This window comes from Flavobacterium sp. KACC 22763 (assembly GCF_028736155.1).
Taxonomy (GTDB): domain Bacteria; phylum Bacteroidota; class Bacteroidia; order Flavobacteriales; family Flavobacteriaceae; genus Flavobacterium.
The window spans coordinates 1,441,789-1,499,459 of record NZ_CP117879.1 but is presented as its reverse complement, the minus strand read 5'-3'; the positions used below and the strand labels follow the sequence as shown (position 1 = coordinate 1,499,459).

Genomic DNA, 57,671 nt, shown 5'->3' with positions numbered 1-57,671 from the left:
AGGCCCAACCGTTTCGTACATTAGAAGTACTGGTTTAGCCAAGAGCATTAAAGATATTGAAAACATTGTCGTTAAAAGTACGCAAGGTGGCCTCCCGATTTTAGTTAAAGACGTTGCTGATGTTAAGATTTCTTCTGCGATTCGTTACGGCGCTTTAACAACAGATGAATACGGAGAATCTGTCGGAGGAATTGTAATGATGCTGAAAGGTGAAAACGCCAATAATGTTATTGTTAATGTAAAAGATAAAATTGCTCAGATTGAGAAAATTCTTCCCGAAGGTTTAAAAATTGAACCTTTCTTGGACAGAACTAAAATGGTGGATAATGCCATTGGAACAGTAGAAAAAAACTTGATTGAAGGGGCACTAATCGTTGTTCTTATTTTGGTTTTATTCCTCGGAAACCTTAGAGCAGGTTTTATTGTAGCTTCTGTAATTCCGCTAGCGATGCTTTTTGCCATTATTATGATGAATACTTTTGGCGTAAGCGGAAACCTTATGAGTCTTGGTGCTCTAGATTTCGGATTAATTGTAGATGGAGCTGTAATTATTGTTGAAGCCATTCTGCATCATCTTCACAGTTCAAAAAAATACCAATCTGTTTCGAATATTTCTCAGGACGAAATGGATAAAGAAGTGACAGGATCTGCAGCGCGCATGATGAATGCGGCGGTTTTTGGACAAATCATTATTCTGATTGTGTATTTGCCAATTCTTTCTTTACAGGGAATTGAAGGTAAAATGTTCAAACCAATGGCTCAAACTGTTGCTTTTGCCATTTTAGGAGCTTTCATCTTATCGCTTACGTATGTTCCAATGGTCAGCGCTTTGTTTTTAAGTAAAAAAATCAGCCATAAAAAGAATCTTTCTGACCGCATTATGGAAAGATTAGAAAACGCTTATGAAGGATGGCTTACTAAAGCTTTGCGTATTAGAAAAGCAATTGTAATTGGAGCATTTGTGCTTTTTGGAATAGCGGTTTTATTATTCGGAAGAATGGGAGGAGAATTTATTCCGCAATTAGAAGAAGGAGATTTTGCTGTAGAAACGCGTTTGCTTTTAGGAACTAATCTTTCTACGACAACAGAAACAATCACAAAAATTTCTAAAGAATTAAAGAGAGAATATCCAGAAGTACAGCAAGTAGTTTCTAGAATTGGAAGTGCCGAAATTCCAACCGATCCTATGCCAATTGAAGGTGGGGATATGATTATTGTTTTAAAGGACAAATCAGAATGGACAAGCGCTTCTTCGTTTCCAGAATTGGCTGATAAAATGACGAAAACCGTTAAACGAATTGCGCCTGGAGTTACAACAGGGTTTCAGTTTCCTGTACAAATGCGTTTTAACGAATTAATGACAGGGGCTAAACAAGATTTGGTTTGTAAAATTTACGGAGAAGATCTTCAAAAGCTTTCAGAGTATGCCGAAAAACTTGGAAACATTAGCAAAACCGTTGAAGGTGCGGCGGATCTTTATGTAGAAAAAGTAACTGGAATGCCTCAAATCGTAATTGATTACAATTGGGCAGAAATGGCCAAATATGGTTTGCGTGTTGCAGATGTAAATGCAACAATTAATGCCGCTTTTGCAGGAGCTGTTGCCGGAAGTATTTATGAAGGTGAAAAACGTTTTGATATGGTTGTTCGTGTGGAAGATAATGAAAGGAAAGGAATTGAAGATGTTCGAAATCTGTTAGTTGCAACACCATCAGGAATGCAGATTCCGCTTTATCAAGTAGCAAAAGTGGATGAAGTGGAAGGTCCAAATCAGATTCAAAGAGAAAATGCAAAACGTAGAATCATTGTTGGATTTAATGTTCGAGGTAGAGATGTACAGTCAATTGTAGAAGAATTGCAGGAAAAAGTAAATCAGCAAATCAAATTTGATCCAGGCTATTATATTACTTATGGAGGTGCTTTTGAGAATTTGCAGCAAGCCAAAGCAAGATTGGGAGTTGCAGTTCCTGCCGCTTTATTAATGATTTTTGCGCTGTTGTATTTTGCTTTTAGATCGTTTAAAGAAGGAATTATCATTTTTACCGCTATTCCATTATCAGCAATTGGAGGTGTTTTTGCATTAGTCATGCGAGATATGCCTTTTAGTATTTCTGCTGGAGTTGGTTTTATTGCGCTTTTTGGAGTTGCAGTATTAAACGGAATTGTTTTGATATCCGAATTTAACCGAATTCAAAAACATGGCGAAATCACAGATCCTTTTGATATTATTCTATTGGGAACCAAAAACAGATTGCGTCCGGTCTTAATGACAGCTGCCGTAGCTTCGTTAGGATTTTTGCCAATGGCATTAAGTAACGGAGCAGGAGCAGAGGTGCAGCGACCGCTGGCAACCGTGGTTATTGGCGGATTGGTGACAGCAACTCTTTTAACGCTTTTTGTGCTTCCAGCCATTTATTTAATGACCTATCACGCTAAAGTTTTTACTAAAAAAAGAAAAAAATACATGAACAATCTGACCATTTTATTAAGCATTCTTTTTATTGGTAATATGGCAAATGCACAGCAATTACCAATTTCGCTTGACGAATCTATTTCTATTGCGATTCAAAATAACAGAACAATTAAATCGGCTAAATTAAACGAACAGTCTAAAAACCATTTGCAGAAAACGGCTTATAATCTTCCGCAGACACAAATAGATGCCGATTATGGCCAATTTAATAGCGCGCAGAAAGATACTCGTTTTGGAATCAGTCAGACTTTTGCTTTTCCTACTGTTTACAGCAATCAGAGAAAAGCATTACAAGCCGATTTTAATAAAGCTAAAGCCGAAGCACAGTTGACTTCGCAGGAAATTAAAACCAGAGTTCGTACAATTTATTATGAATATTTATGGCTCCAAAGCAAAAAAGAGCTTTTGGTTTATGCTGATTCGATTTATAGAATTATGGAGAAAAAATCAGATTTACGATTTAAAGCTGGTGAAGCCAATGTTTTGGAAAAAAGTGCTTCGCAGTCTGCCAGACAATTTTATAGCAATCAATTGGTAATGGTAAACCGAGATCTGGAAATTGCCTTAAATCTGTTTAATTCTGTTCTTCAAGATAAAGTAGTCTATGCTCCGAAAAGAGAAAAAGTAAAAGCAGTTTTGAATCTGTCACTACTTGAAAATCTAAAAACAGAAAACCTTCCTGCTGTGCAACGTTTGGAGTTTGAGTCTGAATCTGCAAAATGGAGATGGAAAACAGAAAGTGCAAAACTGCTTCCAGAAATTACTTTAGGATATAATAATTTAAGCATTATTGGTGCTCAAACTAATGCTTCAGGTCAGGAAGTGTATTATGATAGTTCACAAAGATTTAATTATATAAATGCAGGCCTTTCAATTCCGATTTTCTTTACCAGTCAGTCCGAACGAAAAAGAGCCGCAAAAGCAGAATACGAAAGTTATGTTGAGCTTTCTGAAGCGGTTAGAATTGAAACGAAAACGAATATTGAAAACGCAGATCGAGAAGTAAAAAAATATCAGGAAAGTTTAGAATATTATGAAAAGGAAGGATTGAAAAATGCTCAAACTATCATTGAAGCTTCAAGCAGTCAGTTGCAAAATGGTGATATTGATTATCTGCAATGGGTTTTAGTAGTAAATCAAGCTATTACAATCAAAAGCGAATATCTAGATGCACTAAATGCTTACAATAAAGCAGTTGTAACTCTTCAAAATCTAAATAACATTTAAAATGAAAAAATATATTGTAGCGTGTATAGGTGCTATATTTCTAGTGTCCTGCGGAAATAAGAAAACGGAAGAAAATAAAGATGCTGAAACTAAAAACATTAGTATTATTAAATTAAGTCCTGAACAGATTAAAAATGCGGGACTAGAAAGCGGCAGTCCAACAGTAAAAAATATAAAAGAAATTTTGCAGCTTCAAGGTACTGTAACTGTTCCTCCAAAAAGCGTAATTAGTATTAGCATTCCGTTGGGCGGTTATGTAAAAAGCACCAACCTAATTGCGGGTATGAATGTACAGAAAGGACAAGTTTTGGCCATTTTAGAAGATATGCAGTTTATCGAATTGCAGCAGGATTATCTTATGGCAAAAGAAAAGTTTGAGCTGGCTCAAAATGAACATAAAAGACAGAAAGAGCTTAATTTAAACAAAGCAGCAAGTGATAAGGTTTTGGAACAGATTACAACCGAAATGAGAACACAGCGCATCACAATGTCTTCTTTGGAACAAAAACTAAACTTATTGGGAATTAATGCTAAAACATTAAACGTAAATAATATAAGCAAAACCATAAAAGTAGTTTCGCCTATTAATGGTTTGGTTTCTAAAGTAAATGTCAATATCGGAAAATATGTGAATCCGACTGATATGCTTTTTGAACTAATTGATAAAAAAGATATTGTACTGACTTTAAATGCATTCGAAAAAGATGTTGCTTCACTTTCGGTAGGACAAAATGTAATGGTTTATGCAAATGCTTCTGACACTAAGAAATACGGAGCAAAAATTGCTTTTATCAATCAAAGTTTAAATGGAGACCGTGCGGCTGAAATCATCTGTAAAGTGAATACGTATAATCCTGCTTTATTGCCAGGGTTGTTTGTAAATGCAGAAGTCGAAATTGAAAACCAAAAAGCATTGACAGTTCCAGAAGATGCGGTTGTACGTTGGGAAGGTAAATTTTATGTGTTTACAGAACTAGGCAATAATCAATTTCAAATGATAGAAGTGAAGTCTGGAGTTAAGAACGAAGGTTATAATCAGATTATTTCTGATGCCGTTTCTAGTTCTTCAAAATTGGTGATAAAAAATGCTTACACCTTATTGATGTCTGCCATGAATAATGATGAACAATAATGTTTATTTTCTGATTACAATTTAGAGTTAAACTAGAAAACCCGGTAAATTAAGTTTTACTGGGTTTTTATTTAAGAGGCAATTCATACTAAAAACATTTCATAAGAACGTTTGATAACATTCATAATTTCCAGATCATTCTTTGGCGACGTAGTTGTTATGGAATTTTAGTATTCTAAATTTTTGTAATGAGGAAGATAGTTATATTTATCATCTTCGTTATCTAAATTGTAGCTGTTATAAGGATTTGTGTTATCATAAGAAGAATAGGGTGTGTTGTCCTCAGCCATATTAAGTCCGCTTTCTATGATTTCATAAGAATCATTAGAGAAATGATCGCATTGATTTCTGTAATGATTATCTTGATCTTGTCCCGAAGTAAATTCTTGATCCATAGCTTCATTTTCATGAGCTGTATCAACATGATTGGGTTTGCTGCATTTATAATCATTTAATCTTGCAGTTTTTCTATTTTTGGTATCTGTTCTCATGGCTGCTATTTTAAATTAGTAAATGTTTCAAAATGATATATACAAATTTGGAAATAAGCTGCTTAAAAAAATTATAAGATTTGCTTTTAATCTTACATGATTTGTTTGCAGAGATATTTTAAGTTAAGTCGCATTTTGTAAAATTCAAGTATGATTCTGTAAAATAAACACTTATGTATTTTGCAACTTTGTATAACTAATAATTTAAAAAATTATAACATTATGGAAACTTCAAGAAAAGATTCGAAATCTGGAATGAAAGATTCTGGAAAAACTCAAAAATCTATGAATGGTTCTAGAGGAAAAAGCACTACAACAAAATCAACAGATTCAAAAGGTAGAGCTGGTCATTAATTTTTTAGTTTATTGAAAAGACTAAATAATAAAAGCGTGCTGTTTATATATAGACAGCACGCTTTTAAATGTTATTAACTGTAAGTTTATTTTAAAACCTCTTGAATTGTTTTTACAAATGTTTCAACAGGCTGAGCACCAGAAACAGCATATTTTCTGTCAAATACAAAGAAAGGAACGCCTTGAACACCAATTTCGCCTGCTTCTTTAATATCTGACTGAACTTCTTTTAAGAATAAAGTATCGCTTTCCAATACCTCTCTAATTTCTTTTTCTTCTAAGCCAGCTTCAATTCCTAATTTAATTAAAGTAAGACCGTTATTTAAATCCTCCCCGTCTGTAAAATAAGCTTTAAAGAATATCTCTTCCATTCTGTCACCCATATTTTTGGTTTTAGCCAATTGAATGATTCTATGAGTATTTAAGGAATTAGAGATAACCGCTTTATCAAAATTATAATCTAAACCAACACTTTTGGCGCGTTCTGCGACACCTTTATGCATTTCTTTAGATTGCTCAATCGACATGCCCTTTCTTTCGGCTAAAAACGTATAAACGTCCATACCAGGCTCTGACGTAATTGTTGGATCAAGTTGAAAGCTTTTCCATTCAATTTCAAAATTATCATTAGGAAACGTTGCAAGTGCTGTTTCCAATTGTCTTTTTCCGATATAACAAAACGGACACATAATGTCCGACCAAATTTCTATTTTCATATTGCAAAGATACGGAAAATTGTTGTTTCAAGTTTTAGGTTTCAAGTTTCAAGTTGATATGCTTTGTGTTTTTCTAACCGCAAAGTTCGGAAAGATTTTACGCAAAGGTCACAAAGTTTTCTTTTCTCTAAAGTCTTTATAAAGAGTATAAGCACACAAAGCTTTGTGCGCTTTGCATTCCAAAAGAATCCTAAAAAATAATCTTAGCGAACTTTGCGTAACCTTAGCGTACTCTGCGTTACAAATTATACGCATAGTATATCAAACTTAAAACTTGAAACTTGAAACAAAAACAATCTCAAATAAAAAACCGCAACTCTTTATGGGAATTGCGGTTTCTAGGTATAAAAAATGGTTGGTTAATAGCGATATCTTTTTTTTTTACAATGATAGATCTTTATATTGAAACTAAAAAATATCCCTGTAACAGAAAGAAACTTTAATGTTAACTATTTAACATTACAGGCATTACAAGCATAGTAACCGTTTCTCCCTCTTCTAAACCATCTACTGGCGTTAAAATACCAGCTCTATTTGGTAATGACATTTCAAGCATAATCATGTCAGATTGAAGATTAGTCAGCATCTCAGTTAAGAAACGTGAGTTGAAGCCAATTTGTAAATCATCTCCTTGATAATCACAAGTCAATCTTTCTTCAGCTTTGTTTGAGTAGTCAATATCTTCTGCAGAAACATTTAATTCTGCTCCAGCAATTTTCAAACGAATTTGGTGTGTGGTTTTGTTAGAGAAAATCGCAACACGTTTAACTGAACTTAAAAATAAAGAACGGTCAATCATTAATTTGTTTGGATTTTCTTTTGGAATTACCGCTTCGTAATTTGGGTATTTTCCATCGATTAAACGACACATTAAGATATAATTGTCAAATGAGAAAGTCGCATTTGAATCGTTGTATTCGATTTTTACTTCAGCATCAGAAGTTCCTAAAATACTTTTTAAAATATTTAATGGTTTTTTAGGCATAATAAAATCTGCTACTTGAGATGCTTTTACATCTGTACGTGCATATTTTACCAATTTATGAGCATCTGTAGCAACGAAAATTAATCCTTCTGGCGAAAACTGGAAGAAAACTCCAGACATTACCGGACGCAAATCATCATTTCCTGCCGCGAAAATAGTTTTACTTACAGCAGTTGCCAAAACTTCGGCAGGAACAAGTGTCACAGATGGATCTTCAAGACTTACTGCTTTAGGGAATTCTTCTCCTGCAGCATAAGCCAATGCATATTTACCAGAATTTGAGCTAATCTCTACTGTGTTGTTATCTTCAACTGTAAAAGTTAACGGCTGTTCTGGGAAAGTTTTTAAAATTTCAAGCAAAAGCTTAGCTGGAACAGCTACACTTCCTTTACTTGTAGAATCGATCGATAATGTAGCTGACATTGTTGTTTCAAGATCTGAAGCCGAAACGGTCAACTCATTGCTGTTTAGTTCAAATAAAAAGTTGTCTAAAATAGGCAACGTATTATTGCTATTGATTACACTACCTAAAACTTGTAATTGTTTTAATAAGTACGAACTCGATACTATAAATTTCATCTGTTTTATTTTATTTTTTTGATGGATGCTTTAGCAAATAAAGGGCTAAATATACGGATTACAAATATATCTTAAACTATCCAAAGTATTACATTTTTTTATTAACATCTATTTGCTGTATTTTCTTTTTCTTACAAAAGTAAATGCAAGTCCAAAAACTGTTAAAATTAGAATTGGAACTCCGATAGTTATGAATTGCGTAAAGGTATAGCTTTCATAAACTTTTTCTTTGTCCAATAAAGGCAGTTCAACATCTTTACTTCTAATGTTAATAAGTCCTGTATCATCAAGAAGATAATTGATGCAGTTCATGATGAAGTCTTTATTGTCATATAATTGACCAGTTCTTTGATCGTAACCTAATTCTACTGGCATCATGTTTTTGTCCAACTGATTTCTTGCAATATCTCCGTCAGCAATTATAATCATTTTGTTTGGTTTTCCTTTTGCTGTAAACGAATTGTCTTTGAAAGGCAGAATTCTATTTTCGAAAGCAGAATGAAATGAACCTTCCAATAAAACAGCAAGCGGTTTATTTCCTTTATTTAAATAGTCCTGCGGAGTTGTTTTCTCGGTAACCATGTTCAGATTTACTTCTACAGGAGAACCAATTGTTTTAGAATATTGAGAAGATTGTAATAATACGGTTTTCTTAATTCCATTTTTTAAAGTGTCAATCGGATTTGCGAAATCAAATTTAATTCCACCTAAATTCTTAACAATAGGATGCTGGCTCGTTGGATAAACCTGTGGAGCAAATTTCCAGATAAAATCCTGATATTGTGTTGCACTTCCTTGTTCGCCAGTTGCTAGTTTGATAGGGCTTCCTTGCTCATCTTTAATCAAATCAGGATTAATTCTGAATCCATATTTAAAGAACATATCGTTTAGATTTAAATCTCTTGGATATGCCAAAGTCGCGCCCATGTCATTATATAAACTGTCCATATCGGCAGCCACTTGGTCAATTAGCCAAATGGTTTTTCCGCCGTTCATAATAAACTGATCCAGTACTTCTTTTTCTTCATCAGAGAATTTTTCTGTTGGTTTAGAAATAATGGCTAAATCGTATTTTTTTAATGCATTTAAAGTTCCGTTTGGATCTTTTGCAACAGAATCTAAAGTGAAAGGTCCGATAAAATAACTTTCGCGAATTTGCATCAACATTTTAGCAACGTGAATTTCGTTTAATTCACCATTTCCTTTTATGATGGCAACTTTTTTCTGTTTGTTTTTAGTGACTTTATTGATGGCGTCAGCAATAGAATATTCTAAATGCTGAATAGAACCAATTACTTTTTGTGTGGTAGAAGATCCCATTATGTTTTTCAACAACGGAATATTCACTTCTTTGTTATTGTAAACCGCAACTGCCCACGGGAAAACCATTGCCTGAGACTGTTTTCCTTTATCGTCAACCGTAATATTTACAGGAGTTAATCCTTTCTGAAAAAGTGATTTTGTCAGTTCCTCGCTTTCATCTTCATTTTCCAACGGATCAACAAATTCGAAAACAATATTGCTGTTGTAAGCTTGAAATTCTTCTAGTAATTGTTTGGTTTCCTGCTGCAAACGTCTGAAATCTGCAGGAAGATCGCCAGCCATATAAATTTTTATAGAAAGCGGATTTTGAACTTGTTTTACAATTCCTAATGAAGTTGGCGATAAGGTATAACGTTTGTCTTTTGTTAAATCAAAACGGTGAAAAAATAAGGTTCCAAGTACATTTAGAACAACTAAAATAAAAATAGTGATGCCTAATGTCTTTAAATTTTGCTTTGTAGATAGTTTCATTAGGCTTTAAAAGATTTTAATTGGTAAACAGTAAAAGACAAAAAGGCAATTGCAATGCTCGAAAAATAAATAATATCGCGAGTATCAATTACACCGCGGCTCATACTTTTAAAGTGATTTTGCATTCCTAAAGCTGATATGAAGCCATTTGATCCTGGAATTAATGAACTCAATCCTTCAAAACCAAAATAAAAGAAAAAGCAAAGAAAAACAGCCACAATAAAAGCGACAATCTGATTTTCTGAAAGGGTAGAAGTAAAGATTCCTATTGCTGAATAGGAAGCGATTAAAAACAATAATCCGAAATAAGAACCAATGGTGCTCCCCATGTCGATATTACCTTCTGGCGAACCTAAATCTGAAATTACTTTTACATAAATTAAAGTTGGAATAATGGCTAAAATAATCAGTAAAAATGAACCAAAGAATTTACCATTTACTATTTCCCAGATTGATAAAGGTTTTGTCAATAATAATTCTAAAGTTCCTTGTTTTTTTTCGTCAGAGAAACTTCTCATGGTAACGGCTGGAATCAAGAAAATCAAAATCCAAGGCGCTAATGTGAAAAACGGAGTTAAATCGGCATAACCGGTATTTAGAATATTATAATCCCCTTCAAATACCCATAAAAAGAGTCCGTTGCTGATTAGGAATATAGCAATGACCAAATAGCCAATTGGAGAGCCAAAAAAGGATTTTATTTCTCTTAAAATGATTGATTTCATTCGTGTTTTTTGTTTTTTTATTGTTTCACGTTTCATGTTTCAAGTGGCACGCTTAACGTGAAACTTTAAACCTGAAACTAATTTAAGCTCATCAATTTATCAACACTCCACGCTTCTGGTTTTGCATTGAATAGTTTTTTTGTAAAATCCCAAACGGTATTAAACAGTTCAGAATTTCTGTAATTTTCTAAATCTTCTTCGGTTTCCCAGTAACTGTAAGTAAAAAAGACGCATTTATCATTTTTGTCCTGATACAATTCTAAAAAACGATTTCCTTCTGCATTTCGTATTTTCTCTTTCACTGATTCAAAATTCTCCAGAAAATCGGGAATTTTTTCTTCGTGAAAACTCATTTTTACTATTCGAACAAACATGTTTGTAATTTAAGATTTTAGACTGTTGATTTTAGATTTTTTGAATTATCTAAAGCATTACAGGTGCGCAAAAATACCAAAATAGATTATTGTTTTTATAAAAAAATAAAATTCCAATAGAGAAATTCCAAATTCCAATGTTTAGCATTTTTAAATCTAAAATCTGAACTCGAAAATCTAGAATAATTTTAGGAGAATTTGATCGTAATCACATCGCGATAATTCAAACCAAGAAGACTATTTGCAGAACCCACTTTAGAAGGGTTGCTTCTAAAAATGGCAATTTCAAGAAAACCAGCCTCATTAAAAATAGCCAGTTTTTCTCCTTCATAAGTTTTAATCGGGTATTTATCAGAAGTTGCAATAGCCGAATAATTAGGAAGAATCGTTTTGATGCTTTTTGGATTCATAACAATTTCATACGGACGTCCGCGTGAAATTTCTAAGAATTGTTTTTTAGAAATATTAGTTACAACGTTTCCAAAATGATCGATGTAAATGATGTTTCCTTTTATAGAATTTCCATCATCAGCAACTAGAGCTTGTAGTTCTGTCGCTTCTTTAATTGATTGGATTTCTTTTCCGATTACATTTAGCAAACCGCCTTTTGATAAGTGAGAAGCGACCTGAATAAAGATATCCAAATCTGTAGCTTCAATCGGGAAACGATCATGAATATTAATGGCCACAATCTTTTGCGGAACGATTTTCTGCGTAAGCATACTTAAGATTCCGTTATCGGCACAAATAAAGTAGTGATCGTTCCATTGCATAGCAATATGTTGGTTCTCTTTATTGCGTTCAATATCGACACCAATTAGGTGAACAGTGCCTTTTGGGAAGCTCATATAAGCTGCGCCAATAATGTAACTTGCTTCGGCAGTATTAAAGGGATCAATGTCATGAGAAATGTCAATGATTTGAACCTCTGGATTTTCAGAAAGTATTTTACCCTTCAGCGACCCCACAAAGTGGTCTTTCAAGCCGTAGTCTGTAGTAAGGGTAATTATTGACATATTTTTGTTTATAACTATTGATAGTATTTAAATCTAATTTTCATTAAATTTGAGAAATGCAAAGCTAATAATAGTAAACACAAATTGAAAGAAAGAAAAGACAAATTGTGATTTTTAAAGTATTTGCAAGTTACAATATTCAAAAACACTGATTTAAGTTTTATGAGAATGAAATTGAAAACAGAGTTTGATTATTGTGATAAATAAAAAAGACCCGACAACCACTAAATATTAAAAGGAATTTTTAATTTAAAACTACTTCATTTGAACGAAAGAATAATCGAGCTAGTAGATATTGCACCAAAAGAATTTTGGGGCGCGCAAGACAGCCATTTAGAAATCATTAAAAAGTATTACCCGAAGCTTAAAATCGTAGCGCGAGGGACAACTTTAAAGGCATTTGGCGAAAAAGAAGTTTTAGACGAATTCGAAAAAAGATTTCAAAGATTAATGCTTCACTTTACACGTTACAACAATATTGACGATAATGTAATTGAGCGTGTAATAATGAGTGATGGTCAGGACGAAAAGAGAGCTTACGATCATGACAAAATCTTAGTTCATGGTGTTGGCGGTAAGATTGTGAAGGCAATGACACCAAATCAGCAATTGCTGGTTGATACTGTAAAAAAGAACGATATGGTTTTTGCAGTTGGTCCGGCTGGAACAGGAAAAACGTACACGGGAGTTGCAATGGCAGTAAAAATGCTGAAAGATAAGGAAGTAAAAAGAATCATTCTGACGCGTCCTGCAGTTGAAGCAGGTGAAAATCTTGGTTTCTTGCCTGGAGATATGAAGGAAAAACTTGATCCTTACATGCAGCCGCTTTATGATGCCTTGCGAGATATGATTCCGAATGAAAAACTCGAAGATTATATCCTAAAAGGAATTATTCAAATTGCACCTTTGGCTTTTATGCGTGGACGAACTCTTGACAATGCTTTTGTAATTCTTGACGAAGCTCAGAATACTACTCACTCACAGATGAAAATGTTTTTGACCCGTATGGGAAAAAATGCCAAATTCATGATTACAGGTGATCCTGGGCAGGTCGATTTGCCTCGCAGAACAATTTCTGGTCTTAAAGAAGCACTTTTGGTTTTAAAAGACATTGAAGGCATCGGAATCATTTATCTGGATGATAAAGATATCGTTCGCCACAGATTGGTTAAAAAGGTAATCGATGCTTATAAGCAAATTGAGAATCACGATTAAATTTATGAAAATCATTTAAATTGTAGAATTTTTACTACATTTAAAATATTCGTTTTATTTATACTCTTTAGGAGAAATAAATAAAACGAATATTTTTTTAAACAAGAAAAGCAATTTAACATGAGAGAATTAGATGATTTTTATTTGAATTTGCAAGAACCAATAAAAGGAACAATGATTGCTTTAAGAGACATAATATTGAAAAAGGATACTGCAATAACGCCAGAATGGAAGTACAAGCTTCCTTTTTTTTATTATAAAGGAAAAATGTTCTGTTATTTATGGACACATAAGAAATTAAAGAAAGTTTATATCGGATTTGTTAATGGAGATTATCTAGAAGAGTCTTTTTTGATTCAAGAAAAGAGAAAGAAAATGAAAATTATGCTTTTTGATCCAGAAGAAGATTTGCCTGTAGAAAAGATTGAAATGGTTTTAGACAAGGCTATAAATTTATATAAAACAGGAATTGTTAAGATTTAAATTGATTATATAGCAATATTTAACCGAATAGTTAAATAAATAATAAACTTACCTCAATTTTGGTTTTCAAAGGCTGTAATCTTTGTCTAGCCGAGCTTAAAACCGTAAATTTGCATATCATCGAATTTGATAATTAATATGACAAAACTTAAAAATATAAAAGCGGTTGTAAGTGACCTTGACGGAACTTTACTCAACCCACAACACAGAATTTCAGAATATACTAAATCAATTTTTCAAGAACTTCATAATCAAGGTTATTTGATTATTGTAGCTACAGGACGTCATCATCTTGATGCATTGGCTATTATAGACACGCTAGAAGTGCCAGTTTATTTGGTAAGTTCTAATGGAGGAAGAATTCATTCGCCAAATAAAGAAGAACTTTTTGCTTTTAATTTGGATAGCGATATAGTTAAAGCAGCCTTAAATATAGAAATCGATCCAGATGTTACGGTTGTGTTATTCAAAGAAAATGTTTGGCAGACTAATAAATGGAATGAAAGATTAAACTCTTTTCAAGCCGATTTAAAATATCGCCCTGAATTGGTCGATTATAAAACAATTGAAGATTTTAAAGCGATCAAGATTTTCTTCTCTTGTGAGAGTCATGAAAAATTGGTAAAAGTAAGAGATGCTGTTTTGGCAAACTCTTCAGAACATTTGCATCACGCTTTTAGCTTGCCAACTTGCTTAGAATTTATGGACAAATCTGTAGACAAGGCAGTTGCAATTGAAAAAGTGTTAGAAAAAGAAGGCTTTACTTTGGATGAAGCTATTTCGTTTGGAGATGGTTTTAATGATTTGCAAATGTTGTCTGCAACCGGAAAAGGTTTGATTATGGGAAATGCGCCTTCAATTTTAAAAGATGCTTTGCCAGATTTGGAGGTAATTAAAACAAATGCCGAAGATGGTGTTGCAAAGTATATTGTGTCTAAAATTTTAGATAAAGAATTTGCAACAAGTTAATTAATAGTATTTTATGTTCAGATTGTTGCTGAATACTAAATAATAGTTATTTTTATAAGAGCTAATTCACAGAGAGTTAGCTCTTATTTTTTAACCTTAATTATTTAACCATGAAAAAATTTCTACTTCAAGCTGAACGAAACTTGATTTCGGGGGCATTAGTTTTATTACCGCTTTTAGTTTTTTTTATTCTATTGGGAAAAGTCTGGAAGTTTTTTCAGAATTATGGAGAAAAATTTGCACACTTCCTGCGATTAGATTTGATATTGGGAAAATACGCTACCGATATTGTGGGCGGAATGATTTTGGTGGTTTTAATTTATTTAAGCGGCTTTTTGATGCGTTTATCTATTTTAAAAAGATTTACCAATTGGGTAGACGAGAAGCTGATGATCTTTTTGCCAGGTTATGAGAAAAATAAAAAAGAGGCAGAAGAAAAGCTTTTGAAAAGAAATCATGAGCCCAAACCCGTTACAGATTTGCCTATTTTGTTTAAAAACGGAGATTTTTGGCAACCCGCACATTTAATTGAAGAAGATGAAAATGGTTCAGCTGTAATTTTTATTCCAAATGCGCCAGCTAAAGATCAGGGACAAATTTTAATCGTCAAATCGACCGATTTTAAAAAACTATCAGATACGACACTTGGAAGTCTTGACGCATCAATAAAATCTTTTGGTAAAGGAATTTTGAGTTTTAAATAATTCGTTAAAATTGAAGTAATATTTTCTTTGTTTGCTCTGCCAAATAGTTTTAAATTTGCCTTCATAAAAAAACAACACAACTAGATAATGAGCAATACAATCACAACTACAAATTTTAATTTCCCGAACCAGAAATCAGTTTACCGCGGAAAAGTTAGAGAAGTTTACAATATTAACGACGAACTTTTAGTAATGGTAGCTACCGATAGACTTTCGGCTTTTGATGTAGTTTTGCCAAAAGGAATTCCGTACAAAGGACAAATCTTAAATCAGATTGCAACAAAATTTATGGAATTGACGCAAGATATCGTTCCAAACTGGCTGATTGCTACTCCAGATCCAAACGTTGCTGTTGGACATTTATGTGACCCTTTTAAAGTAGAAATGGTTATTCGCGGTTATTTGTCTGGCCACGCAGCTCGTGAATATGCAGCTGGAAGAAAACAAATCTGTGGTGTAACTATGGCTGAAGGCTTAAAAGAAAACGATAAATTTCCTGAGCCAATTATTACGCCAACTACAAAGGCAGATAATGGTTCTCATGACGAAGATATTTCTCGTGAAGATATTTTGGCAAAAGGAATTGTTTCTGAAGAAGATTATTTGGTCTTAGAAAAATATACTAGAGCTTTGTTTCAAAGAGGAACTGAAATTGCAGCAAAACGCGGATTGATTTTAGTAGACACAAAATATGAGTTCGGAAAAACAAAAGATGGAGTTATTGTTCTAATAGACGAAATTCACACTCCAGATTCTTCTCGTTATTTCTATGCTGACGGTTATGCTGAAAGACAAGAAAAAGGTGAGGAACAAAAACAATTATCTAAAGAATTTGTTCGTCGTTGGTTAATCGAAAATGGTTTCCAAGGAAAAGAAGGACAGCAGATTCCAAATATGACAGATGAATATATTGAGTCAGTTTCTGAAAGATATATTGAATTATACGAGAATATTTTGGGAGAGAAATTTGTAAAAGCTGATATTGCCAATATTGATCAGCGTATCGAGAAAAATGTTTTAAATTATCTTTCTTCAAAATAATAATTTCGATTTAAGCTAAAAACGAAATATAAAAAAAGCCTTGCTGTAACCAATTCAGCAAGGCTTTTTTCATTTAAATAGGTTTTCGATATGAAATTCAATCTGAATTTATCCCAATTTAATTATAAGTAAAGTGCAATTGAGCCTATCTGATTGCACTTCTTTGTCTTTTTTTAAGAAAATTTACCTTTTTTTCATTTTTAATGCAACGTTTTATGCATAATGAGCGTCTAACAAGTAATCATCACAATCATTAATCATTAAACAAGCAATCAATCATGAAAAAAACAGTAATCGTTTTCGGAACGGCTTTGGCCGTATTTGCAAATTATGCAACGGCTTCTAATTTGAAGTTAGAAAGTAAAAATCAAATTGAAATTCCGTTTGATTTAGAATCACCTTTACATTTAGCGGTTTGTAATGGAGATGTAGAAACCGTAAAGAAAAGCATTGAATATGGTGCAGATGTAAATAAAATTGTTCGTAATATGACTCCTTTAATGCTTGCAGCTCGTTTTAACAATGTCGAAATCGTAAAACTTTTATTGGCAAATGGAGCTAAACCTTCAATTGAAAATGCACACGGACTTAGAGCATTAGATTATGCTAGATATGCAAAAGCAACAGAATCTGCCGCTATTTTAAAAGGTCTTAGATAAAATTTAAGAGCAAAAAAAATGAAAAGCATCATCTTTTTAAAGGGTGATGTTTTTTTTTATTCTTTTTTTTCAAAAATCTGCAACCAAATTCATTTGTTAGTCGTCTATAGTATAAATACATCATCATCAATCATTTAATAAACAATCAATTATGAAAAAGACAGTAATTATTCTAGGGACGGCTTTTGTCGTATTTACAAGTTTTGCCACTGTTTCTAATCAAGAGTTGGCAATTAAAAATCAAATTGAAAATCCAGATTATTCCGCATCACCTCTGCATAGAGCTATATGTAGTGGAGATCTTGAAAGAGTGAAAAAATGTATTGAATATGGGGCAGATGTCAATAAAATGGCAAGAAAGATGACTCCCTTAATGTTGGCGGCTCGATATAATCATGTTGAAATCATTAAAATTTTGCTGGCAAATGGTGCTGAATCGTCAATTGTAAATGAACAAGGGTATAAAGCATTAGATTATGCCAATTATGCAAAAGCATCTGAATCCATTGCTATTCTGGAAAGATTGAGATGAAACCCTTTTTATGAAAAAGAAAAGCATCATTAAAAGAATGATGCTTTTTATTTTTAAAGCTAGAATTTAATTCTCTTCCATTTTATCTTTTAAATTCTCAAGACCTTTTTGTAAATCATTTCCAATCATCTGATCCATTCTTAACATTGGGAGCATAATATTCGTTGGGTATGGAATTACACCATTAATTCCCCATTTGACTTTTGTCTGATTGCCAGAAGTAGGCTCTGTAGACATAAATCCAACCGCAGTATCTTCCATTGGTTTCTTAAATCGAAGTGCAAAATCCAAACGTCTGTTTTCTGTTATTTTTGTAATTTCTTGCTCACCAACACCAACTTCTTTGACATTGCTTTCCCAAGAAGAAACAGACCCTACCATGCCATCAATTCCTCTATAATGAACTTTCATTTTTGGATCCATATTGGCCCAAACACTAAACTCATTTTGGTTTTTAAGTGATCGAACATACTTAAAAATGCTATCAGCAGGTTTATTGATTGTAATTTCTCTTTCAACCGAATATTCCTTCGGCATAAAATAAGCAACAATTAAAACAATCGAAATAAGTAAAATTAAAATAACTAAAATTCTTTTAATAAAAATCATGACTCGTGGTTTTGAGGTTATTATTTTTTTGTTGATTTTATTTGTTAAGTCTGGAATTATAAGACTTTAGAACTAGAATGTTATTGTTTTGATTTCTAATGATATAGTAAATTTAAAAAAAATATTTCATGTGTTGGAGGAACATTGATTTTAAAAAGAGTAAAAAAAATAAGATTTGTTGTAACATTTTTACTTTTATGTAGTCTATTATAGTAAAATCAATAATTTGATAACGTTAGGGTCTTTTGATTATCGTTTTATTAAGTAACTGTTAAGAATTGGTTAAAACATGGTACTTTGTAATGCATAATACGATAAAATGATTTACTTTTACATCATCAAATTAAAATCATCATCAATCATTTAATAAACATCAATCATTATGAAAAAATCAGTTATTTATTTAGGACTAGCCTTAGTATCATTTGGAAATGTAGCAATGGCTTCAAACGAAATTTCAGCTGTTAAAAATCCAGTTGAACTTAAAAGTTATGTGGGAACTCCTTTAAATGTTGCTATTAGTAAAGGAGATCTTGAAACCGTTAAAAAATTTATTGAATACGGTTCAGATGTAAACCAGTTATCTGAAGATTTTACTCCTTTGATGACGGCCGCACTTTACAATAAACATGAAATTATAAAAGTTTTATTGGCTAATGGAGCAAATCCTAATGTTAAAAATGAAAAAGGTTATACAGCATTAAAATATGCGGAAGCATCAAATGCTTCAGAATCAATTGCGATTTTGAAAGATTTGAAATAACAGTTTAAAAGTTTTGAGTTAGTAAAAAGACCTTTCTGAGCAAAAGGTCTTTTTTTTGCTTTATACTGAACTTGATTAAAACAAAGAAGCATCATTGCGAAAATGATGCTTCTTCTTTTTTTAAATCCCAACAAATTGATTTAAAACTAAATATTTTAATTGCTTATTCTATTGGCACATGTTTTTTTCTGTTGAATATCCAGAATAAAATTGGAAATACTAATAGCGTTAAAACAGTTGCCGTCATAAGTCCGCCGATAATTACAATAGCAAGCGGTTTCTGTGATTCTGAACCAATTCCTGTAGAAATCGCTGCAGGCATCAATCCGATTGAAGCCATTAATGCCGTCATAACTACTGCTCTTGTTCTGGCTTTTACTCCCATAAAAATAGATTCTTCGAGAGAGAATTTAGCTTTCAGATTGTGATGGAATTCGGAAATTAAAATTACTCCGTTTTGAATACAAATTCCGAGAAGCGCTATAAATCCAACTCCGGCAGAAATTCCGAAATTCATTCCTGTAATATGCAGCGCAATAATACCACCAATAATGGCAAAAGGAACATTGGCTAAAACAAGAAGAGAATCTTTAAAGTTTCCAAATAAAATAAACAACAGCACAAAAATTCCAATTAAACTTATTGGCACAACTTGCGCCAGACGTGCACTTGCACGAACCTGATTTTCAAATTCACCTGTCCATCCTGTCGTATAACCAGCAGGAAGTTTTAACTGATTTACTTTTTGCTGTGCTTCGGCAATTGTACTTCCTAAATCTCGATCACGCACTGAGAATTTTACTCCAATAAAACGTTTGGTATTATCTCTATATATAAAAGCTGGACCCGTAATAGTTTTAATATCGCAGATTTCTTTTAGAGGAATTTTGATTCCGCTGATGGTTGGAACTTTAATTTCTTCCAAATCTTTTTCATCTTTTCGGTATTCTTTAGAAAAACGAACACGAACATCAAATTTCTTCTCATCTTCATACTTTTCAGTTGCTGTTTTTCCTCCAAAAGCTAATTCTAAAACTGCTTGTGCATCGCTTAAAGTTACTCCATAAGCAGCCATTTTTTCACGATCTAGAATTACGCTTATTTCTGGCTGGCCAACATTTCTCAAAATACCAGCATCTTTTATACCTGGAATATTTTTAATTTGAGCCAAAACTTCATTGGCAAGCTGATCTAATTTATTCAAATCGTCTCCATAAATTTTCACAGCATTTGAAGCTTTAAATCCAGCTACTGATTCGGCTACGTTATCAATTACTGGCTGAGAATAATTATACGTGATTCCCTGATGCACTTTGAGTTTATTGTCCATTTCATTAATCAGATCATCCATAGAAATTTTACGTTTCCATTCTGCTTTTGGCAGCAAGTCAACTTGAAGCTGAATAAAACCAAAACCATTCGGGTCGGTTCCATCGTTGCTTCGCCCGGTTTGAGATAAAACTTTTTTGACTTCAGGAAAACTTTCCAAGTCTTTTCTAATCATTGATGCTGTTTTCACACTTTCAGGAAGCGAAGTACTCATTGGTAATTCTGCCGTTACCCATAAAGCTCCTTCGTTTAATTGCGGTAAAAACTCTGTTCCTAAGAAACCTGCCGAGAAGAAAACAGCGGCTAATAATCCTAAAGACGCAATTAAGGTTTGTACTTTATGTTTAAATGTCCATTGAAAACCTTTGCTGACAATTCGATCCCAAAAATTCACAAACGGATTGTGTTTTTCTTTTACATTTTTATTTAATAAAATATGAGAAAGAACTGGAACCAAAGTCAAAGTGAAAATAAGTGCTCCCAATAATGCAAAACCTAATGTAAAGGCTAGGGGAGAGAACATTTTTCCTTCTACTTTCTGGAAAGAGAAAATTGGAAGCAAAGCTGTAATAATAATCAGTTTGGAGAAGAAAATAGCTTTACCCATTTCTGTTCCTGTCTTCTTGATAAGACTTCCTTTTGCAATTTTATTAAACTTCTCCATTCCCAGCTGATGCGCTCGATGATCTAAAACCACAAACAGACCTTCGACCATTACAACGGCTCCATCTATAATAATTCCAAAATCGACCGCACCTAAACTTAATAAGTTGGCGCTCATTCCCATCATTTTAAGACATAAGAACGCAAATAATAAGGACAGCGGAATGACAATTGAAACGGTAAAAGTAGTTCTCCAGTCGGCCATAAAAAGGAACACGACAACAGTAACCAGAATAATACCTTCAAATAAATTGTGCATTACGGTTTCGGTCGTGAAATTCATCAAATTATCACGATCGTAAAATGTTTCAATTTTAATGTCTTTTGGTAAAACATTATCATTAAGATCTTTGATTTTGGCTTTTATTAAAGCAAGTGTTTCCTGCGGGTTTTCACCTTTACGCATTACCACAATTCCTTCAACGGCGTCGTCATTATTTCCAATACCTGTTTGACCTACTCTAGGCATCGAGCTTTCGTAAACATCAGCTAAATTTTTAACCAAAATTGGATTTCCTCCAGCATCATCAACAATAATATTTCCAATATCTTCTTTCGACTTTAATAAACCGACACCACGAACAACAAATGCTTGTCCGTTTTTCTCAATAACGTCACCACCAACGTTTAAGTTGCCAGCATTTACAGCATTATAAACTTGCAAAGGTGTAATGTTGTATTTAGCCAATTTGATTGGATCAACCCCAACTTCATAAGTTTTAGTTTGACCTCCAAAAACGTTTAAATCGGCAACACCAGGAAGAGAACGCAATTGTTTATCGATGACCCAATTTTGGTAAGTCAATAATTCTCTACTGTCTCTGCTGTCACTTTTTACAATATATCTGAAAATTTCGCCCGTTGGACCGTATGGTGGCTGTACGTCTGGTTCAACATCATCAGGAAGAGAAACGTTTTTCAGCAAATTATTTACCTGAAAACGTGCAAAAGTATCGTCTACACCATCATCAAAAATAATTTTAATTACAGACAGACCAAACATAGTAATGCTTCGCACACTTGTTTTTTTCTGTACCGAGTTCATAGCAATCTCAATTGGAGAGGTAACAAAACGTTCTACTTCTTCAGCACTTTTTCCGTTCCATTGTGTAATAATAATGATCTGCGTATTGGTAACGTCTGGAAAAGCATCAATAGGCATATTTTTGAAAGAAATGAATCCAGCAACAGCCAATAATCCAACCCAAAAGAAGGTAAATGCTTTATTCTTTAGAGAAAAAGCAATAATATTTTTTATGAATTTGTTCATGTCTTAATTATTTAAAGCACCATAAATAAATAGCTGATTGTTGGTGATTACTTTTTCATTTTCTTTTAAACCGCTTGAAAGGTAAGTAGTGTCGCCGACTACTCTGTAAACTTCGACTTGTCTGGTTTCAATGTTATTTCGGTCTTTAAATACCACGACAAAGTTTTTGCTTTTATCAAAAACAATAGCTTTACTTGGTACGGCTATCATAGACTGGTTTTCATTAAAAGACAGTTTTATATTGGCGTTCATATCTGGCTTAAGCATATAATCTGGATTGTTTAGCTTAATTCTAGCCTGCATTGCTTTCGTTTCTGGATCAATTACATTGTAGATTTTATCTACTTTTCCGTAAAACGCTTTGTCTGGATAGCTTAAAGTGGTTACTGTAGCACTCGTTCCCAATTTTACTTTATTGATATCAATTTCATTAATATTAGCCATTGCCCAAACTTCGCTGATTTCTGCAATGTCAAATATGTTTTCAGAGCGGTCATTTCGTAAAAGCATATCCTGATTGATACTTTTCTGAATAATAAAACCGCTTATAGGAGCTGTTACTTCGTAAATAGAACCCGCTTTAATATTATAGATTTTATAGGTTTCCTGAATTTTGCTTAATTGAGACTGCGCTTTATTCACTTCAGATTTTGCCTGAAGCACGTCGCTTTCAGAATTCAGTTTGCCATCAAACAATTCTTGCGCGACTTTTAGATTATTTTTAGCCACAAGCAAATCGCTTTTTGCATCGATAGATTGTTTTTCAAAATCGGCAACATCGGTACTTTTTATAGTAGCAAGAACTTGTCCTTTCTTAACATAATCACCAAGTTCGACATTTACTTTCATTACATTTCCACCAACCAACGGATAAACATCAATCATTTTATTGTTGTCAGCCGTGATTTTTCCGTAAAAGCTAAGTTCGTTTTTTAACGATTGAGTTGTAGCTTCTGCTGTTGTAGTGCTTTTAAGCATAGTATCACTCAAAACAAAAGAGGTATTTGTCTCAGGATTTTCAACTTCTTTTTTGCAGCTCGTAAGAGATAAACCTGCTAGGGCGATTCCGATGAATAATATATGTTTCATTTCTGTAATTTTTTAAAATAAATCTTTGTTGATGGTACTATTTAATTCTTCGCCTGCGATTACTACTTTTTTCTTTAATTCGTTTAACTGAATTATCGCCTGGTTGTAGCTTTCCATAAAATCGGTAAATTCTAAAAGGCTTACATTTCGTTTTTGAAAATTGGTAAGCATTCCATTATAAACCGCTTCAAAATCTGAATTTACGGTTGGTTTGATCACGCTGTAGTTTTGTCTAGATTCATCCCATTTGGTCCATGCCGATGTAATTTCTGTTTGCAATTGCAGTTCAAAATTTTGCTTTTCAATTTTAGACTGTTCCAAAATGGTTTGGGCGTACTTAATATTTCCTTTATTTTTATTCCATAAAGGAAGCGGAATACCAATATTCACATTAGCTTCTTTATTAAAAGCCCCACCTCGCTGATCATAACTGGCGCCTAGAGTAAGGTCTGGAACCGAAAGCGATTTTTGCCATTTTACATTCAATTCATTCGCATCAATTTCTTTTTGCTTGGCTAAATAATCTGGGCGATTTGCAATAGCTTGTTCTTCAAAGCTTTTAAGATCAAAATCGATTGTTTTTAAGTATTTATTCGAATCGTCTTTGCTTACAACTGGAATTACATTTTCAGTTTCATTCAAAAGCAATTTCAAATTAGCCTGTTCTTCGATATTGTTATTTATAACTTCTAGACGCTCATTTTTAAAATTCAGATATAACGACTGTAATCGAACAACATCTTTCAAAGGAATATTTCCTTTCTGAGCCTGAACAGAATAAGAGTTAATTAAATTTTCGATGTGAGCCAATTGCTTGTCGGTGTTTTCAAGATTCTTAGTATTATAATACACTGTATAGAAGCTTTTACGCAATTGCAGTTTTAAGGTACGCAAGACATCATTAAATTGTAATTCTGCCAATTGAGTATTGGTTTGAGCTAATTTAACCTCGTTACGTTTTTTTCCTCCAAGATAAATAAGCTGTTCGATGCCAAATGATTTTTGACCTTCTTTGCCAATATCAAAATACTTATCCCTTTCAGGATTATAAGCATTCAATTCGGCAGTTATCATTGGATTATCCCAAATACGAGCCTGAATAGTGAGCGCTTTTGCGGCATCAATGTTATATTGGGATGCCAGTAAAAATAGGTTTTTTTTCAAAAATTGACTTTCGCAGTCTTGGAGAGTAAGTGATTTTTGTGCTATTGCAACTTGATTTAAAAGTGCAAATAACAGCAATGCGAATAACTTTTTCATTGTATCATCTTTAAGTTGTACAAATATGCTATCAACAGGCTTTAAGAGAGCTTAAAATCTACCTTAAAAATAGCTTAAAATTGTTTACAAATTAAAAAATAACTGAAATAAATTCGTGTTAATATTTGGTATAGAGTAAGTTATGTTTGCTTTGTGCAATATAAGAATGCGCTGTACAATTCTTAAACCAAGCCCAAAACCAGAAGTCCCTTTTGAGTTGTGGCCACGCATAAAAGGCTGAAAAAGGTTCTTTTGTTCTTCTTCGTTTAAAGTTTCTCCGGTATTGGATACAGAAACGATTAGATGATAATGATCGGTGCTTATTTTTACTTTTGCCTGTTTATTGTCTGAATAGACACAAGCATTTTTTAAAATATTGGTTAAGGCTATTTCTAAAAGATTTTTGTTTCCTTTTATTTCTAAGGCAGTGTCAAGATTTTCGCTTTCTTCCATTTCAAAAAGAATAACAAAATCGGGGAATGCTTTGTTTATTTTTTCGATCGAAGAAAATAGAATTTCATCTATTCTCTGCACTTCATGATGATCTGCTTTTCTGTTATCAATTTTGGAAAGGATAAGCAGAGAATTGATTAATTCACTTAAATGATTGACATCAGCCAAAATTGAATTTAGGAATGACTTGTTTTTCTGTTGAAGCTCTGGTTCAGCCATAGCATTTTCTATCTGAGAAGTCATTCTAGATAGTGGTGTTCTCAATTCATGCGATGCGTGGGCAGTAAATTCTTTTTGTTTTTGATACGAAAGTTCGATACGATCCATCATGAAATTAAATTCATCCGCAATTAAATCAATTTCATTTTTAGTGCTTTTAGATTCAATTCTAGTATCGAGATTATTTTCGTTTATGTTTTTTATTTTCTGATGAAAAGCATGAAGCGGATTCATGGCTTTTCTAACCATAAATGAAGTTAACAGCCAGCAAACACAAGTAAAAAAGATGTATGATATAATTAAAGTATACCTCAAGAAAAGTAACTTTTTCTTGCCATAATCATCGGTGGCAGAAATTAAAGCATAAAAATCTTTGTCGTTCGTGTCATAGAAAACGCCATAAACTTCATAATCGCCCTGCTGTTTAAAGAAAGTTTTATTCTTTTTAAGGTATTTTAAATCATCAACAGACCAATTGATTTTGGCATCATCAATACTGCTATAAATCAGTTTATAATTAGAATCAAAAACCAAAGTCTTTTCATCATACAATTTGTTGATCGAATTTTGGTCTATTATTTTTAAAAGCTGATTATCGACTTGTTTTACATTAACCAATAGCTTGATGTTCGATAAAGCTTTGATTTCTAATCGATCCCGAAACTCTTCTTTTCGATAATTGGAATATAAAATGAATATCACTGTAGATGCCAGTCCAAAAAGGATGGTAAACAGTAAGCTTACTAAAAGTGATATCCTATTTTTTAATGTCATTCCTGATCGCTTAGATAATATCCGTAACCAACTTTGGTTCTTAGAAGTTTGACATCATGTTCTTTATCAATCTTTTTTCTTAAAAAATTAATGTAAACCTCAATAGTATTCTGATTGGTTTCTATATGATAATCCCAAAGTTTTTCTGCGATAAACTGTTTAGAAAGCACTTTTCCTTTAGCGTGTGCTAAAATCAGGATTAATTTGAATTCTTTCGGAGTAAGTTTAATTTCTTCACCTGCTCTAAAAACTTTCATATCTTCTTCAAAGATTTCTAAATCTTTAATGACGATTTTACTTTCTGTCTGTTGCGGAACTTCTTTTCTCCTTAATAAAGATTGGACTCTTGCATACAGTTCGTCAAAATGAAATGGTTTCACAAGATAGTCATCGGCACCATTATCAAAAGACGATAATTTATCTTCAATTTCGCTAAAAGCCGTTAGCATTATAATAGGTGTCTTTTTATCGGTTTCCCGAATGCCTTTACAAACATCAATTCCATTTATTCCAGGAACATTGATATCTAGAACAATTAAATCATATTCATACGGAAAGTATTTCTTCAAAAGCAAAGAACCATCATAATAAGGAACACACTCGAATTCTTTTGAAGTAAAGAATGCGGAAATTTCTTTTGATAAAGTAAAATCGTCTTCGAGCAGTAATATTTTCATGTTTGGCTTTATAATTTGTAAATCCGATTTAATAGCTCAAATCGGATTTACATTAAAAGTATATTATTTAAAATAAGAAAAAGTCTCGTTGTTCTCAATTTTCAGTAAAGATTCATAAATAAGCTGAATCACATTTTCAACATCGTCTCTATGAACCATTTCTACAGTAGTATGCATATATCGTAACGGAAGAGAAATCAAAGCAGATGGCACACCGCCATTGCTATACGCAAAAGCATCAGTATCTGTACCCGTTGCACGCGAAGTAGCATGTCTCTGAAACGGAATTTTTTTCTCCTCAGCAGTATCAACAATCAAATCGCGCAATTTATTCTGAATAGCGGGAGAGTAGCCAATAACAGGACCTTTACCCATTTTAAGGTCGCCTTCAACCTTTTTATCAATCATTGGAGTAGTGGTGTCGTGAGTAACATCAGTCACAATTGCTACATTTGGTTTTATGCGATGCGCAATCATTTCAGCTCCTCGCAGACCAATTTCTTCCTGAACAGAATTTACAATGTATAAACCAAACGGAAGTTTTTTGTTGTTTTCCTTTAATAATCGAGCAACTTCAGCAATCATGAAACCGCCCATTCTATTATCGATTGCACGACAAACAAACTTATTCTCGTTCAAAATCATAAATTCGTCAGGATATGTAATTACACATCCAACATGAACACCTAGCGCTTCAACTTGCTCTTTGGTTTCACATCCTAAATCAATAAAAATATTACTTAATTTAGGAATCTCTTCCTTGTCACGCAAACGGGTATGAATAGCGGGCCATCCAAAAACACCTTTCACAATTCCGTTCTTAGTATGAATGTTTACTCTTTTAGAAGGAGCAATCTGATGATCAGAACCCCCATTTCGTATTACATATATTAAACCGTCTTCTGTAATATAGTTTACATACCATGAAATTTCATCTGCATGTCCTTCAATTACAACTTTGTAAGGAGCATCTGGATTAATTACACCAACAGCCGTTCCATAAGTATCTGTAATAAAAGTGTCTACATAAGGTTTTAAATAATTCATCCAAAGTTTTTGTCCCTCACTTTCGTAACCTGTTGGAGAAGCGTTATTTAGGTAGCTTTCTAAAAATGCTATTGAAGTATCATTTAAGATAGATTTCGTACTCATAAAAATATTTTTTTGCTAAAATATAAATTTGGTATCAGAGTTGTGTATAAATATATAATTTTACATTTAAATTATGATTCAATGAGACTAACCACCTTTTTATTTATACTCTTAGTTTGTTTTTCTTCCAAAGCCCAAGTTACTCCTAAGGAAAACGAACAAATGGGATACATATTAACAGAGAAAGATTCTATTCTCGCTGACACTATTCAATTGCCAGAAATAATTATTTCAAAAGGGCAAAAGATGAGTCCAGAAGAAATGAAACAATTTCAGATTCTTCAAAACAGAGTATATAAAGTATATCCTTATGCTAAACTTGCTGCAGAACGATTAACTGCATTGAATAACGGAATGGCGCGTTTAAAAACCAGCCGAGAGAAAAAGAAGTATTTTAAGATTGTAGAAGATTATTTAAACAACGAATTTGAAGAAAGACTTAAAAAACTCTCTAGGAAGCAAGGGCAGATTTTAGTGAAATTGATTCATCGTCAAACAGGAATTACAACCTACGAGTTGATTAAAACTTTAAAAAGCGGATTCAAAGCCTTTGTGTCAAATACAACGGCCAATTTATTTGATATAAGTTTAAAAGAGGAGTATAAACCATACGATGTAAACGAAGACTACTTGATAGAAACAATCTTGGTTAGAGCATTTGAATCTGGCCGATTGGTAAATCAGAAACCAGCGAGTCCCGTAGATTATGAAGATCTATCGGAGAAGTGGCAACAAAAAGCAAAAGATTTAAATAAGAAGTAATTTTATATACATATATATTATAGTATAGCAACCCGACAGGTTTTTAAAACCTGTCGGGTTTTTTATTATGCACTATAATATATAGTGTCAGTCTGCCGGTCTGAGCGTAGCGAATCGCATCCGGTTTTGGAATTTTGAATTTAAAAGATTGGAATTTCAATATTAATTAGGAGCCTGATCCCGCTATCCGCTTCAATCTTTTTGGGCCGATGCCCGGCCCCAAAAGGATTTCTGCTCCTATCGGGGCTATGGGCATCGGCTTTCAGAAGAAGCTTTCGGCAGACGGGCCCCTTAAAAAGAATGGAAAATCGGCAGAAAGAAGGGGAAGGGCTGAAAATTTCCTAAAAACGGAAAGCTGCAGCCTGCAGAAAATGCCGAAAAAGCATGGTAAGGAAGAAAAATCCCACGCATATCCGAAAAATCATAAAATGTAAACCTGCCGTTATCAGTGCGTTAAGAAATAACTTGAAAAAAGATTTAAAAAAGCCGGTCAAAAGTATTGCAGAAGCGGAAAAAGGTTCTACTTTTGCACCCGCAACAGCGAAAAACGCTCTTAGACATTCCGCAGCATACGAATTGAAAACGGGAAGAAATTTCCAAAAAAAAGATTCGAAAAAGCTTGCGGGAAAAGAAAAAGCTTTTTACATTTGCACCCCGCAAAACACGGAAAGTTCCTTGAGATACTGGTGAGAAAAACGAAAAGATGAGGCGAAAATAAAGCTTCAAAAATTTTTTAAGTTTTTCTTGCAGGAAACAAAAAGAAGTTTTAGTTTTGCACCCGCTTTGAGATACAGGCGAAGACAGAAAAAGACACGTTCGTAGACATATTGAATTGACAGCCGTTTTGAAAGAGATTTCAAAACAAAATAGAATAAGAGTAATGGAATCGAGAGATTCGAAAAGAACCGACAGTAAAGGCATCGAATATATAATATTAAAATATACGATGAAGAGTTTGATCCTGGCTCAGGATGAACGCTAGCGGCAGGCTTAACACATGCAAGTCGAGGGGTAGAAGTCTTCGGGCTTTGAGACCGGCGCACGGGTGCGTAACGCGTATGCAATCTGCCTTCCACAGAGGGATAGCCCAGAGAAATTTGGATTAATACCTCATAGCATAGCCAAACCGCATGGTTTGGCTATTAAAGTCACAACGGTGGAAGATGAGCATGCGTCCCATTAGCTAGTTGGTAAGGTAACGGCTTACCAAGGCTACGATGGGTAGGGGTCCTGAGAGGGAGATCCCCCACACTGGTACTGAGACACGGACCAGACTCCTACGGGAGGCAGCAGTGAGGAATATTGGTCAATGGGCGCAAGCCTGAACCAGCCATGCCGCGTGCAGGATGACGGTCCTATGGATTGTAAACTGCTTTTGTACGGGAAGAAACACTCCTACGTGTAGGAGCTTGACGGTACCGTAAGAATAAGGATCGGCTAACTCCGTGCCAGCAGCCGCGGTAATACGGAGGATCCAAGCGTTATCCGGAATCATTGGGTTTAAAGGGTCCGTAGGCGGTCTTGTAAGTCAGTGGTGAAAGCCCATCGCTCAACGGTGGAACGGCCATTGATACTGCAGGACTTGAATTACTGGGAAGCAACTAGAATATGTAGTGTAGCGGTGAAATGCTTAGAGATTACATGGAATACCAATTGCGAAGGCAGGTTGCTACCAGTGGATTGACGCTGATGGACGAAAGCGTGGGTAGCGAACAGGATTAGATACCCTGGTAGTCCACGCCGTAAACGATGGATACTAGCTGTTGGGCGCAAGTTCAGTGGCTAAGCGAAAGTGATAAGTATCCCACCTGGGGAGTACGAACGCAAGTTTGAAACTCAAAGGAATTGACGGGGGCCCGCACAAGCGGTGGAGCATGTGGTTTAATTCGATGATACGCGAGGAACCTTACCAAGGCTTAAATGCAGACTGACCGATTTGGAAACAGATCTTTCGCAAGACAGTTTACAAGGTGCTGCATGGTTGTCGTCAGCTCGTGCCGTGAGGTGTCAGGTTAAGTCCTATAACGAGCGCAACCCCTGTTGTTAGTTGCCAGCGAGTCATGTCGGGAACTCTAACAAGACTGCCAGTGCAAACTGTGAGGAAGGTGGGGATGACGTCAAATCATCACGGCCCTTACGCCTTGGGCTACACACGTGCTACAATGGCCGGTACAGAGAGCAGCCACTGGGTGACCAGGAGCGAATCTATAAAGCCGGTCACAGTTCGGATCGGAGTCTGCAACTCGACTCCGTGAAGCTGGAATCGCTAGTAATCGGATATCAGCCATGATCCGGTGAATACGTTCCCGGGCCTTGTACACACCGCCCGTCAAGCCATGGAAGCTGGGGGTGCCTGAAGTCGGTGACCGCAAGGAGCTGCCTAGGGTAAAACTGGTAACTAGGGCTAAGTCGTAACAAGGTAGCCGTACCGGAAGGTGCGGCTGGAACACCTCCTTTCTAGAGCCCAAAGTGTTAGCCTCAGGGCACGCTTGGGAAATAAGATGCCGGACATTAGGTTCTGGATCTTGAAATTGCATTACTCTTGCTGTTAATTTAAAGAAATAAACTTTTAAGTAAAAAAAAACAGAGTCTCGTAGCTCAGCTGGTTAGAGTACTACACTGATAATGTAGGGGTCGGCAGTTCGAGTCTGCCCGGGACTACTTTTTAAGGCTTAAAGAGAAGGAAATTCTAGAGTTGAAGCGTTATGAATATTAATTCATAATTCATAATTCACAATTCATCATTAGATTTGGGGGATTAGCTCAGCTGGCTAGAGCGCCTGCCTTGCACGCAGGAGGTCAACGGTTCGACTCCGTTATTCTCCACAGTTCCGAAAGGAAAAAAGTTCATTGACATATTGAGATAAGAAAATAATAAGAAAGTAGAAAGCGTTTTTATTAGCAATAATAAAAACAAAACAAAACGGTCTTGTTTTAAGGAACAAGATTGGTGCAATAAGCAAAATAAGGGCGCATGGGGGATGCCTAGGCTCTCAGAGGCGATGAAGGACGTGATAAGCTGCGAAAAGCTGCGGGGACGGGCACACACCGATTGATCCGCAGATATCCGAATGGGGCAACCCGCTATATTGAAGATATAGCACACCGATAGGTGGGCAAACCCGCTGAACTGAAACATCTAAGTAGGCGGAGGAGAAGAAAACAAAAGTGATTCCGTAAGTAGTGGCGAGCGAACGCGGATTAGCCCAAACCAGGATTGTTACGGCATTGCTGGGGTTGTAGGACCGCGACATTTCTTGCATAAAGAATTAGAATCTGCTGGAAAGTAGAGCCATAGAGAGTGATAGCCTCGTATAAGTAATGAATGTAAAGGATAGCGGTATCCTGAGTAGGGCGGGGCACGTGAAACCCTGTCTGAATTTGGCGGGACCATCCGCTAAGGCTAAATACTCCTGAGAGACCGATAGTGAACCAGTACCGTGAGGGAAAGGTGAAAAGAACCGTGAATAACGGAGTGAAATAGATCCTGAAACCATGCGCTTACAAGCGGTCGGAGCCCCTTCGTGGGGTGACGGCGTGCCTTTTGCATAATGAGCCTACGAGTTAACGCTGCTGGCAAGGATAAGTGGTTAAGCCATGGATCCGCAGCGAAAGCGAGTCTGAATAGGGCGCTTTAGTCAGTAGTGTTAGACGCGAAACCGTGTGATCTACCCATGGGCAGGTTGAAGCTGTGGTAACACACAGTGGAGGACCGAACCGGTTGACGTTGAAAAGTCTTCGGATGACCTGTGGGTAGGGGTGAAAGGCCAATCAAACTCGGAAATAGCTCGTACTCCCCGAAATGCATTTAGGTGCAGCGCTGATAATAGTTATATAGAGGTAGAGCTACTGATTGGATGCGGGGGCTTCACCGCCTACCAATTCCTGACAAACTCCGAATGCTATATAATGTTTTACAGCAGTGAGGGCTTGGGTGCTAAGGTCCAAGTCCGAGAGGGAAAGAACCCAGACCATCAGCTAAGGTCCCCAAATATATGCTAAGTTGAAAGAACGAGGTTTGTCTGCCCAGACAGCTAGGATGTTGGCTTGGAAGCAGCCATTCATTTAAAGAGTGCGTAACAGCTCACTAGTCGAGCGGACGAGCATGGATAATAATCGGGCATAAGCATATTACCGAAGCTATGGATTTTGTGGCAACACAAAGTGGTAGGGGAGCATTCTGACAGGGCTGAAGGTGTATCGTAAGGTATGCTGGACCGGTCAGAAAAGAAAATGTAGGCATAAGTAACGATAATGCGGGCGAGAAACCCGCACACCGAAAAACTAAGGTTTCCACAGCTATGCTAATCAGCTGTGGGTTAGTCTGGACCTAAGGCGAACCCGAAAGGGACAGTCGATGGCCAACGGGTTAATATTCCCGTACTTCTTATTGCTGTGATGGGGTGACGGAGTGATGAAAGCGCCGCGAACTGACGGAATAGTTCGTTAAAGCACCTAGCTATAGGCTCTCTAGGCAAATCCGGAGAGTTTGGTGAAATGCGATAGTACTCGGAGTCTTCGGACAAAGAGATAGTGCGCCTAAGGGCTTCCAAGAAAAACCTCTAAACTTCAGGCAGTAAGAACCAGTACCGTAAACCGACACAGGTAGTTGAGGAGAGAATCCTAAGGTGCTCGAGAGATTCATGGCTAAGGAATTAGGCAAAATAGACCTGTAACTTCGGGAGAAAGGTCGCCCCGAGCAATCGGGGCCGCAGTGAAGAGGTCCAGGCGACTGTTTATCAAAAACACAGGGCTCTGCAAAATCGTAAGATGAAGTATAGGGCCTGACACCTGCCCGGTGCTGGAAGGTTAAGAGGAGATGTTATCTTCGGAGAAGCATTGAATTGAAGCCCCAGTAAACGGCGGCCGTAACTATAACGGTCCTAAGGTAGCGAAATTCCTTGTCGGGTAAGTTCCGACCTGCACGAATGGTGTAACGATCTGGACACTGTCTCAGCCATGAGCTCGGTGAAATTGTAGTAACGGTGAAGATGCCGTTTACCCGCAGTGGGACGAAAAGACCCTGTGCACCTTTACTATAGCTTAGTATTGACCTTGGATAAATGATGTGTAGGATAGGTTGGAGACTTTGAAGCGGCGTCGCCAGGCGCTGTGGAGTCATTGTTGAAATACAACCCTTTGTTTATCTGAGGCCTAACCCCGCGATGTGGGGGACAGTGCTTGGTGGGTAGTTTGACTGGGGTGGTCGCCTCCAAAAGAGTAACGGAGGCTTCTAAAGGTTCCCTCAGTACGCTTGGTAACCGTGCGTAGAGTGCAATGGCATAAGGGAGCTTGACTGAGAGACATACAGGTCGATCAGGTACGAAAGTAGAGCATAGTGATCCGGTGGTTCCGCATGGAAGGGCCATCGCTCAAAGGATAAAAGGTACGCCGGGGATAACAGGCTGATCTCCCCCAAGAGCTCATATCGACGGGGGGGTTTGGCACCTCGATGTCGGCTCGTCACATCCTGGGGCTGGAGAAGGTCCCAAGGGTTGGGCTGTTCGCCCATTAAAGTGGCACGCGAGCTGGGTTCAGAACGTCGTGAGACAGTTCGGTCTCTATCTACTGCGGGCGTTAGAAATTTGAGTGGATCTGATTCTAGTACGAGAGGACCGAATTGGACTAACCTCTAGTGTATCTGTTGTCCCGCCAGGGGCACCGCAGAGTAGCTACGTTGGGAAGGGATAAGCGCTGAAAGCATATAAGCGCGAAACCCACCACAAGATGAGATTTCTTTTAAGGATCGTGGAAGATGACCACGTTGATAGGCTACAGATGTAAAGGCAGTAATGTCACAGTCGAGTAGTACTAATAATCCGTAAGCTTATGCACACCCTTTTTCCCGAGCCAATGGCTCGGGAAGGAACTTTCTTAAATAAAGCTTATTTGTTTCTTTATCTCAGTATGTTAAAATATTGTTTAATTGATAATTAACAATTTACAATTGATAATTAATAATTAAAAGCTGCTTGCAGCGAATAGCCTTAAGGTGGTTATTGCGGCGGGGCTCACCTCTTCCCATCCCGAACAGAGAAGTTAAGCCCGCCTGCGCAGATGGTACTGCATCATTGTGGGAGAGTATGTCGTCGCCTTTCTTTTAAAAACCCTGTTTACATTAACGGGGTTTTTTATTCTAATCTTCACTTATAGAAATATAAGTGATAATGGTACCTTAGCTCAGATGGTAGAGCAATGGACTGAAAATCCATGTGTCCCTGGTTCGATCCCTGGAGGTACCACATAATGCTCGGATGGTGAAATTGGTAGACACGCTGGACTTAAAATCCAGTGAACAGCAATGTTCGTGCGGGTTCAAGTCCCGCTCTGAGTACTAAAACTTCAATTAGCTTTTGCTAATTGAAGTTTTTTTTTTGGATTAAATTGAGATCAGCCTCTAAATTTTATATTTTTACTTTGTTATTATAATATTTGTAAGCTATGCAAAATGTTTTTCTGAAAGAAGATTGTAATCAATTTGTAAATAGAGTGAATCAGCTTAAATCTGATTCTATGCCACTTTGGGGTAAGATGTCTGTTGACCAAATGTTAGCTCATTGCAACGTAACGTATGAAATGGTTTATGATAATATTCATCCTAAACCAAATGTTGTTATGAAACTTCTTTTAAAACTATTGGCTAAGAATAAAGTAGTAAGCGAATCTCCTTATCCAAGAAATCTTAGTACGGCTCCGCAATTTATTATTAAAGGGGATCGTGATTTTGAATTGGAGAAAAACAGATTGATTTCTTATATTCAAAAAACACAAGAATTAGGAGAAAAAGAATTTGATGGTAAAGAATCGCTTTCTTTTGGTGTATTGTCTTCTAAAGAATGGAATAATATGTTTGCAAAACATTTGGACCATCATTTTTCTCAATTTGGTGTTTAAAAACTTTTCATCGTTATGAAAACTTATATTAGTATCTTTTTTCTTCTTTTTGGGTTATCATGCAATGCTCAAAAACAAGAAGTTCAAAAATGCATTGAATCTTTTTTTGAAGGATTTCATCAACGAGACTCAACAAAGATTAAATTAGTTTGTGCAGATAAAATGATTTTGCAATCCATTAGCGAAAGCACTGTAAAAGGGAATAAATTGTCTAATGAAAGTGTAAAAGAATTTTATAAATCTATTGCTTCAATTCCTGTAAGCATGAAATTTCAGGAGAAGATTTTAAGCTATAATATTCAGATTGATGGAAGTATGGCACATGTTTGGACTCCATATGAATTTTATATCAATGATAAATTAAGTCATACAGGGGTGAATGCTTTTACATTATTTAAAGAAAAAGACTCTTGGAAGATTATTTATTTAATTGATACTAGAAGGAAGTAGTTAGATTACTTCTGTATTGTAATAAAGACAAATATCTGCTAAAAGACATTCAAGACATTTTGGTTTTGGTCTGCAGGTTTCTCTTCCTAAAAAAGAAATTGCCATTCCTATTTCCGACCAAATATTCTTAGGAAGAATTTGCATTAAATCTTTTTCTACCTTATTTCCATCTTTACTTTCTTTTATAATTCCGATTCTCGGCGCAACACGAATAACATGTAAGTCAGCAATAATTCCTTCTGCGGGTTTATTTGTTTCTCTTAGTATAACATTCGCAGATTTTCTTCCAACGCCTTTTAGCGCTGTCAAACCTGACATTGTTAAAGGAATATTTGCATCTTCTTTAATAGTTTTTGCTATATCTAGAATCCATTGTGCTTTTGTGGTATAATTTCGAACTTTAGTAATGTGTGATGTAAAAGTTTCTATATCTGTTTGCGATATACTTTTTAATGTTGGATATTTTTCGAATAATTTTGGGGCTATTGTATTTATATTGGCATCAGAATCTTGTGCAGAGAGAATAACCATCACTAATAATTGATAAGTATTTTGATATTCAAGCGGATGCTTCTTGCCTTTGTATTTTTTTAAAATAGGCTTCAATTTAGCTTCCCAATCTTCATCTTCACTAAATAGATTCATTTTACTAAAATTTAAGATATTGATAATTAGTTTTTTATATGAATAAATTTAAGCATTTTTAATAAAATCTAGAATCTTTTTAATAACATTCTGATTTCCTAAGATTTTTCGGTGCCCAAGTCCTTCAGTCAAAAACAAAGTACCATTTTTAAGGTTTTCATGAATATGTATTCCTGCTTTAACTGAAACTTCAGGATCGTCTTTATCATGCATAACCAAAACGGGGATTTCTACTTTCTGAGCAGCTTTATAAGCTGAAAAATCATCCATTTTAACTTGGTACATACTTTCAAAATAATCTCTTAGATGTATGCTAATTTCTTTCTTCAATCCTAATTTAAATATAAATTCATCTAAAATATCCTGAACTATATCACCACTTCCTATTATTACTGCTTTTTCTACTTTAAGTCCGTCTTTGATAGAGTTAAGGACAGACATTCCGCCTAAAGAATGCCCTATTGCAATTTCAAAAGGACCAAATTGTTTTTCTATTTCTAATATAGAAGCTATAAATTCAGACATTATTGTGGTCTTTCCTTTTGATTTTCCGTGAGCAGGCGCATCAAAACTAACTGTAGAATAGCCATTTGCTAGTAGTTCATCGGCAATCTTAAAAAGTTGAGTTCCCCTTCCAGACCAGCCGTGAACCAGTAATACTTTTCGTTGGCTTTTACCATATATATAAGTGACTACACTTTTGTCAATAGCAGGAACATAAACTAACTTTTGCTGACTTTTTGAATTCATTTCCAACTCGCGTTTTGGAACTTTGTGCTTTATTGGACTTGTAAAAATCTTTGCCGCAAACTTTGTTACTAATTTTGTTGATATAAAAGCACAAATTTTCGCAGAAATTATAATAATCTTCGGAATTTTTAACGATTTAGTAGGATTAATTGCCTTTTTTGCCATTTCAATAAAACTGATTTAAAAGAAGGATTTTGCTTGTTTTTTTGCTAAATTTAAAAAGCATAAAAATAGCATTTAAATGATTGCTTCTTATCTATAATCATAAATTAATTTCTTGAATGGAAATATTTCATATTAGTGCAGAATGTTATCCTGTGGCGAAGGTTGGAGGCTTGGGAGATGTAGTTGGTGCATTGCCTAAATATCAGCAATCTGCAGGACATGATGTTAGAGTTGTAATTCCTTGTTATGACACAAAGTTTAGACGTGAAAATGATTTTGAATGTGTTCATTGGGGAACAGTTAAATTAGGAAATTTTCATTTTCCGTTTAGCGTCTTAAAGGAAACTACTGATAAATTAGGATATGAACTGTACCTAATAGAAATTGATGAATTATTTAATCGTCCGAATGTTTATGGGTACGAAGATGATATAGAAAGATTTTTATCATTTCAAATTGCAACACTCGATTGGATTATAGCACGAAATAAAATTCCAGATGTTATTAACTGCCATGATCATCATACAGGAGTTATTCCGTTTTTGCTTCAGTTTGCTTATAAATATGAGAATTTAAAAGATGTGAAAACTGTCATAACAATTCATAATGGTTTGTATCAAGGATGGTTTGGTTTTGATAAGCTATATTATCTGCCAGAATTTGATTTGAGACATGTTGGATTTTTAGAATGGAACAATTCGATAAACTCTTTGGCGGTAGGTATCAAATGTGCGAACGCGGTAACTACCGTTTCTCCAAGTTATTTAAATGAAATTAATATTTCTGCCAATGGTTTAGAATCTCTTTTTAATTCTGTACGAAACAAATCAAAAGGAATTTTAAACGGAATTGACATTGAAGTTTGGAATCCGTTGAAAGATCAAATGATTGCAGAAAATTATTCGATTGAAGATTTTGAAGTAGGAAAAAAGAAAAATAAAGAAAAACTGTGTGAAGAGTTTGATTTAGACCCTTCAAAGCCACTGTTTAGCTTTATTGGAAGATTGTTTGAAGAAAAAGGAGGCGATTTGCTTCCGCATGCTTCTGCTTTGGCTTTGTCAGAACATTTCGAAGAAATTAATATTCTGGTTCTGGGTTCTGGTAATGCAACAATTGAGTCACAACTGACTCACCTTCGAAATGATTACAAAGGAGATTACAATGTTTTTATAGGTTATAATGAAGAATTAGCACATTTGATTTATGCGGGTTCAGATTATATTCTAATGCCATCAAGAGTTGAACCTTGTGGATTGAATCAGATGTATGCGATGAGATACGGAACAATTCCGATTGTTAGAAGAACTGGAGGATTGAGAGATACGGTTATTGATTTTGGAGATGAAGGAAACGGAGTTTGTCATGATCAAGCTTCTGTGGCTGACATATGCTATTCAATAAATCGTGCGGTTAGGTTGTATGAGGATAAAATAAATTTCAATAAAGTTTTAAAAAGAGGAATGTCAGCAGATCATTCCTGGGAGAGAGTTTGCCAAGAATATATCGAAATATACAACTTAATAATTCAGCAAGATGAAATTTAAAAAGAAAAATGTAGTCGCCATTATTTTAGGAGGTGGACAAGGTTCACGTTTATTTCCATTGACAGAAACAAGATCAAAACCAGCGGTTCCGATTGGTGGAAAGTATCGTTTGGTTGATATCCCGATTTCGAATTGTATCAATTCTGATATTTTTAAAATATTTGTTTTGACACAATTCAATTCTGCGTCTCTAAACGCTCACATTAAAAACACTTTTAATTTTAGTATTTTCAGCCAGTCTTTTGTTGATATATTGGCAGCTGAACAAACTCCAGATAATCCAACTTGGTTTCAAGGAACGGCTGATGCTGTAAGGCAATGTATGTCGCATTTTTTAAAACACGATTTCGATCACGCTTTAATTCTTTCGGGGGATCAATTGTATCAAATGGATTTTAATGAAATGCTGGAAGCGCATATTGCTGCTGATGCTGAAATTTCTATTGCAACTTTACCTGTAAATGCAAAAGATGCGCCAGAATTTGGAATTCTTAAAACAGATCATGAAAATAATATCCATGCGTTTATAGAAAAACCTCATGCTTCTTTATTGCCTGAATGGGAATCTGAAGTGAGTGAGCAAATGCAGGAAAAAGGCAAAAAATATTTGGCTTCGATGGGGATTTATATTTTCAATAAGTCATTGCTGGAAGAATTGATGGCTGATCAAGAAACGAAAGATTTTGGTAAAGAAATTATTCCGCAATCTGTTGGAAAACATAAAATATTAAGTTATCAATATGAAGGATATTGGACTGATATCGGAAATATTGAATCGTTTTTTGAAGCCAATATTGGATTAACTGCAGATATTCCGGAGTTTAATTTATTTGATAATGAGAATAAAATTTTTACAAGACCGAGATTACTGCCACCATCTAAATTTAGAAATTCAATTATCAATCAATCTTTAATTTCTGAAGGCTGTATAATCAATGCCAAAGAAATCAAAAGTTCGGTTATTGGAATTCGCTCAAGAATTGGAGAAGGAACCGTTTTAGAGAACTGCTACGTTATGGGTAATGATTTCTATCAAGATCTTGATGAAATGAACCATGAAAGCAGTATTAATAAAATTCATGTTGGAATTGGCGAAAACTGCTTTATAAATAACGCTTTGATTGATAAAAATGTCCGTATTGGAAACAATGTTCATATTAGCGGAGGCAAACATTTGGACAATTTTACGAATGAATTGTACAGCATAAAAGACGGTATTGTTGTTATTAAAAAAGGAGTGACGCTTTCAGATAATTTTAGAATTGAATAAAACCTGAAAAAACAATATTAAAATTCCAAATTCCAAAATCCGAATTCCAAATTCCAATCGCCATAAAAACCAAATATGACAAAAGTAATCGCACATTCTCTTTTTACTGATTTTGATATAGATTTATTCAAAGCGGGTAAACACTTCAGATTATATGAAAAATTAGGAGCTCATTTAACTGAGGTGAACGGAGTTAAAGGCGTTTATTTTGCTGTTTGGGCTCCAACGGCTCAATCTGTTTCTGTAGTTGGCGATTTCAATTATTGGACACAGGACGAACATAATTTAAATGTACGCTGGGATTCTTCGGGAATTTGGGAAGGATTTATTCCTGATATTTCGAAAGGAGCGCTTTATAAGTATAAAATTCAATCCAATATCAATGGCGTAATTACGGAAAAGGTCGATCCCTTTGCTCGTTATTGCGAAAAACCTCCTCACACAGCCTCTGTAGTTTGGGATTTGGATTATAAGTGGAAAGATCAAAATTGGATGCAGAATCGTCAGGAATATAATGCATTAGACAAGCCATATTCAGTTTATGAAGTGCATTTGGGATCTTGGAAAAGAGCAGAACATAATCGGTTTTTGACTTATTTGGAACTTGCAGATGATTTAGTCAAATATGTAAAAGAAACTGGTTTTACACATGTTGAGTTCATGCCTATTATGGAATATCCGTATGATCCTTCTTGGGGATATCAATTAACGGGTTATTTTGCACCGACTTCACGCTTTGGCAAACCACAGGATTTTATGGTTTTGGTGGATCGATTGCATCAGGAAGGAATTGGAGTAATTTTAGATTGGGTTCCGTCTCATTTTCCAGATGACGCGCACGGTTTAGGTTTTTTTGATGGATCTCATTTGTATGAACATCCTGATCGAAGAAAAGGATATCATCCAGATTGGAAAAGTTTAGTTTTTAATTATGGAAGAAATGAAGTTCGAGCTTTCTTAATAAGCAATGCTGTTTTTTGGCTTCAAAATTATCATATAGACGGACTTCGAGTCGATGCTGTAGCGTCTATGCTTTATTTGGATTATTCTAGAAAAGATGGCGAATGGGAAGCTAATATTTTTGGAGGAAGAGAAAATTTGGACTCAATTAGTTTTCTTAAAGAATTTAATGAGGTAATTTATTCTAATTTTGATGGAGTTCAGACTATTGCAGAAGAAAGTACTTCGTTTCCTATGGTTTCAAGACCGACTTCTGTAGGTGGTTTAGGTTTTGGGATGAAATGGATGATGGGGTGGATGCACGACACTCTTAAATATTTTCAAAAAGAGACGGTCTATAGAAAATACCATCAGAACGAATTGACTTTTTCGATGACTTATGCCTTTACTGAGAATTTCATGCTTCCGTTTTCGCATGACGAAGTGGTGTATGGTAAAAATTCGCTTATTTATAAAATGCCTGGCGATGAATGGCAGCGTTTTGCAAATTTGAGACTTTTGTACGGCTATATGTTTACGCATCCAGGAACGAAACTCTTGTTTATGGGAGCCGAATTTGGTCAAACTTCTGAATGGAATTTTGAACAAAGTTTAGACTGGCATTTGCTGCAATATGACTTTCATTCTGGAATAAAAAGATTGATTACAGATTTGAATCAATTGTATAAGTCTCAACCCGCCTTGTATGAAAAGCAATTTAGAGGTGATGGTTTTGAATGGATTAATTATTCAGATCATCAAAATGCGATTTTATCTTACATCCGAAAAGGGAATAATCCTGATGAGAATTTAATTGTGGTCTGTAATTTTACTCAGGTCGTTAGAGAGAATTACAGAATAGGAATTCCTAAAAAAGGAAAATTGCAAGAGATTTTTAATAGTGATGCTGTAATTTATGGTGGAGGCGGTGTCGGAAATTCTAAAGCATTAAAAATTGAAACAATCGCTTATGATGGAAGAGATTTTTCTGTAGCATTAATTTTACCGCCTTTAAGTGTTACTGTATATTCTTTGATTGAATAAAAAATCTTGAAGTGAGATTTTGTCATTATATCGTTTCAAAATTATCAAATTGCTGATTTTTTGATTTGTAATTTGAAACTCATTCAGAAAAATCGTTTTCGTTAATAAACCTTTTATTCATAGGGTGTTACGAACTTTTTTTGTATGTTTGAATAGGAGGAAAATGTTAAATTAATTCATTCGAGATATGATTACAAACACATCATTAGAATACAAAGGCGATTTATACCCATCAAAAATTGTCTCTTATGAACATGAAGGAGATTCTATTTTCTTTAACACGGATAACAAAGTAATTTTAAAAGTTACTATTCTTCGTGATAGTTTAATCCGATTTCGTTTTACTACAAAAGGTTATTTCAGTAACGACTTCTCATACGCTATTGATAAAACGCAGCTTCACGGTTATAATTTTTTGGAACTGACTGAGGAAGAAACGTATTTCCAGATTAGAACAAGCAAAGTAAAATGTAAAATCCAAAAAGCAGATCTTCGTCTCTCCATTTATGATTTAAACGATTTTTTAATTCTAGAAGATGAGCTTGGTTTTCATTGGGAAGAAAGCTACGAATATGGCGGAAATATTGTAAAAATGAGCAAATACTCTAAAGATGGTGAATGTTATTACGGTCTTGGAGATAAAGCTACTCAAATGAATCTTAAGGGCAAGAGGGTAGAAAATTTTGCTACAGATCAATATGCTTACCAAAAAGATCAGGAACCTTTATATAAAGTTGTTCCGTTTTACATTGGCTTACATAACAAACAGTCGTACGGAATATTTTTTGACAATACTTTTAGAACTTTCTTCGATTTTTGTCAGGAAAGAAGAAACATTACCAGTTTTTGGGCAGAAGGTGGCGAAATGAACTATTATTTCATTTACGGGCCTCAAATGCAAGATGTTGTAACGACTTATACCGATTTAACAGGAAAACCAGAATTGCCGCCACTTTGGGTTTTAGGCTATCATCAATGCAAATGGAGTTATTATCCGGAAAGCAAAGTAAAGGAAATCACTTCAAAATTCAGGGAACTTCAAATTCCGTGTGATGCCATTTATTTGGATATTGATTATATGGATGGTTTTCGATGTTTTACTTGGAATAAAAACTATTTTCCAGATCCAAAAAAAATGGTTGCTGAATTAGCCGAGGATGGTTTTAAAACAGTTGTAATCATAGATCCAGGAATTAAAATTGATAAAGATTACTGGGTTTACAAAGAAGCTTTAGAAAAAGATTATTTCTGTAAAAGAGCCGATGGCCCTTATATGAAAGGAAAAGTCTGGCCAGGCGAATGCAATTTTCCTGATTATACAAATCCTGCAGTTAGAGAATGGTGGGCTGGTTTATTTAAAGAATTAGTTTCAGAAATTGGCGTAAAAGGAGTTTGGAATGATATGAATGAACCTGCAGTAATGGAAGTTCCAAATAAAACATTTCCGATGGATGTTCGCCACTTTTACGATGGAAATCCTTGCAGTCATAGAAAGGCACATAATATTTATGGAACTCAGATGGCAAGGGCGACTTATCATGGTGTAAAACGATTTGCTTATCCGAAACGTCCATTTGTCATTACAAGATCGGCTTATTCTGGAGCGCAGCGATATACTTCTTCTTGGACAGGAGATAATGTGGCGACTTGGGAGCATTTATGGATTGCAAATATACAAGTGCAGAGAATGTCTATTTCTGGAATGGGATTCACAGGTTCTGACATTGGAGGATTTGCAGAACAGCCTTCTGGAGAGTTATATGCACGTTGGATTCAGTTAGGCGTTTTTCATCCGTTTTGTAGAACACACTCTTCTGGAGATCATGGAAATCAAGAACCTTGGTCATTTGACGAGGAAGTAATTAATATCACTAGAAAATTTGTGAGCCTTCGTTATCAACTATTACCTTATTTATATACCATGTTTTGGCAATATATTGAAGAAGGAGTTCCGATGTTAAAACCATTAGTTTACTTTGATCAGGACGATACGCAGACCCATTATCGAAACGATGAATTTATCTTTGGAAATCAAATTTTAGTATGTCCAATACTTGAACCTAACGCTGTAGGTAGACGTATGTATATTCCTAGAGGAGAATGGTATAACTACTGGACAAATGAGCTTTTTATGGGAGGAAGAGAAATCTGGATTGATAGTAAATTTGATGAAATTCCGGTTTTTGTAAAAGCTGGTGCCATTATTCCTAAGTATCCAGTTCAGCAATTTGTTGGCGAATTAGAATTTGATGAACTGACACTTGATGTTTACTATAAAAATGGTAAAGAGCAATCGGCAGTTTATGAAGATGCCCAAGACGGTTATGATTATAAAAAAGGGCGTTACAGCTATTTGTCACTAAGAAATATAGGAAAAGAAAAAGAGCTTATTATTCAGCTTCACAAAGAAGGGAAATACGAAACACCTTATTCTAAATATAAAATCAATTTAATTGGACTTCCATTTAAAGTTACAGAAATTGAAATTGACAATGAAAAAATTGAGTTTGACAAAATTAATTTTGATTTAAATCATTTCTTGATTGTTGATAAAGAGTTCAATGAACTTCATATTGTTGGCGAATAGTCAAATTTTGATAACTTTTTGATTTATCGTATAAAACATTTTATCTTTTTTAATCGTATTTTTGTTATAAAAATAGCTCGAATTATGAAAAAATATGTGTTTTTAGGGGTTTTTGGAGCACTTATGATGGGTTGTGCAACAAATCCAATTACAGGGAAACAAAACTTGAATTTTGTTTCGAATAGCGAATTGTTTCCATCTTCTTTTCAGCAATACAGCCAGTTTTTAACTGAGAATAAAGTTATTACGGGAACAGCAGATGCAAAACTTGTGGAAACAGTAGGGTTTAAGATCAAGGCAGCTGCAGAAAAATATTTAAATTATTTAGGTCAGACGCAATACTTAAAAGATTATCGCTGGGAGTATAAATTGGTCGATAATAAGGAAGTAAATGCTTGGTGTCTTCCTGGTGGTAAAATTGTAGTGTATTCTGGAATTTTGCCAATTACGCAAAATGAATCTGGTTTGGCAACGGTAATGGGGCATGAAGTTTCTCATGCTTTAGCAAATCACGGTGCGCAAAGAATGTCTGCAGCACAATTGCAACAAATTGGCGGAGCAGCACTAGGAGCAGCAACAAGCGGAAAATCTGAAGCAACACAGCAGATATTTGCACAAGCTTACGGAATTGGTTCTGAGGTTGGAGTTATGCTCCCATTCAGCAGAAGCAATGAAAGTGAAGCTGACAAGATTGGTTTGACTTTGATGGCAATTGCAGGTTACAATCCAGATGATGCTGTTGCTTTCTGGAGCAGAATGGCGGCTAAATCTGGAGGGGCTTCTACACCTGAATTTATGAGTACGCACCCTTCTGATGCTACAAGGATTGCTAATATTAAAGCCTTAATTCCAGAAGCAAAAGCTATTGCGCTTAAAGTTGGAACGATAAAATAATGCATAAAAAATATATTTAAAAGCTATTCTTTAGAGTAGCTTTTTTTGTTTTAGTACACTTCATGATTTAATAATGTATGATTTGAATAAATTCTATTTGTTTATCGTAAAAAATGGATAAATTCGTAGCCTATTAACAAAACCATTTCTATGAAAAACCTACAAAAAGGAGATAAGAAGCTTTTAAATGCTTGGGCATTTTATGACTGGGCCAATTCAGTTTATACTTTGACGATTGCTTCTGCTGTGTTTCCAATTTTTTATGAAGCTTTATTCAGTGATCGTGATCATTATATCGATGTTTTTGGAATGCATCTTAAAAACTCTGCCTTAATTAGTTTTATTACCGCTGCGGCGTTTTTAGTAGTTTCTTTTATTTCTCCTTTATTGTCTGGAATTGCCGATTATGTGGGGAATAAAAAATCATTTATGAAGTTTTTCTGTTACATGGGAGCTTTATCATGCATGGGATTATATTGGTTTGATCTTGAAAATATTTATGTCGGATTAGCATTCTATTTCCTTGGATTATTAGGGTACTGGGGAAGTTTGGTTTTTTATAATTCATACTTGCCAGATATTGCTTTTGAAGAACAGCAAGACAGAATAAGTGCAAAAGGGTATTCTTTAGGATATATAGGAAGTGTTATTTTGTTAATCATCAATTTAGCAATGATAATGAAACCAAAAATCTTCGGAATATCAGGCACTGAAGGGGAAGCTGCAATGAAAGCAATGCGCTATTCTTTTGTAATGGTTGGAGTTTGGTGGATTTTATTCAGCCAATACACTTATTATTATTTGCCAAAAGGAAGTAAAGAAACAGGGCAGAAATTAACAAAATCTGTTGTGTTTAACGGTTTTAAAGAGTTAAGAAAGGTTTGGGGTTTACTGCAGGAGAATATTCCATTAAAACGTTATTTAGGAGGTTTTTTTGTTTCTAGTATGGCTGTTCAGACTGTAATGCTTGTAGCAACTTATTTTGGAGCTCAAGAAATTCAATGGGAAACAAAAGAGCAAAGTACGATTGGTTTGATTATTTGTATTTTAATAATTCAATTAGTAGCTGTTGTGGGTGCGGTTTTAACTTCAAGAGCTTCTGAAAAGTTTGGCAACGTTCCAACTTTGATTTTTATCAACGCGATTTGGGCAGTTTTCTGTGCTTTAGCCTACTTTATAACATTGCCAACGCATTTTTATGTAATGGCAACAGTTGCTGGGTTTGTTATGGGAGGAATTCAAGCATTATCTCGTTCGACATATTCAAAATTATTGCCTGAAACAGAAGATACGGCATCATTTTTTAGTTTTTATGATGTAGCAGAAAAAATCGGAATCGTAATCGGAATGTGTGTTTACGGAATCATTGATCAGATTACAGGCAGCCCACGTGCGGCGATTGTAATTTTAGCAATATTCTTTGTAACGTCAATTTTCCTTTTAAGAAGAGTACATAGAAAAGACGTTTCAAATTAATGAAACGCCTTTTGTGATAACAAATATCACGAATTGCAATTGATTGTTTGATTGATGATTATTTTGTAATTCGTGATATTTTTTTAGAAAATTAACCTTTTGTAATAGTTCCAGATCCAGAAACTTTTACATCTCTTTTTTCTGGATTTCCTATATATTTTATATTTCCAGAACCTGCAACTCTAGCGGTTATGCTTTCGGCACAAGTTACTTTACTATTTCCTGATCCAGAAACATTTGCTTCTACAACTTTAGATTTTAAGCTCGAAGCGTCAATGTCACCAGAACCAGAAAGTTTGGTTGTAAGTTTGTCTGCAGTTCCTTTCAAATTAATATTTCCAGATCCGCTTACATGTAATTCTAAGTTATTTGTGTCAACTGGCAGATTAAAATTTCCTGAACCAGACAATTTTACTGCAAGATTATCATTTTTAATTACATCTTTTGACTTAATATCTCCTGAACCAGCTAAACTTAATTCTGAAATTTTCTCAAAAGGAACTGTAACTTGAATTTTACCTGCACTTGTACGTATTTGAGTTCCTTTTTCCACATAAATTTTTAGTGAATTATCTTCAACTTCAACTTTGATAACAGCCAATAAATTTTCTTCTCCTTTAAGGGTAATTTTTCCCTCTTTTCCAGACACTAAATCCACATCAAAAGAACCTGCTATTTTAATGCCGTCGTAATCTCCAGTAGATCTTGTTTCGGTAACTACTTTTCCATTACCTTGTACTTTGTTTTGTGCACTAACTATGCTATTTGTAAAAAATGCAGCTAGCGCGAATAGTAAAATTGACTTTTTCATTGTTTTGATTTTTAGATGATTAATTTTTTGTTAGTGAAATATTTCCATAGTTCGAATTGATATTGATTTTATTCTGGCCTTTTTTCTTGTAAAATCCTGCGATTCTTTTGCTGTTGCTTTTGACTTCAGAAACAGAAACTTCTAAAGAATTGTCATGTTTGATATTTGAATATTTTGCTGAAATATCAAAATCAAAAGCGTAGTTTGGAACATAACCGATTGTAATGTCTGTATATCCTGAGTTTATGCTAATATTTCCAGCTTTTTCAGTCACAGTTCCGATACTGATTTTACTGTAATTGGTATCATAGCTAAAGTTACTTGATACTTCTCCAATAATAAAAGTCATGTAATTTCCAGAACCACTTAAAGAATTGATTTTTTGAAATTTAAACGTGCCATAATTACAGTCAGCTTTAATATTTTGACCGTCATTTAGATTGACATCTGTATAGTTTGCATTGATATTAAGATTTCCAGAATCATTAATTTTCAACCCAGAATATCTAGCGTCGATATTTCCTCCTTTTATGTAATCAATACTTGAATTTTGGCAGTATTGAATTGATACTTGATTATTAGTTCCGCTTAATTTTCCTAAAGTAACTTTGCCATATTTACACTCAATATCTGTAGAAGATTCTGCACTCGGAATCGAAATATTTCCATATTTATTAGCTAGTTTAATTGTTCCGTTTTTTGGAATTTTAATCACATAGTTGATTTCAAAACTATTATTACTTCCTTTACTCTTAACATTAGAACTTCCTAGCGATGTTACAGCTGTCACCAAACTTTTAAGAGCAGTGATATTTACATCAATGTTGTTCAAGCGTTCATTTACCCAATTTTCGTTCGGACCATTAACTTTTATTGTAATGTCAAGATCAATTTTATCTTCATCCCAAGTAGTTACAGTGATGCTTCCGTATTTGTTGTCAATATCGATTCCAGCGTTCGAATTTACGATATAGGTTTTTTTAATGTTTTTTTGTTTCGTTATATAAGTGTCATCATTTGAAAATCCTAAGAAAGGAATCAAAAGAAGTAAGATTAGTAAATTATAGTGTTTTTTCATTAGAGGTGTTTTTTAGTTTTTCATTGTCTTCAATTCTTTTCAAAACGGTTTGTAAGAAAGAAATACGCGTTTGGAGATTGCTGATCATTGCATAAATAATCTGTTTGTTTTCTCCATTTTTTTGCAATTCATTGATGATTTTTTGATAATCAGCATCGAAAGTTTTCATCTGTTTCATTGCATCATCAATAATCTGCTGATTTTCTGGCGAATTTTTCTCTTTCAGCTTAACCAGTTCATTATCAATTAGAATATTAAAAATAGAATCGGTACGTTTAGTTTCTTTAGAAGCAAATTTGAATTCTTTTGGTTTTTCATTTTTATAAAAAAGAGATATTCCAAGCATCAATACAATCGAAGCGGCAATAGCAGTTACGAACCAATATCGTTTCTTAGGCTCTTTTTTGTTTAGTTTTTGAAGAAAATCCATCTGATGATCCGGATTTAACTCCTGAATATCCCATTGGTTTTCAAATCTGTTAAATAATTCTTCTAAGTTGTCTTTTTCATTTTTCATAATTCCAATTCATTTTATATCTCTTCCAAATTTTTTCTCAAACTATCTTTGGCTCTGCTCAAAGTCGTTCTGCAATTTGCGTATGTGATGTTTAAAATTTCGCAGATCTCTTCTTGATCATAACCTTCTATATAAAAAAGTGTCAGCACCATTCTGTAATTATCTTTCAGCTGCAGAATAGTATCTAAAACCTGTTTTACTTTTAGAGAGTTTAAGTCAATGTTTTCAGAAATAATTCCGTCGTTTTCTTCGATTTTATAAAGCTGTTTACTTAAGTCTTCTACGTGAAATGAGTTGTTTTTCTTGTAAAAATCGATGCTATAATTGATGATTATTTTTTTTAACCATGCTCCAAAAGCCACTTCTTGTTTATAGTCATTGATTTTTGTAAAAGCCTTTAAGAAACCTTCCTGCATGACGTCGTGTGCAAAATGTTCATCTTTTACAATACGAAAAGCCACGTTATACATCGCCTTACAATAGCGATTGTATATTTCAAATTGCGCTTTTTGATTATTGCTTTTGCAAAGCGCAATCAGTTCTTCGATATTTTGGTTGTTTATACTCAAGTAGTGGCTTTTGGTTTTTAGTAATGACTTTACTTTTTTTTGTTTGTTACACTTTTATAAAATTAATTTTATTTTTTTTTAATTTCATTAGTCAGAAAATGAAAATATAATTTTTAGAACTGACTTCTTTTGCTTTTGGCATAATGATTGTCTATTTTTATGCCCTATCTTGTAATTGAAAATCGAAACACGTTTTCAGTAAAAACTTCAATAAGCAATACTCTTTTTACAGATAGCATAACAATTTTAATGACAAAAAGACTTATATTTTATTATGTCAAACCATAAAATACTTACTATTGACAATCTGTCACTTCAAGAATTTGACTCAGAGGCAGAATTAATTCCATTGTTGACGCCAGAAGACGAGGAGGAAATGAATAATGAAGAACTTCCTGTTTCACTTCCAATTCTACCTTTACGTAATACTGTATTGTTTCCAGGAGTTGTTATTCCAATTTCTGCTGGAAGAGATAAGTCTATCAAACTAATTAATGATGCTAATGCTGGTGGTAAAATCATTGGAGTTGTATCTCAAATTAACGAAGAAGACGAAGATCCATCAAAAGATGATATTCATAAAGTAGGAACTGTAGCGCGTATTTTGCGTGTGCTTAAAATGCCTGACGGAAACGTTACGATTATTCTTCAAGGTAAAAAACGCTTCGAAATTGACGAAGTTGTTGCTGAAGAGCCTTATATGACAGCAACAATTAAAGAAGTTGCCGAAGACCGTCCAGATGAAAATGATACTGAGTTTACAGCGATTTTAGATTCAGTAAAAGAATTGGCAATTCAAATTATAAAAGAAAGTCCAAATATTCCTTCTGAAGCTACTTTTGCGATTAAAAATATTGAAAGCCAGTCATTTTTAATCAACTTCGTTTCTTCTAACATGAATTTATCTGTAAAAGAAAAACAAGGTCTTTTATCGATAAATGGATTAAAAGAACGCGCTTTGGAGACTTTGCGTTATATGAATGTTGAACTTCAAAAATTAGAATTGAAGAATGACATTCAGTCAAAAGTTCGTTTTGATTTAGATCAGCAGCAAAGAGAATATTTCCTTCACCAGCAAATGAAAACCATTCAGGAAGAATTGGGTGGTGTTTCTCAGGAAGAGGAAATGGACGAAATGGGGCAGAAGGCGAAAACTAAAAAATGGGATGAGAAAACTCAGAAACATTTTGAAAAGGAATTGTCTAAAATGCGTCGTATGAATCCGCAATCTCCTGATTTTGGAATTCAAAGAAATTACTTAGAGTTGTTTTTAGAATTGCCTTGGGGCGAATATTCTAAAGATAAATTCGATTTAAAGCATGCACAAAAAGTTTTAGATAAAGATCATTTTGGACTTGATGAAGTTAAGAAAAGAATGATTGAGCATTTGGCAGTTTTGAAATTGCGAAATGACATGAAATCACCAATTATATGTTTAACTGGGCCTCCAGGAGTTGGTAAAACTTCTATTGGGCGTTCTGTGGCAGAAGCATTAGGCCGTGAATATGTTCGTATTTCTTTAGGAGGTTTACGTGATGAAGCGGAAATTCGCGGTCATAGAAAAACGTATATCGGAGCGATGCCAGGACGTATCATTCAGAGCTTGAAAAAGGCAGGAACATCAAATCCTGTGTTTATCCTAGATGAGATTGATAAACTTTCAAACGGAAATAGTGGTGATCCATCTTCTGCTTTATTAGAGGTTTTAGATCCAGAGCAAAACAATGCTTTCTACGATAACTTCCTTGAAATGGGGTATGATTTATCTAAAGTAATGTTTATTGCGACTTCAAATAATATGTCAGCGATTCAGCCTGCTTTACGTGACAGAATGGAAGTGATTAAAATGTCAGGTTATACCATTGAAGAAAAAGTTGAAATTGCTAAAAGACATTTATTTACGAAACAACTGGAAGCTCACGGTTTAACTGCAAAAGATTTGACTATTGGCAAAAAACAATTAGAAAAAATCATTGAAGGTTATACAAGAGAATCTGGTGTTCGTAACTTAGAAACTAAGATTGCTCAAGTTATCAGAAATGCAGCAAAATCTGTTGCAATGGAAGAAGAGTACAACAAAAAAGTTACAGATGAAGATGTTGTAGCAATTTTAGGGGTACCAAGATTAGAGCGTGATAAATACGAAAACAATGATGTTGCTGGTGTGGTAACTGGTTTAGCTTGGACAAGTGTTGGAGGAGATATTCTGTTTATTGAATCTTTGATTTCTGAAGGAAAAGGTTCGTTGACTATTACAGGAAATCTTGGAACTGTAATGAAAGAATCTGCTACAATTGCTTTAGAATACATAAAAGCAAACGCTAAGAAATTGGGCATTAGTACAGAATTATTTCAAAAATATAACATTCACTTACACGTGCCAGAAGGAGCAACTCCAAAGGATGGGCCAAGTGCTGGTATTGCAATGCTTACTTCATTGGTTTCTCTTTTAACTCAGAGAAAAGTGAAGAAAAGTCTGGCGATGACAGGAGAAATCACTTTACGAGGAAAAGTACTTCCAGTTGGCGGAATCAAAGAGAAAATCTTAGCTGCCAAAAGAGCTGGGATTAAAGAAATTATTCTTTGCCACGAAAACAAAAGTGATATTGATGAAATAAAAGCTGAATACTTAGAAGGTCTTTCTTTTCATTATGTAAAAGAAATGAGTGAAGTTCTAGCAATCGCTTTGACTGATCAAAAAGTTAAAAACGCAAAAGATTTGAAATAAACATCAATTAGAATTTTAAATATTTAAATTCCAAATTCCAATTTTCCTATTGGAGTTTGGAATTTTTTTATTGGAATTTATTTAGTGCATAGTTTTATTTTAAGAGGTATATAATTTTATATTTGCAGTTGCGTTATTCCCAAAATAGGTGCGCCAAAAACAAATGCTTAAAAAAGTTGTTTTATTTTTTGTATTCTTAATTTGTTCGTATTCTTTCGGACAAGTAGGAGGGCGCTACACCTATCAATTTTTAAGTCTCACCACTTCACCAAGACAGGCCGCATTAGGGGGAGATATAATTACGATATATGACGAAGACGTTAATCAGGCCATGTCGAATCCCGCTTTAATAAACGCGGACATGGACAATCATTTGGCGTTAAATTACGGAAGTTATTACGGCGAGGCTTCTTATGGTACCGCATCTTATGCGTATACTTACGATAGACATGTTCAGACTTTTTATGCCGGAGTAACTTATGTAAATTATGGCACTTTTGAAGGTTATGACGAGAATGGTCAGGCAACTTCTAATTTTACAGGAAGTGAAGGTGCATTATCGCTTGGGTATGCCTACAATGTTCCTTACACCGATTTTTACATTGGAGCAACTGCTAAACTGATAACATCGTCTCTTGAAAGTTATAATTCAATTGGTGGCGCTGTTGACTTGGGTTTCTTGTATGTAAATGAAATGAATGATTTGAACTTTGCTCTTGTGTTTAGAAATATGGGAACACAGTTTACAACTTATTCAGGAATTAAAGAAAATCTTCCGTTTGAAATCGTTGCTGGTATTTCACAAGAATTGGAGCATGTACCAATTCGCTGGCATCTTTCGTTAGAAAACCTTCAGCAATGGAATATCTCTTTTTCTAATCCCAATCGCGGAGAAACCAACATTGATGGATCTACAAGCCAAGAAAAGGTTTCTTTTGTAAACAATGCTTTGAGGCACGTTGCTTTTGGTGTGGAACTTTTTCCTAAAAAAGCATTTAATTTTCGTGTAGGCTATAATTTTAGAAGAGGAGAAGAGTTGCGAGTAGAGGAACAGCGTAATTTTTCGGGTGTCTCATTAGGTTTTGGTTTAAGAATGAATAAGTTAAAGTTTAATTATTCATATTCAAGATATACATTGGCGGCTAATACAAACCTTTTTGGTTTAACATTAAATTTTCAATAATTACATAAAACTATTCTATTTGGTCTTATTTATGGGAGTAAGTTTTTTTACAGAATCAAAACTTTCTTTTTAGTAAGAGGAAAAAAAATCTATAATAATCATTTCATGAAAAAAGTAATTATCATATGTCTTTTTGCTCTTGTGATTTTAGTAGGGTATTTTATAGTTTCGGATAAAAATAAAGTTGATTTGCTAGCTTCTGACTATAAAAGAGTTGAAACTCATGTTGCCGATATTAAAAAGCTAATTCATGCGAATACGAAATACAATGATAAAATTGCTTTTTTTATAGATATGAAGATTTCTTCGGGTAAGAATCGCTTTTTTGTTTATGATTTAAAAGCAGATAAAATTATAGACAAAGGTTTGGTTGCACACGGTTCTGGTTCTGAAACCGGCAAAGAAGGAAAACTTCGCTTTAGCAACATTCCAAATTCATTAAGCACTTCATTAGGAAGATATTCTATCGGAAATCATTATTACGGAAAGTTTGGAAAGGCATATAGGTTGTATGGGTTAGATGAGACAAATAATAATGCTTTCAAACGAGATATTGTTTTTCATTACTATTATGATGTTCCATATGAAGAGAAAGATGGCTACATTTGCAATAGCCATGGCTGTCCTATGGTTAATAAGAAATACTTTGAAAGAATAGCTCGATTAATTGATGGTTCCAAATCGGATATTTTAATGAGTATTTATTATTAGAAGAAAAAAGCTTTAAAAGAATAAAAATTTAAAAATAAAAAATTGAAAAAAATTACCATTGCTATCGACGGATTTTCATCTACGGGAAAAAGTACTCTTGCAAAACAATTGGCAAAAGAGCTAGAATATGTTTACGTAGATACAGGAGCGATGTATCGTGCTGTTGCGTATTTTGCTATGCGGCATAATTTGATTGGAGCTGATTTTTTTAAAAAAGAAGCTTTGATTGAAGCATTAACAGATATTAAACTTGAATTTAAATTTAATGCTGAATTAGGTTTTGCAGAAATGTATCTAAATGGAGAAAATGTGGAGAAACAAATTAGAACTATTGAAGTTTCTAATTTTGTTAGTACTGTGGCGGCAGTTTCTGAAGTTCGTGCCAAGTTGGTAGAGCAACAGCAGGAAATGGGAAAAAACAAAGCCATTGTAATGGACGGTCGTGATATTGGTACTGTAGTTTTTCCTAATGCGGAACTTAAAATCTTCATGACAGCAAGTGCTGAAACTCGTGCTCAAAGACGTTTTGATGAGTTACAGCAAAAGGGTGATAATGTTTCTTATGAAGAAGTTCTAAAAAATGTTGTAGATAGAGATTATATGGATACACACCGCGAAGATTCTCCTTTGGTAATTGCTGATGATGCAATAGAAATTGATAATTCTTACTTAAATAAAGAAGAACAATTTGCAGCTGTTTTAGAATTAGTGAATGATGTTGTTAAAACAATATAATTTTTTGTAGATATTATTTTTAATGGTAGTTTTACCGCTTCATTTTTACTTTAAAGACAATTTCACTATATGGGAATTAAAAACAGGTTAATTTTTATGAGCTTTCTTCAATTTTTTGTTTGGGGAGCTTGGCTTATCACAATTGGAAATTATTGGTTTGGAACCAAAAATTGGGAAGGAACACAATTTGGTTTAGTATTTGGAACCATGGGAATTGCTTCTTTATTTATGCCTACATTAACCGGGATTATTGCCGACAGATGGGTAAACGCTGAAAAACTATATGGAATTCTTCATATTTTGTACGCAGCCGTTTTATTTGGAATTGCACAAGTTACAACACCAGATACTTTTATTATAGTAATGCTTTTGGCAATGTGCTGTTATATGCCAACAATTGCTTTGAGTAATTCCATTTCTTATACTTCACTTAAATTAAACAATAAAAATATTGTAAAAGATTTTCCGCCAATTCGCGTTTGGGGAACAATTGGTTTTATTGTAGCGATGTGGATTACTAATCTAAGCGGAAGTAAGGCTACAGAATATCAGTTTTATATTGCTGGAGTTGGAGCTTTAATCTTAGGTTTTTATGCTTTTACATTGCCAAAATGTGAGCCGCAGCGTTTGATTAAAGAAAATGCAACATGGATTGAAACTTTCGGACTAGAATCTTTCAAATTGTTTGCAAACTATAAAATGGCTTTGTTTTTTGTTTTTTCTATGTTTTTAGGAGGAGCACTTCAATTGACAAATGCTTATGGGGATGTGTTTTTAGATGAATTTAAGCACTTTCCAAAATATGCAGATTCATTTGTAATAAAATATTCAACTATTATTATGTCGATTTCTCAGGTTTCTGAGACGTTGTTTATCTTGGCAATTCCGTTTTTCTTAAGACGTTTCGGAATCAAACAAGTTATGTTAATTAGTATGTTGGCTTGGGTTTTACGTTTCGGATTATTTGCTTTTGGAGATCCTGTAAATGGTTTATGGATGATTATTCTTTCTTGTATTGTTTACGGAATGGCATTTGATTTCTTTAATATTTCAGGTTCTTTATTCGTAGAAAGCAATACAGATTCTAAAATTCGTTCTTCTGCTCAAGGTTTATTTATGATGATGACTAATGGAGTAGGAGCGGTTCTAGGAAGTTTGACTTCTGGTTGGGCAATTGATCGTTTCTTTACAAAATCATTTGCTAATACAACAGAATTGGCTGGTTTTTTACAAACGGATGCCTCAAATGAAAAGATGGTAGAATTTGTAAAGAGCCAAGGAAATTCAATTTCTGCAGATGGAATTTTTACAAATCCAGTTTTAATGAAAGACTGGCATACTGTCTGGCTTTCGTTTGCACTTTATGCTTTGGTAATTGCTATTGCTTTTGCTGTATTGTTTAAACATAAACACGACCCAAAAGAAATTGAGAATTTGAGTCATTAAAAAAAGTATAAAACAAACCCGATAAATTTTTATTTGTCGGGTTTGTTGTTTAAAAAGATTGAATTTATGATTAGACAAATTTTAGCTGTAATAGCTGGTTATGCAATTTTTGTGATTACTTCTTTGCTGTTGTTTCAAGTCTCAGGAGTTAAACCACATTCTAAAGCTTCAGGACTATTTATGATTTTGACTTTTGTTTACGGAGTGATCTTTTCTTTTTTAAGTGGAGCTGTTACTCAGTTTATTTCGAAAGCAAGAAATTTAAAAGTTAATTTTATACTTTTTATTATCATGGCTGGTTTTGCCATTTTCTCACTGTTTAAGTCAAGTGGCAGTTCATGGACGCAATTGTTGGCGATTTTTGTTTTTGCGCCGTTTTCGGTTTTGGGAGGATTGTTTTGGATTAAAAGACATTATTGAAAAATGAAATGTTATAAAATTTTCTATGTATTTTTATTGTTTACTCTTTTAAGTTGTGAAAAGAAAATTGAGAATTTTTCACCAACAACAAAGTTAGATGGAATTCTTAAAAATGATGATCTTAGCAAAGTCTATTATGATTTTAGGATAGAAAATCCTTATTTATCTTATTTGCTGAAAGATCGAGCAAGCTTTAAAAAATTTGTGAATGAAGTTGAGACTAATGATTTAGTTTTGTTGACTGAATGTGAAAAGCCAATGATTCGCTGTTTTGCTTTTAAGGCGCTAATAGAGCAAAATTATCCTAAAATTAGGGAAATGTTATT

Annotated in this window: 48 protein-coding genes, 4 tRNA genes and 3 rRNA genes (2 of these 55 only partly in view); 35 read left to right on the top strand and 20 right to left on the bottom strand. The window is 34.4% G+C overall.

What is annotated here, in order from left to right:
* A protein-coding gene (locus PQ463_RS06615; RefSeq protein WP_274256881.1) for a CusA/CzcA family heavy metal efflux RND transporter crosses the window boundary here: on the top strand, positions 1-3,700 show its 3' portion. Its footprint begins 677 nt before the window's first position; 3,700 of the gene's 4,377 nt are visible here — the last part of the coding sequence; its start codon lies off the left edge, out of view; it ends in the stop codon at positions 3,698-3,700.
* 1 nt (position 3,701) lies between these two features.
* The gene (locus PQ463_RS06610) at positions 3,702-4,832 is read left to right on the top strand and encodes an efflux RND transporter periplasmic adaptor subunit (protein ID WP_274256880.1); all 1,131 of its coding nucleotides are present in this window, start codon (positions 3,702-3,704) and stop codon (positions 4,830-4,832) included.
* A 167-nt stretch (positions 4,833-4,999) separates the two neighbouring features.
* Here PQ463_RS06610 and PQ463_RS06605 read toward each other — a convergent pair whose 3' ends face one another.
* Positions 5,000-5,323: a hypothetical protein gene (locus PQ463_RS06605; protein ID WP_274256879.1), complete on the bottom strand. Its 324-nt coding sequence runs from the start codon at positions 5,321-5,323 to the stop codon at positions 5,000-5,002.
* Between the two features lie 222 nt (positions 5,324-5,545).
* On the opposite strand from PQ463_RS06605, the gene PQ463_RS06600 reads away from it, so the two are divergent.
* Positions 5,546-5,677: a hypothetical protein gene (locus tag PQ463_RS06600; RefSeq protein ID WP_260402254.1), complete on the top strand. Its 132-nt coding sequence runs from the start codon at positions 5,546-5,548 to the stop codon at positions 5,675-5,677.
* An 86-nt stretch (positions 5,678-5,763) separates the two neighbouring features.
* Here the strand turns inward: PQ463_RS06600 and PQ463_RS06595 are convergent, their stop codons facing one another.
* From PQ463_RS06595 to PQ463_RS06570, 6 genes are all read right to left on the bottom strand, one after another.
* The gene (locus tag PQ463_RS06595; protein ID WP_274256878.1) at positions 5,764-6,393 is read right to left on the bottom strand and encodes a DsbA family oxidoreductase; all 630 of its coding nucleotides are present in this window, start codon (positions 6,391-6,393) and stop codon (positions 5,764-5,766) included.
* 445 nt (positions 6,394-6,838) lie between these two features.
* The gene (gene dnaN / locus PQ463_RS06590; protein WP_111423316.1) at positions 6,839-7,957 is read right to left on the bottom strand and encodes a DNA polymerase III subunit beta; all 1,119 of its coding nucleotides are present in this window, start codon (positions 7,955-7,957) and stop codon (positions 6,839-6,841) included.
* 108 nt (positions 7,958-8,065) lie between these two features.
* A complete protein-coding gene (gene gldG, locus PQ463_RS06585; RefSeq protein ID WP_274256877.1) occupies positions 8,066-9,751 on the bottom strand; it encodes a gliding motility-associated ABC transporter substrate-binding protein GldG in 1,686 nt (561 codons plus the stop codon).
* Positions 9,751-10,476, bottom strand: a complete 726-nt coding sequence (gldF, locus tag PQ463_RS06580; RefSeq protein WP_274256876.1) for a gliding motility-associated ABC transporter permease subunit GldF — start codon at positions 10,474-10,476, stop codon at positions 9,751-9,753. The genes gldG and gldF overlap by 1 nt, the downstream gene beginning before the upstream one ends.
* Before the next feature lie 77 nt (positions 10,477-10,553).
* Complete coding sequence (locus PQ463_RS06575) at positions 10,554-10,850, bottom strand: putative quinol monooxygenase (protein ID WP_274256875.1); 297 nt, start codon at positions 10,848-10,850, stop codon at positions 10,554-10,556.
* Positions 10,851-11,038: 188 nt separating this feature from the next.
* Positions 11,039-11,866, bottom strand: coding sequence for an SAM hydrolase/SAM-dependent halogenase family protein (locus PQ463_RS06570; RefSeq protein ID WP_111423320.1), 828 nt, complete (start codon positions 11,864-11,866; stop codon positions 11,039-11,041).
* A 264-nt stretch (positions 11,867-12,130) separates the two neighbouring features.
* On the opposite strand from PQ463_RS06570, the gene PQ463_RS06565 reads away from it, so the two are divergent.
* The 7 genes from PQ463_RS06565 to PQ463_RS06535 all read left to right on the top strand — a co-directional run bounded on the left by PQ463_RS06565 (position 12,131) and on the right by PQ463_RS06535 (position 17,469).
* Positions 12,131-13,081, top strand: coding sequence for a PhoH family protein (locus PQ463_RS06565; RefSeq protein ID WP_008469028.1), 951 nt, complete (start codon positions 12,131-12,133; stop codon positions 13,079-13,081).
* 120 nt (positions 13,082-13,201) lie between these two features.
* Complete coding sequence (locus PQ463_RS06560) at positions 13,202-13,564, top strand: DUF1801 domain-containing protein (RefSeq protein ID WP_274256874.1); 363 nt, start codon at positions 13,202-13,204, stop codon at positions 13,562-13,564.
* A gap of 138 nt (positions 13,565-13,702) precedes the next feature.
* A complete protein-coding gene (locus PQ463_RS06555; RefSeq protein ID WP_274256873.1) occupies positions 13,703-14,533 on the top strand; it encodes a Cof-type HAD-IIB family hydrolase in 831 nt (276 codons plus the stop codon).
* Between the two features lie 110 nt (positions 14,534-14,643).
* Entirely contained in the window at positions 14,644-15,237 is a 594-nt protein-coding gene (locus PQ463_RS06550) for a hypothetical protein (RefSeq protein WP_111375800.1), read from the top strand.
* A gap of 87 nt (positions 15,238-15,324) precedes the next feature.
* On the top strand, positions 15,325-16,278 hold the full coding sequence (locus PQ463_RS06545; RefSeq protein WP_274256872.1) for a phosphoribosylaminoimidazolesuccinocarboxamide synthase: 954 nt from the start codon (positions 15,325-15,327) through the stop codon (positions 16,276-16,278).
* A 278-nt stretch (positions 16,279-16,556) separates the two neighbouring features.
* Positions 16,557-16,937, top strand: a complete 381-nt coding sequence (locus tag PQ463_RS06540) for an ankyrin repeat domain-containing protein (protein ID WP_274256871.1) — start codon at positions 16,557-16,559, stop codon at positions 16,935-16,937.
* Positions 16,938-17,088: 151 nt separating this feature from the next.
* Entirely contained in the window at positions 17,089-17,469 is a 381-nt protein-coding gene (locus tag PQ463_RS06535; protein WP_274256870.1) for an ankyrin repeat domain-containing protein, read from the top strand.
* A gap of 66 nt (positions 17,470-17,535) precedes the next feature.
* Here PQ463_RS06535 and PQ463_RS06530 read toward each other — a convergent pair whose 3' ends face one another.
* Entirely contained in the window at positions 17,536-18,078 is a 543-nt protein-coding gene (locus tag PQ463_RS06530) for an SRPBCC family protein (RefSeq protein ID WP_274256869.1), read from the bottom strand.
* Positions 18,079-18,460: 382 nt separating this feature from the next.
* On the opposite strand from PQ463_RS06530, the gene PQ463_RS06525 reads away from it, so the two are divergent.
* Positions 18,461-18,841 carry an ankyrin repeat domain-containing protein gene (locus PQ463_RS06525; protein WP_274256868.1) on the top strand — a complete coding sequence of 127 codons (381 nt, stop codon included), beginning with the start codon at positions 18,461-18,463 and terminating at the stop codon, positions 18,839-18,841.
* A gap of 163 nt (positions 18,842-19,004) precedes the next feature.
* Here the strand turns inward: PQ463_RS06525 and PQ463_RS06520 are convergent, their stop codons facing one another.
* The 6 genes from PQ463_RS06520 to PQ463_RS06495 all read right to left on the bottom strand — a co-directional run bounded on the left by PQ463_RS06520 (position 19,005) and on the right by PQ463_RS06495 (position 27,727).
* Positions 19,005-22,103 (bottom strand): efflux RND transporter permease subunit, encoded by a 3,099-nt coding sequence (locus tag PQ463_RS06520; RefSeq protein ID WP_274256867.1) that lies wholly within the window; start codon positions 22,101-22,103, stop codon positions 19,005-19,007.
* 3 nt (positions 22,104-22,106) lie between these two features.
* Positions 22,107-23,192: an efflux RND transporter periplasmic adaptor subunit gene (locus PQ463_RS06515; RefSeq protein ID WP_274256866.1), complete on the bottom strand. Its 1,086-nt coding sequence runs from the start codon at positions 23,190-23,192 to the stop codon at positions 22,107-22,109.
* A gap of 12 nt (positions 23,193-23,204) precedes the next feature.
* On the bottom strand, positions 23,205-24,452 hold the full coding sequence (locus PQ463_RS06510; protein WP_274256865.1) for a TolC family protein: 1,248 nt from the start codon (positions 24,450-24,452) through the stop codon (positions 23,205-23,207).
* Between the two features lie 84 nt (positions 24,453-24,536).
* A complete protein-coding gene (locus PQ463_RS06505; protein ID WP_274256864.1) occupies positions 24,537-25,898 on the bottom strand; it encodes a sensor histidine kinase in 1,362 nt (453 codons plus the stop codon).
* Positions 25,895-26,575, bottom strand: a complete 681-nt coding sequence (locus PQ463_RS06500; protein ID WP_274256863.1) for a response regulator transcription factor — start codon at positions 26,573-26,575, stop codon at positions 25,895-25,897. Before PQ463_RS06500 ends, PQ463_RS06505 begins: the two co-directional genes overlap by 4 nt.
* Before the next feature lie 63 nt (positions 26,576-26,638).
* Positions 26,639-27,727 (bottom strand): M42 family metallopeptidase, encoded by a 1,089-nt coding sequence (locus PQ463_RS06495; RefSeq protein ID WP_274256862.1) that lies wholly within the window; start codon positions 27,725-27,727, stop codon positions 26,639-26,641.
* Positions 27,728-27,808: 81 nt separating this feature from the next.
* Here PQ463_RS06495 and PQ463_RS06490 point away from each other — a divergent pair, with 81 nt between their 5' ends.
* The 11 genes from PQ463_RS06490 (at position 27,809) to PQ463_RS06440 (ending at position 35,833) form a co-directional block, all read left to right on the top strand.
* Positions 27,809-28,489 (top strand): DUF4294 domain-containing protein, encoded by a 681-nt coding sequence (locus PQ463_RS06490; RefSeq protein WP_111375789.1) that lies wholly within the window; start codon positions 27,809-27,811, stop codon positions 28,487-28,489.
* Positions 28,490-28,873: 384 nt separating this feature from the next.
* A complete protein-coding gene (locus PQ463_RS06485; RefSeq protein ID WP_274256861.1) occupies positions 28,874-29,179 on the top strand; it encodes a hypothetical protein in 306 nt (101 codons plus the stop codon).
* Between the two features lie 253 nt (positions 29,180-29,432).
* Positions 29,433-30,946 (top strand): 16S ribosomal RNA (locus PQ463_RS06480).
* A 130-nt stretch (positions 30,947-31,076) separates the two neighbouring features.
* A tRNA-Ile gene (locus PQ463_RS06475) sits at positions 31,077-31,150 on the top strand.
* A 91-nt stretch (positions 31,151-31,241) separates the two neighbouring features.
* Positions 31,242-31,315: transfer RNA gene (locus tag PQ463_RS06470), tRNA-Ala, on the top strand.
* Positions 31,316-31,441: 126 nt separating this feature from the next.
* Positions 31,442-34,324: ribosomal RNA gene (locus PQ463_RS06465) — 23S ribosomal RNA — on the top strand.
* 153 nt (positions 34,325-34,477) lie between these two features.
* Positions 34,478-34,587, top strand: a 5S ribosomal RNA gene (gene rrf, locus PQ463_RS06460).
* Together the 16S, 23S and 5S rRNA genes with 4 tRNA genes alongside form the textbook arrangement of a ribosomal RNA operon.
* A 71-nt stretch (positions 34,588-34,658) precedes the next feature.
* Positions 34,659-34,731, top strand: a tRNA-Phe gene (locus tag PQ463_RS06455).
* A 6-nt stretch (positions 34,732-34,737) separates the two neighbouring features.
* Positions 34,738-34,823: transfer RNA gene (locus PQ463_RS06450), tRNA-Leu, on the top strand.
* Between the two features lie 107 nt (positions 34,824-34,930).
* Positions 34,931-35,383 carry a DUF1569 domain-containing protein gene (locus PQ463_RS06445; protein WP_274256860.1) on the top strand — a complete coding sequence of 151 codons (453 nt, stop codon included), beginning with the start codon at positions 34,931-34,933 and terminating at the stop codon, positions 35,381-35,383.
* A gap of 15 nt (positions 35,384-35,398) precedes the next feature.
* A complete protein-coding gene (locus tag PQ463_RS06440) occupies positions 35,399-35,833 on the top strand; it encodes a nuclear transport factor 2 family protein (protein ID WP_274256859.1) in 435 nt (144 codons plus the stop codon).
* On the opposite strand, the gene PQ463_RS06435 is transcribed toward PQ463_RS06440, so the two are convergent.
* On the bottom strand, positions 35,834-36,478 hold the full coding sequence (locus PQ463_RS06435) for an endonuclease III domain-containing protein (RefSeq protein WP_274256858.1): 645 nt from the start codon (positions 36,476-36,478) through the stop codon (positions 35,834-35,836).
* A gap of 48 nt (positions 36,479-36,526) precedes the next feature.
* Entirely contained in the window at positions 36,527-37,393 is an 867-nt protein-coding gene (locus PQ463_RS06430) for an alpha/beta hydrolase (protein WP_274256857.1), read from the bottom strand.
* A 116-nt stretch (positions 37,394-37,509) separates the two neighbouring features.
* Between PQ463_RS06430 and PQ463_RS06425 the strand changes: the two genes are divergently transcribed.
* The 6 genes from PQ463_RS06425 to PQ463_RS06400 all read left to right on the top strand — a co-directional run bounded on the left by PQ463_RS06425 (position 37,510) and on the right by PQ463_RS06400 (position 47,147).
* Positions 37,510-38,937 carry a glycogen synthase gene (locus tag PQ463_RS06425; RefSeq protein WP_274256856.1) on the top strand — a complete coding sequence of 476 codons (1,428 nt, stop codon included), beginning with the start codon at positions 37,510-37,512 and terminating at the stop codon, positions 38,935-38,937.
* A complete protein-coding gene (locus tag PQ463_RS06420) occupies positions 38,927-40,207 on the top strand; it encodes a glucose-1-phosphate adenylyltransferase (RefSeq protein WP_111376318.1) in 1,281 nt (426 codons plus the stop codon). The genes PQ463_RS06425 and PQ463_RS06420 overlap by 11 nt, the downstream gene beginning before the upstream one ends.
* Before the next feature lie 75 nt (positions 40,208-40,282).
* Positions 40,283-42,190 (top strand): 1,4-alpha-glucan branching protein GlgB, encoded by a 1,908-nt coding sequence (gene glgB, locus PQ463_RS06415; protein WP_274256855.1) that lies wholly within the window; start codon positions 40,283-40,285, stop codon positions 42,188-42,190.
* Positions 42,191-42,377: 187 nt separating this feature from the next.
* Positions 42,378-44,777 (top strand): glycoside hydrolase family 31 protein, encoded by a 2,400-nt coding sequence (locus tag PQ463_RS06410; RefSeq protein WP_274256854.1) that lies wholly within the window; start codon positions 42,378-42,380, stop codon positions 44,775-44,777.
* 84 nt (positions 44,778-44,861) lie between these two features.
* Positions 44,862-45,671 (top strand): M48 family metallopeptidase, encoded by an 810-nt coding sequence (locus PQ463_RS06405; RefSeq protein ID WP_274256853.1) that lies wholly within the window; start codon positions 44,862-44,864, stop codon positions 45,669-45,671.
* A gap of 150 nt (positions 45,672-45,821) precedes the next feature.
* Complete coding sequence (locus PQ463_RS06400; protein WP_274256852.1) at positions 45,822-47,147, top strand: MFS transporter; 1,326 nt, start codon at positions 45,822-45,824, stop codon at positions 47,145-47,147.
* Positions 47,148-47,238: 91 nt separating this feature from the next.
* On the opposite strand, the gene PQ463_RS06395 is transcribed toward PQ463_RS06400, so the two are convergent.
* The 4 genes from PQ463_RS06395 to PQ463_RS06380 are packed head-to-tail and all read right to left on the bottom strand — an operon-like array spanning position 47,239 to position 50,122.
* Positions 47,239-47,958 carry a head GIN domain-containing protein gene (locus PQ463_RS06395; RefSeq protein ID WP_274256851.1) on the bottom strand — a complete coding sequence of 240 codons (720 nt, stop codon included), beginning with the start codon at positions 47,956-47,958 and terminating at the stop codon, positions 47,239-47,241.
* Positions 47,959-47,977: 19 nt separating this feature from the next.
* On the bottom strand, positions 47,978-49,036 hold the full coding sequence (locus tag PQ463_RS06390) for a hypothetical protein (protein ID WP_274256850.1): 1,059 nt from the start codon (positions 49,034-49,036) through the stop codon (positions 47,978-47,980).
* A complete protein-coding gene (locus tag PQ463_RS06385; protein ID WP_274256849.1) occupies positions 49,020-49,553 on the bottom strand; it encodes an anti-sigma factor in 534 nt (177 codons plus the stop codon). Before PQ463_RS06385 ends, PQ463_RS06390 begins: the two co-directional genes overlap by 17 nt.
* Before the next feature lie 14 nt (positions 49,554-49,567).
* A complete protein-coding gene (locus PQ463_RS06380) occupies positions 49,568-50,122 on the bottom strand; it encodes an RNA polymerase sigma factor (protein WP_274256848.1) in 555 nt (184 codons plus the stop codon).
* Positions 50,123-50,396: 274 nt separating this feature from the next.
* Between PQ463_RS06380 and lon the strand changes: the two genes are divergently transcribed.
* The 7 genes from lon to PQ463_RS06345 form a co-directional block, all read left to right on the top strand.
* On the top strand, positions 50,397-52,850 hold the full coding sequence (gene lon / locus PQ463_RS06375) for an endopeptidase La (RefSeq protein WP_274256847.1): 2,454 nt from the start codon (positions 50,397-50,399) through the stop codon (positions 52,848-52,850).
* A 163-nt stretch (positions 52,851-53,013) separates the two neighbouring features.
* Positions 53,014-54,033 (top strand): type IX secretion system protein PorQ, encoded by a 1,020-nt coding sequence (gene porQ / locus PQ463_RS06370; RefSeq protein WP_274256846.1) that lies wholly within the window; start codon positions 53,014-53,016, stop codon positions 54,031-54,033.
* A 105-nt stretch (positions 54,034-54,138) separates the two neighbouring features.
* The gene (locus PQ463_RS06365) at positions 54,139-54,744 is read left to right on the top strand and encodes a murein L,D-transpeptidase catalytic domain-containing protein (RefSeq protein WP_274256845.1); all 606 of its coding nucleotides are present in this window, start codon (positions 54,139-54,141) and stop codon (positions 54,742-54,744) included.
* A gap of 42 nt (positions 54,745-54,786) precedes the next feature.
* Positions 54,787-55,479 carry a (d)CMP kinase gene (gene cmk, locus PQ463_RS06360; protein WP_274256844.1) on the top strand — a complete coding sequence of 231 codons (693 nt, stop codon included), beginning with the start codon at positions 54,787-54,789 and terminating at the stop codon, positions 55,477-55,479.
* Between the two features lie 69 nt (positions 55,480-55,548).
* Positions 55,549-56,925, top strand: a complete 1,377-nt coding sequence (locus tag PQ463_RS06355; protein WP_274256843.1) for a nucleoside permease — start codon at positions 55,549-55,551, stop codon at positions 56,923-56,925.
* 66 nt (positions 56,926-56,991) lie between these two features.
* Positions 56,992-57,345: a hypothetical protein gene (locus PQ463_RS06350; RefSeq protein WP_274256842.1), complete on the top strand. Its 354-nt coding sequence runs from the start codon at positions 56,992-56,994 to the stop codon at positions 57,343-57,345.
* A gap of 3 nt (positions 57,346-57,348) precedes the next feature.
* Positions 57,349-57,671 carry the 5' portion of a hypothetical protein gene (locus PQ463_RS06345; RefSeq protein WP_274256841.1) on the top strand. The gene runs 172 nt beyond the window's last position, so the window shows 323 of its 495 coding nt (coding positions 1-323); its start codon is at positions 57,349-57,351; the stop codon falls past the right edge of the window.

What these genes read in the sequence shown, in the direction of transcription:
- PQ463_RS06595 (WP_274256878.1), bottom strand. Translation starts at nt 6,393, where the DNA reads ATGAAAATAGAAATTTGGTCGGACATTATGTGTCCGTTTTGTTATATC.
- PQ463_RS06435 (WP_274256858.1), bottom strand. Translation starts at nt 36,478, where the DNA reads ATGAATCTATTTAGTGAAGATGAAGATTGGGAAGCTAAATTGAAGCCT.
- PQ463_RS06500 (WP_274256863.1), bottom strand. Translation starts at nt 26,575, where the DNA reads ATGAAAATATTACTGCTCGAAGACGATTTTACTTTATCAAAAGAAATT.
- PQ463_RS06440 (WP_274256859.1), top strand. Translation starts at nt 35,399, where the DNA reads ATGAAAACTTATATTAGTATCTTTTTTCTTCTTTTTGGGTTATCATGC.
- PQ463_RS06515 (WP_274256866.1), bottom strand. Translation starts at nt 23,192, where the DNA reads ATGAAACATATATTATTCATCGGAATCGCCCTAGCAGGTTTATCTCTT.
- PQ463_RS06550 (WP_111375800.1), top strand. Translation starts at nt 14,644, where the DNA reads ATGAAAAAATTTCTACTTCAAGCTGAACGAAACTTGATTTCGGGGGCA.
- PQ463_RS06540 (WP_274256871.1), top strand. Translation starts at nt 16,557, where the DNA reads ATGAAAAAAACAGTAATCGTTTTCGGAACGGCTTTGGCCGTATTTGCA.
- PQ463_RS06395 (WP_274256851.1), bottom strand. Translation starts at nt 47,958, where the DNA reads ATGAAAAAGTCAATTTTACTATTCGCGCTAGCTGCATTTTTTACAAAT.
- PQ463_RS06505 (WP_274256864.1), bottom strand. Translation starts at nt 25,898, where the DNA reads ATGACATTAAAAAATAGGATATCACTTTTAGTAAGCTTACTGTTTACC.
- PQ463_RS06400 (WP_274256852.1), top strand. Translation starts at nt 45,822, where the DNA reads ATGAAAAACCTACAAAAAGGAGATAAGAAGCTTTTAAATGCTTGGGCA.
- PQ463_RS06355 (WP_274256843.1), top strand. Translation starts at nt 55,549, where the DNA reads ATGGGAATTAAAAACAGGTTAATTTTTATGAGCTTTCTTCAATTTTTT.
- PQ463_RS06610 (WP_274256880.1), top strand. Translation starts at nt 3,702, where the DNA reads ATGAAAAAATATATTGTAGCGTGTATAGGTGCTATATTTCTAGTGTCC.
- PQ463_RS06545 (WP_274256872.1), top strand. Translation starts at nt 15,325, where the DNA reads ATGAGCAATACAATCACAACTACAAATTTTAATTTCCCGAACCAGAAA.
- PQ463_RS06385 (WP_274256849.1), bottom strand. Translation starts at nt 49,553, where the DNA reads ATGAAAAATGAAAAAGACAACTTAGAAGAATTATTTAACAGATTTGAA.
- PQ463_RS06525 (WP_274256868.1), top strand. Translation starts at nt 18,461, where the DNA reads ATGAAAAAATCAGTTATTTATTTAGGACTAGCCTTAGTATCATTTGGA.
- PQ463_RS06410 (WP_274256854.1), top strand. Translation starts at nt 42,378, where the DNA reads ATGATTACAAACACATCATTAGAATACAAAGGCGATTTATACCCATCA.
- PQ463_RS06365 (WP_274256845.1), top strand. Translation starts at nt 54,139, where the DNA reads ATGAAAAAAGTAATTATCATATGTCTTTTTGCTCTTGTGATTTTAGTA.
- PQ463_RS06535 (WP_274256870.1), top strand. Translation starts at nt 17,089, where the DNA reads ATGAAAAAGACAGTAATTATTCTAGGGACGGCTTTTGTCGTATTTACA.
- porQ (WP_274256846.1), top strand. Translation starts at nt 53,014, where the DNA reads ATGCTTAAAAAAGTTGTTTTATTTTTTGTATTCTTAATTTGTTCGTAT.
- PQ463_RS06530 (WP_274256869.1), bottom strand. Translation starts at nt 18,078, where the DNA reads ATGATTTTTATTAAAAGAATTTTAGTTATTTTAATTTTACTTATTTCG.
- PQ463_RS06575 (WP_274256875.1), bottom strand. Translation starts at nt 10,850, where the DNA reads ATGTTTGTTCGAATAGTAAAAATGAGTTTTCACGAAGAAAAAATTCCC.
- PQ463_RS06445 (WP_274256860.1), top strand. Translation starts at nt 34,931, where the DNA reads ATGCAAAATGTTTTTCTGAAAGAAGATTGTAATCAATTTGTAAATAGA.
- PQ463_RS06560 (WP_274256874.1), top strand. Translation starts at nt 13,202, where the DNA reads ATGAGAGAATTAGATGATTTTTATTTGAATTTGCAAGAACCAATAAAA.
- gldF (WP_274256876.1), bottom strand. Translation starts at nt 10,476, where the DNA reads ATGAAATCAATCATTTTAAGAGAAATAAAATCCTTTTTTGGCTCTCCA.
- PQ463_RS06555 (WP_274256873.1), top strand. Translation starts at nt 13,703, where the DNA reads ATGACAAAACTTAAAAATATAAAAGCGGTTGTAAGTGACCTTGACGGA.
- PQ463_RS06510 (WP_274256865.1), bottom strand. Translation starts at nt 24,452, where the DNA reads ATGAAAAAGTTATTCGCATTGCTGTTATTTGCACTTTTAAATCAAGTT.
- PQ463_RS06600 (WP_260402254.1), top strand. Translation starts at nt 5,546, where the DNA reads ATGGAAACTTCAAGAAAAGATTCGAAATCTGGAATGAAAGATTCTGGA.
- PQ463_RS06430 (WP_274256857.1), bottom strand. Translation starts at nt 37,393, where the DNA reads ATGGCAAAAAAGGCAATTAATCCTACTAAATCGTTAAAAATTCCGAAG.
- PQ463_RS06485 (WP_274256861.1), top strand. Translation starts at nt 28,874, where the DNA reads ATGGTAAGGAAGAAAAATCCCACGCATATCCGAAAAATCATAAAATGT.
- PQ463_RS06350 (WP_274256842.1), top strand. Translation starts at nt 56,992, where the DNA reads ATGATTAGACAAATTTTAGCTGTAATAGCTGGTTATGCAATTTTTGTG.
- PQ463_RS06405 (WP_274256853.1), top strand. Translation starts at nt 44,862, where the DNA reads ATGAAAAAATATGTGTTTTTAGGGGTTTTTGGAGCACTTATGATGGGT.
- glgB (WP_274256855.1), top strand. Translation starts at nt 40,283, where the DNA reads ATGACAAAAGTAATCGCACATTCTCTTTTTACTGATTTTGATATAGAT.
- PQ463_RS06605 (WP_274256879.1), bottom strand. Translation starts at nt 5,323, where the DNA reads ATGAGAACAGATACCAAAAATAGAAAAACTGCAAGATTAAATGATTAT.
- gldG (WP_274256877.1), bottom strand. Translation starts at nt 9,751, where the DNA reads ATGAAACTATCTACAAAGCAAAATTTAAAGACATTAGGCATCACTATT.
- dnaN (WP_111423316.1), bottom strand. Translation starts at nt 7,957, where the DNA reads ATGAAATTTATAGTATCGAGTTCGTACTTATTAAAACAATTACAAGTT.
- PQ463_RS06570 (WP_111423320.1), bottom strand. Translation starts at nt 11,866, where the DNA reads ATGTCAATAATTACCCTTACTACAGACTACGGCTTGAAAGACCACTTT.
- PQ463_RS06490 (WP_111375789.1), top strand. Translation starts at nt 27,809, where the DNA reads ATGAGACTAACCACCTTTTTATTTATACTCTTAGTTTGTTTTTCTTCC.
- PQ463_RS06495 (WP_274256862.1), bottom strand. Translation starts at nt 27,727, where the DNA reads ATGAGTACGAAATCTATCTTAAATGATACTTCAATAGCATTTTTAGAA.
- lon (WP_274256847.1), top strand. Translation starts at nt 50,397, where the DNA reads ATGTCAAACCATAAAATACTTACTATTGACAATCTGTCACTTCAAGAA.
- PQ463_RS06420 (WP_111376318.1), top strand. Translation starts at nt 38,927, where the DNA reads ATGAAATTTAAAAAGAAAAATGTAGTCGCCATTATTTTAGGAGGTGGA.
- PQ463_RS06520 (WP_274256867.1), bottom strand. Translation starts at nt 22,103, where the DNA reads ATGAACAAATTCATAAAAAATATTATTGCTTTTTCTCTAAAGAATAAA.
- PQ463_RS06390 (WP_274256850.1), bottom strand. Translation starts at nt 49,036, where the DNA reads ATGAAAAAACACTATAATTTACTAATCTTACTTCTTTTGATTCCTTTC.
- PQ463_RS06425 (WP_274256856.1), top strand. Translation starts at nt 37,510, where the DNA reads ATGGAAATATTTCATATTAGTGCAGAATGTTATCCTGTGGCGAAGGTT.